A 46,118-nucleotide genomic window follows, 5' to 3' on the forward strand; every position below is an offset into this window, starting at 1 on the left:
AACGGATTTTAAACCACTAACGGTAGACCCTGACAAAATATATGATTATAGTTTTTCAATCATTGCTGAAGAAATGGGCAATCATGATTTTTCTGAAGATGAATGGAAGATCGTCCGCCGGGTCATTCATGCTTCAGCGGATTTTGAATTGGGAAGAAGTGTAATCATCCATCCAAATGCCATTCAAGCTGGTGTGGAAGCCATTCGCAAAGGCAGACATGTCATAGCGGATGTGCAAATGATCGAGAGCGGTACAGGCAAAAAAAGATTTCAAAAACACGGCGGGGACGTTCATTGCTATATTTCGGATCCGGATGTGATGGTAGAGGCAAAACGTTTGAATACGACGAGGGCGATCATTTCGATGCAAAAAGCGGTAAAGGAAAATGAAGGGGGCATTTATGCGATTGGCAATGCACCTACCGCTTTACTAGAGCTTATTCGTCTTATTAAAGAGGGGATTGCAAAACCGGACTTAATCATTGGAATGCCTGTTGGATTTGTTTCTGCAGCAGAATCGAAAGAGGAACTGGCTAAGATCACAGAAGTGCCATTCATTACGAATATTGGCCGAAAAGGTGGAAGTACTGTCACTGTTGCAGCATTGAACGCGATTTCCCTTTTAGCCGATAGTTAAAAAACATGGAAAAGAAAGTGAAAAAAGACCCCTCACAAATGCGTCATGGATATACGACGGGAGCATGTTCGACAGCCGTGACCAAAGCGGCATTGACCGCTTTGATCACGGGGGATGCACTAGAGGAGGCAACCATTTCCTTGCCAATCGGCCGAGATGCCACTTTCACTATTGAGAAATATGAAATATCGGAAAATGCGGTTAGTGCAGAAACGATTAAAGATGCCGGAGATGATCCCGATGCCACACATTTGGCCCATATTATCTCTACTGTCAGCTGGTCGGATGCACCTGGGATTATATTGGATGGAGGGACCGGAGTTGGTCGTGTAACCAAACCTGGACTTCCCGTTCCAGTTGGAGAAGCGGCGATTAATCCTGTACCGCGCAAGATGATTTTAACCACTGTGCAACAAACACTGGAAGAATTTAAGATCAATAGAGGTGTGAAGGTCGTCATCTCCGTGCCAGCAGGTGAAGAAATAGCGAAAAAAACATTAAATGGCCGCTTGGGGATTGTAGGAGGAATTTCCATTTTGGGAACAAGGGGCACTGTCGTCCCTTTTTCCAGTTCCGCCTATATGGCAAGTATCGTCCAGGCTATCAGTGTCGCCAAAGCTAGCGGGTGTGAGCATCTTGTCTTAACGACTGGCGGGCGCAGTGAAAAGTATGCCATGGGCCTTCTCCAGGATTTACCTGAGGAAGCCTTTATTGAAATGGGTGACTTTGTGGGCTTCTCACTTAAGCAATGTAAGAGGCAGGGAATTAAAAAGGTCTCACTGGTCGGCATGATGGGTAAATTCTCCAAAGTGGCCCAAGGTGTGATGATGGTGCATTCAAAAAGTGCCCCGGTCGACTTTGGTTTTCTATCGGAAATTGCCCAAAGCGTCGGAGCTGATGATGATCTTGTTCTTGAAATCAAGAATGCAAACACAGCGTCACAAGTCGGGGATATGATGTCAGCCATTAATAATTTTGACTTTTTTAATAAATTATGTGAATCCTGCTGTCACTCTGCCATTAACCAAGTGAAGGGTGGCATTGAAATGGAAACGGCGATTTATTCGTTGAAAGGACTATTATTGGGAAGGGCTGTTGGAATTGAGTCAATCGATGAAATTAATCGGGATAGGGGATAACGGTCAGGAAAGCTTACTGCCTCAATATGCCCAATGGATAGAAGAAAGTGAAGTGCTGGTCGGAGGTGAGCGGGTTTTATCCTTCTTTCCGAACTATTCTGGCAAAAAGATTATCATAAAGGGCGGTTTGAAAACAATTGTAGAACAACTGCAGGAGGAAACTCGCCCAACTGTGGTTTTAGCTTCCGGTGACCCAATGTTTTATGGAATGGGAGGTTATCTTTCCAGCAAAATCAACATGGAGGTTTACCCATATTTCAGTTCAATTCAGCTTGCTTTTGCAAAAATGGGGGAAAGCTGGCAAGATGCCTTCCTCGTTAGCATTCATGGACGCAGCATGAAAGGGCTGGCCCAAAGGATTGATGGGAAAGCGAAAGTTGCCTTGCTTACTGACAGCGAAAATAGCCCTAATCAACTGGCTAAATATCTCCTTTCATTCGGAATGACGGAATACCGGGCATTTGTGGCTGAAAATCTTCAAGGGGAAACGGAAACATCAGGTTGGTATGAACTTGATAAAATGATGGAGCGGGAATTCTCCCCGTTGAACGTCGTCATTTTAAAACGGAAAACAGAAGGACCGAGTTGGTCATTAGGGATAGAAGATGAAGAATTTTCGCAGCGTAAACCGGACAAAGGCCTCATTACCAAAAAGGAAATCCGGGTATTAAGCCTGCATGCATTGAAGCTAAAGAAAAACAGTATAGTTTGGGATGTTGGTACGTGTACGGGCTCAATGGCAATTGAAGCGGCCAAGCTTGCATCCGAAGGCCAAATTTTCGCAATTGAAAAAAATGAGCCTGATTTAGATAACTGTTATCAAAACCAACGTAAATTCCGTACCGATATAACGGCGATTCATGGTAAAGCCCCGCAGGGATTGGAAAATTTTCCTGATCCTGATGCGATCTTCATTGGCGGGACTGGCGGCGAAATGGGAGAGCTGATCAATACTTGCTGCAATCGGTTAAAAGAAGGCGGCAGGATCGTTCTGAATGCTGCGACGATTGAGAATCTTTACCGTGCTAATGAAGCATTTGCGGAAGCTGGTTTTCACACTTCCATCATGCATGCGCAAATCTCCAGAAGTAAGCCAATATTGGGAATGAACAGATTTGTACCGCTTAATCCGGTTTATATCATTACTGCACAACGAAAGGAAGACATGAATGAGTAATCTTGGTACATTATATGGCCTTGGCGTAGGCCCGGGCGATCCAGAGCTAATTACAGTAAAGGCATTTCGCGTGATTCAGGAATCTCCGGTCATTGCGTATCCCAAAAAAAGAAAAGGGAGTAAAAGCTACGCACATCGCATTGTTGAAGTTTACATTCGTCCTGAAGAAAAGGATATGCTGGGCCTTGTTTTTCCGATGACGAAAGATAAAGCCATTTTGGATCGGGAATGGAACGGAACGGTTGAAAAGGTTTGGCAAAAATTAAATGAAGGAAAAGATGTGGCTTTCGTAACGGAAGGCGATCCGCTTTTATATAGTACGTTCATACATATGATGAAATTGATGCAGGAGTTGCATCCCGAAGTCGAAATCAAGACAGTCCCGGGCATTTCTTCCTTTAATGGATCAGCGTCAAGGCTGGGCATCGCTTTAGCTGATGGTGATGATCATGTTGCGATAGTTCCTGCAAGGGATGACTATGAAGCGATGAAGAAGGCGATCGAAGACCATGATGCCGTTGTGTTCATCAAAGTGGCAAAGGTCATCGATTTAATGATTACCGTTTTAAAAGATTTGGACTTGCTTGAAAAGGCCTCGGTCGTAACCAAAGTCACTTCCGATGAAGAAGTGATTTGGAAAGTGAGTGAATTGGAAGGACTTGAACTAGAATACTTAACATTGATGGTGGTGAGAAAATGAAGATATATATTGTAGGTGCTGGACCAGGTGACCCGGATTTGATTACTGTAAAAGGATTGAACATTCTCCAAACGGCTGATGTTATTTTATATACGGATTCATTAGTGAATGAAGAATTGATTGCTAAGGCAAAACCCGATGCCGAGGTGCTGAAAACGGCTGGAATGCATTTGGAGGAAATTGTTGGCATCATGGTTGAGCGTGTTAAAGAAGGAAAGATGGTTGCTAGAATTCATACTGGGGATCCTGCCATGTACGGTGCAATCATGGAACAAATTGTCCTATTGAAGAAAGAGGGTATCGGTTATGAGGTGATTCCTGGCGTGAGTTCGGTGTTCGCCTCAGCAGCGGCAATAGGAGCAGAGCTGACCATCCCTGATTTAACCCAGACACTTATATTAACGAGGGCTGAAGGACGTACGCCTGTTCCGGAATTTGAGAAGTTACGTGATTTGGCAAGTCATCACTGTACGATTGCCCTTTTCTTGAGTGCAACCTTGACCAAAAAAATCGTTAAAGAACTCCAGGAAGCCGGTTGGAAGGATGATACACCGGTTGCAGTCATTCAAAGGGCAACATGGCCGGACCAAAAAATCGTCCGCACTACGCTAGTGAACTTAGATGATGATATGCGTAAAAATGGCATCCGCAAACATGCGATGATTTTGGCTGGATGGGCTTTGGACCCTGCCATCCATGATAAAGATGAATACCGTTCCAAACTATATGATGCGAGTTTTACCCACGGTTTCAGAAAAGGTGTTAAACCATGATCATTGAATTGAAAGAAGCGGAACTTGCTCCCATTAAACGGTCCCACACTTATGCGATCGTAGCGATTACAAAGCATGGTGTCGAGCTGGCGCGAAAATTACATACCGTTTTTTCGAATTCCGATCTATATTACATGAGCAAGTTTGAAAAAGGGGACGAAGAGCATAAACAGATCCAGCTTTTTTCGGGCAGTGTCCGTATGCTATTGCCAGCTTTATTCAAGGAATATAAGGGAATCATTTTAATTATTTCACTCGGGGCAGTCGTGAGGATGATTGCACCAATTTTGAAGGATAAGAAAACGGATCCAGGTGTCGTAGTCATTGATGATAAAGGGGAAAATGTTATCAGTGTACTGTCAGGGCATCTGGGAGGGGCAAATGAACTGACTAAGGAAGTTGCTGCAGCCCTTGATGCAAGAGCTATAATCACCACGGCTTCGGATGTACAAAAAACGATTCCTGTCGACTTATTCGGCCAGCGCTTCGGCTGGATTTGGGATTCCGCAGAAAAATTGACGCCAGTAAGTGCGTCCGTAGTAAATGAAGAGCATGTTGCCGTTATACAGGAATCAGGTGAACGGAACTGGTGGTCTTATGATACGGCATTACCTGAACGAATTATCATATACCCATCCATTGAAGAAGCGCTTCAAGCAAAGCCGCAAGCAGCGCTGGTCGTGACTCACCGCATGCTTAAGCAGTCGGAAAAGAGAATCCTGGAAAATGGAATCGTATATCGTCCAAAGGTCATTGTTCTTGGTATCGGGTGCAATAGGGGAACGGCGGCGGCTGAAATTGAGCAGGTGATTGCAGAAACACTAGCGGTTTTATCATTTTCATTAAAAAGCGTTAAGGCGATCTGTACAATTTCCTTAAAGAAAGACGAACTTGGCTTGATTGAAGTAGTTGAAAAATATGGCTGGGAATTCGTGCATTATGAACCGGAAGAGCTTAATCAAGCCAAAATCGAAGCGCCATCGGATACAGTATTTAAATACACGGGTGCATATGGTGTGAGTGAACCGGCTGTGAGGATCTATACTAAAGCTGAACAATTGGAGCTGGTTAAGAAAAAATCGGGGAACGTAACCATATCAGTTGGGATCATTCCTTTTTAAGAGGGAGAAAAAATATGAACGATAGAAGATTGGTAATTGCAGGTACCGGAAGCGGTGTCGGTAAAACGACATTGACCATCGGAATCATGGCAGCCCTCCAGAAGAAAGGCTATACCGTTCAAGGGTTCAAATGTGGTCCTGACTATATTGATCCTACTTATCATACAGCAGTTACAGGACGGGTTTCACGCAATCTTGACAGTTGGATGTTTGAACATGACACTGTTCGAGAAATTCTTAATAAAGCAGGTGCCGGGGCTGATATATCGATCATCGAAGGAGTCATGGGCTTCTTCGATGGCAAAAGTCCTTTAGCCAATACAGGATCGACGGCTGAAATCAGCATCATCACGCAAAGTCCTGTCCTGTTGGTAGTAAACTGTGCCAGCATGGCACGGAGTGCAGCTGCCATCGTAAAAGGATTTCAGGACTTTTCGACCGGCCCGAACATCATTGGGGTCATTGCCAATCAAGTGGGAAGTGCAGGTCATTACAAAATTGTCAAATCAGCCATTGAGCAAGAATGCGATGTACCGGTGCTCGGTTATATGAAGCGGGAATTGGATATTGATATTCCAAGCCGTCATTTAGGTTTAATTCCTGCTATTGAACGCGGGGAACTAAATCCGTTTTTCGATAAGCTCGCACAATTAGTCATGGAAACGATCGATATCGAGCAGTTGTACCGTTTGTCAAAGACATCCTCCGTTACCAGTGGAAACTCAAATATTTTTCAACCCAAAAATGAAAAGGACGTATGCATTGCCGTCGCAAAAGATGCAGCCTTCAATTTTTATTATCAGGAGAACCTTGAGCTGCTAGAAGCATATGGGGCAAACATCAAGTATTTTTCTCCATTAAAAGGGGATGAAGTACCATTGGATGCTGATGGTTTATATCTTGGAGGCGGTTTTCCTGAGGAATTTGCAGCTGAACTTTCCGGTAACGTGGAAGCTATCATATCCATCAGAAGCTCCATTGAAAAGGGGATGCCGACTCTTGCGGAATGTGGCGGTTTCATGTTTTTGAGCAAATCGATTGAAACAACTTCCGGAGAAACGCATCAGATGGCAGGAATGATACCGGGCCGGATTAAAATGCAGAAAAAGCTTGCAGCACTTGGGTATCGTGAAATCACAGGAACTCCAGGCAATTTTTTGATCAATGAAATGGAGCAGGCAAAAGGTCATGAATTCCACTACTCGACATTTGAAGCGGATGCTGATCTTACACATGCTTATGAATCCAAAGGCAGATTCGGTTCGAAACAAGAGGGGTGTGTATTGGGCAACCTTGTTGCGGGGTATACCCACTTTCATTTTGCTTCCAATCCAACACTTGCAAAGAACTGGATCAATGCTTGCTTAAAACAAAAAAACAGATCTGCCCATGAAACTATCAACTAGTAAAATGTATTTTTTGAAGCTTAAGAGGAGGCGCGAGCATGAAACCGGGAAAAGTTCATCTGGTCGGTGCGGGTCCCGGAGATCCGAAATTGATTACGGTATATGGACTGGAATGTATCCAAAAGGCGGATGTCATTGCATATGACAGGCTTGTCAATCCAGAACTATTAAACTATGCAAAAGAAGGTGCAGAACTGGTGTATTGCGGGAAATCACCAGGGAAACATCATCTCATTCAAAATGAAATACATGAACTTTTAGTGGAAAAAGCTTTACAGGGGAAAAACGTCACCCGTCTGAAGGGTGGAGATCCATTTGTCTTTGGGCGGGGCGGTGAGGAAGCGGAAATACTGGCTGCTAACGGGATTGAATATGATATCGTCCCAGGAATCACAGCGGGAATCGCAGCACCGGCTTATGCGGGCATCCCGGTGACCCACCGTGATCATGCTTCAAGTTATGCGATTGTGACAGGCCATGGCCGTGATTACAAGGGGCAGGATAACCTGAATTGGCAGGCATTGGCTCAGGGCATCGATACCATCGCCTTTTATATGGGAATAGGTAATATGCCGTTCATCTGTGAAAAATTGATAGAGCATGGCAGGGACGGCAATACGCCAGTGGCTGTCATTGAATGGGGCACGACTGATAAACAAAGGACGATTACCGGTACCTTGAATTCGATTTCTTTGAAGGCTATAAAAGAAGAAATTCAAAATCCATCAATCTTTCTAGTAGGGGATGTCGTCCAATTAAGAGAAAAAATCCAATGGTTTGAAAGAGTGATTGATTCAGAGTCCATAATTGAAGGGAATGAGTCGGAATGTCCATCATTCAAGAATTGAAGGAACGCCGGGCAATAAGGAATTACGAAGAAAAAGAAGTGGAAGACCAAAAAATCAGGCAGCTATTGGAAGCGGCTACCTATGCCCCTAACGATCGATTGCGTGAACCTTGGAGTTTTTATGTAATCAAGGGAGAAGCGAAGCACCGTTATGAAAGATTGGCAGAAAGGTATTTACATGAACGCTTCCCAACCAAACCAAAGTTGATTGAAAGTTCACTGGAAGTTGTAAAGACGACACCGCTTATCATTGTCGTGACTTCCGATATTTTGCCTGATGATCCAGATTCATCCGAAGACAATGTATTCGCTTCTTGTTGTGCCGTCCATTCGATGTGGCTTGCCGCAAAAGAACTTGGTCTCGGATTCGTTTGGCGCACTAGAGGAGTGGGTCTAGTCAGGGATGAACGCCTGCACGAATTTATCGGTTCACCGGAAAACAAAAAAGTGATCGGCACCATTTTTGTCGGATACCCTAAAGGCGATCAACCGGTTCCAGCTACTAAAAGGACTTCATACATAGAAAAAACAGTTTGGCTATGAAGGTAGGTGAGTGAGTGGCACGCAGAGGATTAATGCTTATTTATACAGGAAACGGGAAAGGGAAGACGACTGCCTCATTAGGGGTGACTTTGAGGGCAGTCGGCAGAGGAATGAATGTCAAATACCTTCAGTTCATAAAATCACCAGAGCGTACTTATGGGGAAGCATTGGCTTTGAGAAAATTAGGAGTTGAAATGGAGCAGCTAGGTATTGGTTTTACATGGACCAAAACACCAGAAGAGCATCGCAAAGCCTTATCGTTAGCATGGGAAAAGGCGAAACTGGCACTTACTGATCCGGATATTGATTTACTTGTTTTGGATGAGTTGAACAATGCGTTAGCGATTTCCAAATTCCCGATTGAAGATGTCTTGCCATTGGCTGAAATCATCGATGCAATTCGAAATCGTCCCGCTAATATGCATATAGTCATTACCGGCAGGGATGCAAGGCCAGAGCTTATGGAAATGGCCGATTTGGTTTCAACGATTGAGGCGACCAAGCATTATTATGACGAGGGCATCGGCGCTGTCAAAGGATTAGAGTTTTAAGGGGGTGAGCGTAATGAAGGCACGATCCATCATGATACAAGGGACGTCGTCTGATGTAGGGAAAAGTTTGATTTGTACGGCATTTTGCCGGGTATTTTCCAATAAAGGATTTCGTGTCGTCCCATTCAAATCACAAAACATGGCTTTGAATTCTTATGTAACCTTGGATGGCGGTGAAATCGGACGGGCTCAGGGAGTACAGGCGGAAGCAGCACGGATCACGGCAACGACCGATATGAATCCGATATTACTGAAACCGAAGCAGGATATGGTTTCCGAAGTTATCGTGCACGGAAAGCATTTCCTTGATATGAATGCAAAAAGCTATCGGTCCCAATTTGTTCAGGAAGCTATGCCCATCATCCGTAAATCGGTCGAAAAACTTCAAGAAGACTATGACATCATCGTACTCGAAGGGGCAGGAAGTCCTGCTGAAATTAACCTGAAGGACCGGGATATAGCGAATATGCGAATGGCTAAACTCACGGATGCGGCTGTCATTTTGGTGGCCGATATTGATCGTGGTGGAGTATTTGCGTCCATCATCGGCACACTTGCTTTATTGGATCAAGATGAACGAGATAGTGTAAAGGGGATCATCATCAATAAATTTCGTGGCATGCGTGAATTGTTGGACGATGGCATTGAATGGGTGGAAAAGGAAACCGGGATTCCGGTTCTCGGGGTGCTGCCCTATCTTGACGTGAATATTGAAGCGGAAGATTCACTTGCCCTCTCTTCCTTACGTTTTAAAAAACCTAAAAAGGCTGAGTTTCCGATCGATGTAGCCGTCTTGAGATTTCCGCGGATCTCCAACTTTACAGATGTGGATCCTTTTTTTGATGAACCCGGAGTAGGTGTCCGCCTGGTAAGCAGTGTCCATGAGTTAGGTAATCCCGATCTGCTTATTTTGCCTGGTACAAAAAACACGATGGAAGATTTAGAGTGGTTGAATCGTATGGGGTTGGATCGGGCCATCAATGAACTGCGGAAACAAGGAACGATGATATTTGGCATATGCGGCGGTTTTCAAATGCTAGGGACTAAACTTTTCGATCCTGACGCGGTCGAAGGTGACGGTGAGAACGCAGATGGGCTCTCGCTTCTTCCGGTGGAAACCGTATTTCAAGCAGAAAAGAAAACGGTACAAATGGAAGGTGTCCTTTCTGCCGGGATAATGGAAGGTCAAATGAATCTTAACGGTTTCGAAATACATTTAGGCAGAACGACATTGAAGTCGCAAGTACGGCCCTTTCTTTTATTGAAGGATGGAAGAGAGGATGGAGCCATTTCCAATGACAACAAGGTAATGGGAACATATCTTCATGGGATATTCCATAATCGCCTGTTCACTAGATTACTAGTTAACCAAATTCGACGGAACAAGGGGTTGGAAGAAGTGAAGGAAAACGTCCAAAGCGACTCGGAGCGCAGGGAGGAAGCGTACAATCTCTTGGCATCCCATTTGGAGGAAAACATTGATATGGATACCATCTATCAATGGCTGCAGCTGGAAACTGCAGAAAGTTGAAAAGGTCATTAGGTTAATGTGATCAATGCCCTTTTACCTTTAAAAAAGATCATTTTAGAGCGATAATTCCTTTTATTTAGCCATTTTAAGTGACAGAGGCATACAAGATATGTTATGTTGTCTACTCTACATACTTTATACAAAATAAAAGGATGAGGTGTTCATATGAATAAAACAGAATTAGTGAGCAGTGTTGCAGCACAAGCTGAACTGACAAAAGACGACGCAAAAAAAGTAGTGGACGCATTGTTTGAAACAATCACGGCTACACTTGCTAAAGAAGAAAAAATCCAATTAGTTGGTTTTGGTACATTTGAAGTGCGTGACCGCGCTGCCCGTACAGGAAGAAACCCGCAAACTGGCGAAGAAATACAAATTGCAGCTAGTAAAGTTCCCGCTTTTAAAGCAGGTAAGGAATTAAAAGAAGCTGTAAAATAAAAAAGTAAACAAAAAAACCTGGCGATGCGATATTCGCCAGGTTTTTTTGTTTACTGTCATGCGCTTCGAAGAACAGTAAAAGACAGTCATTTTTATTTATTTGTGCCATTATCTAACGGAGGAATTTAGGGAGTTCTCATGATCAACAATGAAAGAAGCCCACTTCATGAAGCAGTAATGGAATGTAACATAAATGAAAAAAAATTATAGTACTTATTAGTAAGGTTTATACTGTGACTATGTTAGGCTAAGTAATAACAAGTTTTAAAACCAAAATAAAAGAGGTGAAAGATATGCTGAAGAAAATAATGAAAAAAATCAAACAGCTTTCCCAAGGCAGCAGTGAGCGAAGACATGGTCATTATCGCCGAGGCAGCAGCAGCAGCAGCCGAGGCTACAAAAGGTATCCCATGAGTGGAAGTGACCGCTACAAGAGAAAAGGGCGCGGCAGTAGCAGCTAATTCAATTTCTTTGACTTCAATGCAGCCTGCAGGTCCATTGAGATTTCTTTAATATCTGAATAAGGTTCTTGGATGCTTAATAACCTTTTCAGTAAATGCACGGTTTCTTTTTCTAACGAAAGCTCTTCTGTCCAAGGAAGAGTCTTTTTACTTTTGGAGGCGTAAGTCGTATAAAGTGCATATAGAAGTATTTCCCCCAAGTCGTAAAAATCCTGCCTTTTCAGCTGCAACATGGTTTCTTTAGTAAAATCGGCCGAATTGATCTTTTTAGACAAACCAAAGTCTATCAAAATGGGCTGATTGTTCTTTAGTAAAATATTTGGTATACGTAAATCTTGATGGGAAATGTCATGGTCATGTAGATAAGATACTAAAACGACCAGCTCATCCAGAAAAAATAGAGACTCTTTCTCATTGAATGTTATATGATTCAAGAAAATATGGTCTTCCAAATTATCTCCTTCTATGAAATCCATCACAAAATAAACATTTCCCTCATGTGAAAATTTCTCGTGAAATTTGGGGATGTTTTTGTGGTTTAACATTCGTAAAATGGAAATTTCATTTTCAAACTGCTTCAGCTCTTTTTTGCTGCGGCGTTTACTTTTCCGGAGCTGCTTGATCACTATATTTTCTTTTTTTTTCAAATCATTGCAAAGATAAATAATACCGTAGCTTCCTGTTCCGATTACAGCTTTTACCTCGTAACGGTAATTCAAAACCACTCCTTTTTTTAAAGGTATATCCACGAAAAATTGGTAGAACTTTCTAAATGTACGCAAAATTGAAACTTTCCTCACCACTTTCATCTATTCAAGTCAAGAACAAAAAAGTCCGTTATTAATAAAGCTGGAAATATGAATGAACATGGATAGTTTAACACTGATTTTTGATAATGCGGTAATGAAAGTCATTTCTTCGGGGAATTCTTTTGATAGTTCACAATTATAAATTTTTCCTGTAATTTCACATTATGAAATTATATGGTTTTAAAAATATTAAGTTTACTATAATGAATTCATAATAAAAGAGTAGGAGGTGATGAGGTGGATGGGTGCGAGTTGAGAAGTTGCTTTGGGAAATCCCTAACCGGCGTCACAATAGTGAGCTGGTTTGATGGAAAGTTCAAAAGGGGATTACTGAGAATTCTTTTCCTTCGGTTTCCTTGGATCCACCGCTTGCTTTAGTATTCATAAAGAAGCAAAAGCCTGCACTAGCATGAAAGATAAATCTTTTACCATTAATATTTTGTCGGATGAACAGGAAGCCATTGCATGGCAATTTGCGGGCAGTAAATAGGAAACGTTTAAAACCGACTGGGATAACAAGGGAATTTCGCCAAAAATAAATGGAAGTGTTGCCTGGATGGAATGCAAACCATGGAGAGAGTATGATGCTGGTGATCATGTATTGTTCATCGGTGAAATCCAGGAGTTACATTCCGAATATTTGGAAGCGCTTACTTTTTATCGAGCGAAAATGGGGTCTGCTAAACAGTTTGTAAAATAAGGGGATTCTAATGGGCATTAAAACCGGGGAAGAATATATTAATAGAATTAAATCAAGGAAACCGGAATTATGGCAGCTATGATAAACTACAGATCGAGCAAAATATTAAAACTAAAAGCAACATCGAATGTATAATATTGTTTTTTAGAGAATAAAAGAATTCACGAGTAAAGCAGCAGAAATCCCAAGAAAAATCAATTTCACGAGTAAAGCAGCTGAATTCACGAGTAAACCTGCCAAATTCACGAGTAAAGCAGCTGAATTCACGAGTAAACCGGCCAAATTCACGAGTAAAACAGTAGAATTCACGAGGAAATTACGTAATGAAACCCATTGATTAAAGTGCCGTTAAACTGCCGGGTAAATGGTGTATATGCAAGATTGAAAGGTTAGTAACCCTAAATCATTAAGTTGAAAACTTTTTCTAATACGTTTGACAATTGGATTTATCGTGTTAATATAAAGGCAAATGAAATTTAATATACAATTTGTACCACTAGGGGTGCTTTATAGGTGAAAGTTGATTTTTACCGCAGAAGCTGAGATTAAAGTATGACTTTAAGACCCTTAGAACCTGATCTGGTTTATACCAGCGTAGGGAAGTGGGGTCTGGAACAATACGTTTCTGTATTATTTCAAGTACAACCACTTTCTTTACGTTTAAGAAAGTGGTTTTTTGTTTGCAAAAAAAGGGGTGATAAAAGTTTTTTTCCGTAACATTGATTAAAAAAAATAATTTGGAGGTAATGGTCATGAAATTTTCAGAGGAAATTCGTCAGGAAGTGGATCACATTTGGGAAGCTAGCTTTAATCACCCGTTTGTTGCAGGAATAGGAGATGGCACTTTGCCATTGGAGTGTTTCCGTTTCTATGTTATGCAAGATTCCTATTATTTATCTCATTTTGCTAGGGTTCAAGCTTTAGGAGCAGTTAAAGCTACTGATTTACATACAACAAGCAGGCTTGCCGGCCATGCACAAGGAACATATGAAGCGGAGTTGAAGCTTCATGAGAATTTTTCTGAGAGATTAGGGATCACAAAAGAAGAACGGGATAATTTCAAACCAGCCCCGACCGCTTATGCTTATACTTCCCATATGTATCGTGCGGCTTATTCGGGACATTTAGGAGATGTTATTGCAGCTATCTTGCCGTGTTACTGGCTTTATTATGAAATAGGTGAAAAGCTGCAAGGGTGCATGCCGGAGGAGCCGATTTATCAAGAATGGATAGCGGCTTACGGAGGGGAGTGGTTTCGCACTTTGGTGGAAGAACAAATTGCGAGGCTTGATGAGATTGCTGAAAAAGTGACAGACGAAGATAAGGAAAGAATGAAAGAGCATTTTATCCTCAGCAGCCAATATGAATACTCATTTTGGGAAATGGCTTATCGTTTAGAGACATGGCCTGTGCATAAGGAAACACTAGAAGTATAAAGGGGAATGAAACAATGAAAAAAGGTTTGAAATTAACGGACATATTGGTCACGATCGTGATTGCGGTAGCATTTGGAATCGTTTATATCCTTTGGGGTTCGATTTATTATTCAGTTAAACCGTTAGGATTACATCTGGATCAACTTATTTATGGAATGTGGTTTATAGCTGGCCCCGTCGCCTTCTTAATTTTACGGAAACCGGGTGTGGCACTTTTGGCGGAGATAGCTGCAGCTTCCGGGGAGTTCTTCCTTGGTTCACCATGGGGGCTGACCGTACTGTTATATGGGGTGGTACAAGGTTTGTTCGCGGAACTGGTGTTCATGGCTTTCAAATATAAAAAATTCAATATGCCGGTGGCCGTTTTAGCTGCGATAGCTTCCTGCCTGGCATCAGTTATTATGGATTTTGCATACGGGGAAATAGGTGCGCTTTCAACTTGGAATCTATCGTTATTCATGATAGCGAGGTTTGTGGGTTCCATATTCTTTGCAGGTGTGACCGCTTATTATCTAGTTAAAGTCCTGGAAGCAACAGGAGTAACAAATCTTGTGCGTCCGGTTTCAAATAAAGATTATGCAGAACTGGATCAAAAGTAGAGGTTGAGGGCCATGGAACCAATCGTTTCTGTTGAAAAGTTAAGAATGAAATATCCCGGTGATGAATCTTTGATATTCAAGGACCTATCATTAACGTTTGATCAAGGAGAAAAAGTGCTATTGTTGGGGCCATCAGGTTGTGGTAAGTCGACCCTTTTACAAGTGTTAAGCGGATTGATTCCGAATTCCATCGAAGTACCGATGAAAGCGGAAAAATTGAAATGCCCTTCTTCGTGGGGGTATGTTTTTCAAGATCCTGATAGTCAGTTTTGCATGCCATTTGCCGATGAGGAAATTGCCTTCGTCCTTGAGAATCTTTCCGTCCCTAAAGAAGAAATGAAAGAGAAGATTCAAAATCATTTCCGTAAAGTAGGATTGAACCTGGGCCATACAAGTATTGAAACATTATCAGGCGGGATGAAACAGCGTCTGGCAATCGCTTCAGTATTGGCCCTTGAACCAGAAGTGATATTTTTAGATGAGCCAACCGCCATGCTTGATCCGGAAGGAACGAAAGAAATCTGGGAATTGCTGAAGGAAGTCGGACGAGACAAAACGGTTATTATCGTCGAGCATAAAATTGACCATGTTTTAGAATTCATCGAACGAATCGTGCTTTTTAACGATGATGGTCAAATCATAGCTGATGGTCCAAGAGACACCATTCTTTCACTATATAAAAATGAAATGAAGGAATATGGAATTTGGTTCCCAGGTGTTTGGGGTGAATATATACAGAATTATGCACCGATTCGGGAACACCCATTTACAGATGATTCACCTCTTATGAATGTGCAAGGCTTTAGCGGTTTTCGAAATAAAGAGGAAAAAATCAAGGTTGACGAGCTGAAGGTCCATTCAGGTGAATGGATTGTAATCAGGGGTGAAAATGGCGCGGGGAAGAGTACACTTTTGCATGCACTGATGCAGTTCATAAAAACGAATGGTAAGTATGAATTATTGGGAACACCGATTAAAAAGGTGAAAAATCCAACGGATCATATGACGTTTGTCTTTCAAAATCCTGAGTTTCAGTTCGTTGCAAATACTGTATATGAAGAGATTGCTTATTCATTGCGAATTGATAAAAGGCCGCAACAAGAAATAGATGAGAGAGTCCGCTCATTGCTTAAAGTGTTCCGCCTGGAGGCACATCGGGATAAACACCCGTTTCAATTATCAATGGGTCAAAAGCGTCGCTTAAGCGTAGCCGCCTCAATCGTTATAGACAAAAAAATCATTCTCCTGGATGAGCCAACCTTTGGCCAAGATTCGAAAAATACCTTTGCATTACTGGAATGGTTTGAGGAATATCGAAGGCGTGGAATAACAGTGATCATGGTAACTCATGATGATCATATTTCAAAAAACTTTGCAACCAGGATCTGGACGGTTAAGGATGGAAACGTAATAAGTGATGAAAACATTGTGCAATCAGGATTTGTGGAGACCAAAGTTAAAAGGAGTGTCATGTAGATGAATGATTCAAATGCAGAAACATGGCTCCATAGAATTAATCCAAGCCTTAAACTTGGTGTACTGATTGTGTTATGCATCGTGGCGTTATTCATTCATGACCTGAATTATATGATGAATATCACCATTGGCGTATTACTTTTGTTTTTGTTTTTTACCGGGCATTCGATAAAACGCATCTTACTTTTGTCGATTCCCTTTTGTTTCATTTTTATCTCCACCTCTTCTGCAATGATATTATTCGGGCAAGGTGAGACGCTTTGGTTTGAGTGGGGCCTTATATCGATTACTGAAGAAAGTTTCATTAGGGGATTACTGGTAGGCTTTCGAGCTTTGTTCTTTGCGGTCCTTGGCTTAACTTTTTCCTTAACTACGAGGCCAGTGAACTTGTTTTATTCGTTAATGCAGCAAGTTAAGCTTAAACCGAAATATGCCTATAGTTTCATGGCGGCATTAAGGCTGATTCCCATCATGATGGAGGAGTTCCAAACGATACGAAATGCGATGAAGGTACGCGGCTTCGAAAGGGGAAAAGGGATAAAAGCGTTATATTTTAAAATGAAAGCCTATTCCATCCCGTTGTTATCCGGAAGCATAAGACGTGCTCACCGAATCGCGGTTGCGATGGAAGCAAAGCGATTTACAGACACACGAGAACGAACATTCTATTATGAGTTTGGGTTTTCAAAAAAGGACCATGGTTTCATTTTGTATTTTATCATCCTGTTGTTGGCCGGCTTTTATCTGTCGATTCAATTCCCGTTAGTTTCTATTTGATTTTATGAGATTGTAACTTTACTTGTTAGGAGTCCTTAGTATGAATGCACATGAATTGCATATTATTTCTACTGGGAAACAGCCAATTGAAAAGTTTGTGGAAATCGCTTCAAACATTCAGGAACATGTTGATTTCTTTTATCTAAGGGAAAAGCATATGAGTGCATCGGAACTTTATCGAGCAGTGACCCTGCTACATGATAATAAGATCCCGCTTTCTAAGATCATCATTAATGATCGGGTGGATGTAGCTTGGGTACACAAAGTATTTGGTGTGCAATTGGCTTTTCATAGTTTAGATGCGGGAGTCGTAAAAGGAGCTTTTCCAGGGATGAATGTTGGCTGTTCGATCCATTCCATGGATGAAGCGAATGCCGCATTCAGCAAAGGGGCCGATTACGCGATATATGGACATGTTTTTGAAACGGATTCAAAAATCGGCCTTCCTCCTAGGGGAGTTGAGGAGCTTCATGCAATCTCAAGAAATGTCAATCTTCCGATAATTGCGATAGGCGGAATAACACCTTTCAATTGCCAAATCGTGCTGGATGCGGGGGCACGTGGAATTGCGGTCATGTCAGGGGTTCTTGAAGCTGAAAATCCGATTGAAGCCGTTAAAGAATATGCGAAGTCTTTGGGAAAGGAGACATAAGATGAATTCCATATATGATGCAATCATTGTTGGGGGAGGAGTAATAGGTGGATCCATTGCTTTTCAATTAGCCAAACGAGGTAAAAAGGTCCTTTTATTGGAAAAAGATAGACTTGTTAGCAAAGCATCCAGTGCTGCAGCCGGGATGTTAGGGGCACAAGCCGAGTTGGATGCTGATAACCCGCTTTTTACATTGGCAAGCCGAAGCAGGGGGATGTTTCCTGCACTGGCGGAAGAATTAAAAGACATAAGTGGAATAGACATCGAATTAGTGAACAAGGGCATGTTCAAGGTGGCGCTAACGAATGATCAGGTAGCCGAGTTGAAGAACATGATTAGAGCCCAGCAAGATGCGGGACTTGAGGCTGAATGGCTATCGACTGCCGAAATAAGGAAAACGGAACCGCTTCTTTCGGATGAGATTAAAGGAGCCATGTTCATTCCTAAGGATGGACAAGTTTCAGCCACTAGGCTGTCGCTCGCTTTTACTGAATCTGCCGCTGCCCTTGGTGTAGATATAAAGGAATTTGTTCATGTCTCCGATTTGGTTACTGAAAACGGATGTGTAACGGGAGTGGTGACGAACATAGGTGCATTTTCAAGTGAAAATGTCATCGTGGCAGGTGGGGCTTGGAGTGCTTTCCTCCTTGAAAAATCAGGGATGAAACTCGACAGTTATCCTGTAAAGGGAGAGTGCTTTTCCGTCCTGACCGATCGTCCATTGCTTGAAAAAACGGTCTTCTCGCATGGCTGCTATCTTGTGCCCAAAGTAGGCGGAAGAATCATTGTCGGGGCAACGGTTAAGGCGGGCACTTTCGATCAAAAGGTAAGTCTTGACGGGATTTCTACTTTAATAGAAAGAGCAACGCAATTGCTTCCGGCGATTAAAGGGACCGAATTGGAAAAGACCTGGGCAGGTATACGCCCACAAACTGGGGACGGCTTGCCATACTTTGGTGAACATCCGGCATGCAAAGGACTTTTCATTGCAACGGGGCACTACAGGAATGGCATCCTGCTTTCTCCAATTACAGGTGTACTTATAGCGGATATTTTAGAAGGGAAGACAAATCCCGAATGGTCCGCTTTTCGATTGGATCGTTCGATACAGACCCTTTTTTCTTAATGGAGGTGGATGAATTGGAATTGGTCATTAACGGCGAAAAAATACGGATTCCTGCCGATGAATCAACAGTTACAGGGCTTTTGCAACACTTTAATTTACATCAAAAAGTAGTGATTGTTGAATTGAATGATGAAATATTAGCAAAAGAAAGTTTAAGTGAAACACTTTTGTCAAATGGAGACAAGGTAGAGATTGTACATTTTGTAGGAGGCGGATGATTATGTTAAAGATTGGTTCGTATGAATTTTCTTCAAGATTACTATTAGGTACTGGAAAATATCCAAATTTCGATGTTCAAAAGCAATCAGTAGAGGTTTCGGGGACGGAAATATTAACATTTGCGGTCCGGAGAATGAACATTTTTGAAGCCAGCCAGCCCAATTTTTTAGAAAAGCTAGATTTGAAAAAGTACACACTCCTTCCCAATACAGCAGGAGCTAAAACAGCCAAGGAAGCAGTACGCATAGCCCATCTAGCAAAGGCATCTGGCTTATGTGACATGATTAAGGTAGAAGTCATTGGCTGTCAAAAAACTTTGCTGCCTGATCCGATTGAAACATTGAAAGCTGCTGAAGAATTAGTGAAACTCGGATTCACCGTATTACCTTATACTTCGGATGATGTGTTGCTCGCTAAACGCCTGGAAGAAGTGGGGTGCCATGCAATCATGCCTGGAGCTTCACCAATTGGCTCTGGTCAGGGCATTATAAACCCATTGAACTTACGCTTCATCATGGAACAATCTGAGGTTCCGGTAATTGTTGATGCAGGGATTGGAACTCCCTCCGATGCGGTTATCGCCATGGAATTAGGGGCGGATGGCGTATTGCTTAACACTGCTGTTTCGGGAGCAAAAGACCCCGTCAAAATGTCGAAAGCAATGAAACTTGCCATTGAGGCAGGTCGATTGGGGTATGAAGCAGGAAGAATCGAAAAAAATGATTACGCGATAGCAAGCAGTCCAGTTGAAGGATTGAGCATTGGATGAGTGAACGTTATTCACGTCAAGAACTTTTTGGCCCTATTGGAGCAGAAGGGCAAATGAAAATTCGCAAAAAGCACGTTTTGGTGATTGGAGCGGGTGCTCTCGGTACGGGAACTGCGGAAGGTCTTGTACGAGCCGGAATTGGGAAACTCACCATTGTTGACAGGGATTATGTAGAGTGGAGCAACCTTCAAAGACAACAGCTTTATTGTGAAGAAGATGCACAAAAAAGAATACCGAAAGCAGTGGCAGCAAAGAATCGTTTGCAAGCGCTAAATTCGGACGTTATCGTAACTTCATTTGTGGCAGATGTTTCGGTTGATGAATTGGCGAAGCTGGTTGAAGGCGTGGATTTAATATTGGATGCCACCGATAATTTCGACACCAGGATGCTTATCAACGATACTGCGCAAAAATATAAAATACCGTGGATTTACGGTGCCTGTGTAGGAAGTTATGGGATAAGTTACACGGTGATTCCGGAGGCGACCCCATGTTTGAATTGTTTGCTGGAAACGGTTCCGATGGGAGGTCTGACATGTGATACGGCGGGAATCATCAGCCCTGCTGTTCAAACGGTCGTTGCTCATCAAATGGCGGAAGCTTTAAAAATCCTTGTCGAAGATCATGCATCGCTAAGAAACAAAATCGTTTCATTTGATCTTTGGAAAAATGAACATTCATCCATAAATGTAGCGCAATTAAAAAAAGATACTTGTTTGTCCTGCGGGTCAAATCGAACGTATCCCCACCTCTCTTATTCAAATCGAACAAAGACAGCCGTTTTATGCGGAAGGGATTCTGTCCAGATTCGGCCGGCAATCAAGCTTGAACGAGACTTGGCGGAACTCGAAGAATATCTTCTCGCACAAGGTGGTAAGATCGTCAGGAATCCTTATTTACTTTCATTTACTATCGGAACCCATCGGTTAGTCGTTTTTAAAGACGGACGGGCGTTGATTCATGGAACAAAAGATATTGCAGAGGCAAAAACATTATATCATCGTTATTTTGGCTGAAATGGATTGGCACGGACTTGAAATTCACGTTTAAACCGTGAAAGAGTGCCCAAAAAAGACGCCCTTATAATAGGAAGGTATCGAACATTTTCAATGTGATTTATTTGCTGCACAAATATAAAACGAAAGCGGTGTCTGCCTTTTGGGGCGGCACCGCTTTTCGTTATGGAACGATTATTTAAGCAGCTTACATATCATGACTGCTATTATGCTTCTGACGGGAATGCTGTCTGTTTTTCACCTTATGAGAACCGCTTAACGGTGCAGGTTGACCTGGATTATTTCCTTTAGGAGCATTTTTTCGAATATCTTTACCATCGTTTTTGTTCATGTTCGATCCCTCCTATCTCTTAAGATAATCAGTCCGTGAAATTTTATTCACATACATATATTTGCAAACCTCGTACATGCTATTGATGGACACTATAATTAAGGAGCTGAACCAAATGCAGGATAAACAAGATAAGCGAAGGGCTTTCCAGGAAGCCCAGCAAAGTTATCAGCAAGTATTTGATGTATACTCATCCATTGAGAAGAACGCACCGAATTACGGAACGGAATTGAAACATGTGAAGCAGGAAGTGAACGAGGCCTATCAGCAAATACAATCAGCTTTAGTCACCGCTTCCGAACATCAGAAAGAACAATTGAGGAAATTCGAACAGGATATTCAGTCAATCGTCAATGAGGTGAATTCTGAGGACTATTGAGTGACAGGTTCTATCGTCTTTTGTGCGTTTTACTTTTGCGTTTCCTGATTTTAGAATGGAATAGGCTTTTTGAAAAATGCAGTACAACTGCCATTTCAAAAAGCCTATCCTGTTTAAAGCCTAGAAATGAGGGAAATCATTGGTTTTTCTTTCTTTTTTTATTGTTTTGCCTTTGCATTTCCGATAATGGCGGTTCATTTCCCAATTCATCATTGTATCCAGCCCCATTACCTTGCGCTTTTGCAGCATTCATACCCGGTATAACATGATTTGCCTTTTGTTTTGTCATTTCGACACCTCCACCCATAGAATGCGATAATGTCGAATGATTATGTATGAAGTACTAATATGTTTTGTTGGAATAATTTATCAGCCCATAAATAAGGGTATTTTCAATAAAACTCATATCAGCATCGCTTCCTAAATGCACTTTAATATGTGGGGGATTTTTTTCTATAAGAGAAACTTATCAAAAACAATAACTTTCTTGTTATTTACTTATACTCATTTCTATATTAGTATTAAGTTGAAGGAAGAGTTAGGGTGGGAGAAGAGAGAGAAAATTCGACAAACTAACTTTTTTACTTATATTTATAGTAAACATGGTTTCAGTGAACCAGGTTTTACTTTTATGTGCAGAATACGTTCTGACAGTTTAATAGGGGGTAATATTCATGACGAAAAATGACGTATACCAAGCGCGTAAGTCCTTTGAAATTGAAGGGAAACGCTACAACTACTACAGCCTAGACGCTATTGAAAAAGCAGGGGACGGCCAAGTATCTCGCCTTCCATATTCCATTAAAGTGTTACTTGAAGCAGTACTTCGCCAAGTAGACGGAAGAGTAATCACAAAAGAACATGTTGCGAACCTTGCTAAATGGGGAACAAGCGAGCAACAAGATATAGATGTTCCTTTCAAACCATCTCGTGTTATCCTACAAGATTTCACTGGTGTTCCAGTTGTTGTTGATTTAGCTTCTCTACGTAATGCATTCGCTGCACTTGGTGGAGATCCTGACAAAATCAACCCGGAAATTCCAGTTGACCTTGTAATTGACCACTCTGTACAAGTTGATAAAGCAGGTACAATCGATTCCCTTGATGCCAATATGGATCTTGAATTCGAACGTAATGCAGAGCGTTACCAGTTCCTAAGCTGGGCTCAAAAATCATTCAATAACTACCGTGCGGTTCCACCAGCAACTGGTATCGTTCACCAAGTTAACCTTGAGTACCTTGCGAACGTAGTGCATGCAGTTGAAACTCCAAACGGCGATTTTGAAGTATTCCCTGACTCTGTATTCGGTACAGATTCTCATACTACAATGATCAACGGTATTGGTGTTCTTGGTTGGGGCGTCGGCGGTATCGAAGCAGAAGCAGGCATGCTTGGACAGCCTTCATACTTCCCAGTACCTAAAGTAGTCGGTGTAAAACTGACTGGTCAACTTCCTAAAGGAACAACAGCTACTGACCTTGCATTGAAAGTGACTCAAGTTCTTCGTGCACACGGCGTAGTTGGTAAGTTTGTTGAGTTCTACGGTCCTGGAGTAGGATACCTTCCACTTGCTGACCGTGCAACAATCGCTAACATGGCTCCTGAATATGGTGCTACAGTTGGTTTCTTCCCTGTCGATGCAGAAGCGATCGATTACATGCGTTTAACAGGCCGTGATGAAAAACAAATTAAAGTGGTTGAATCTTACTGCAAAGAAAATGGATTGTTCTACTCTCCTGAAAACGAAGATCCAGCATACAATGATGTTGTGGAAATCGACCTTTCAGCAATTGAACCAAACCTTTCAGGCCCTAAACGCCCGCAAGATTTGATTCCACTTTCTCAAATGAAACAATCTTTCCATGATGCTATCAATGCACCTATGGGTAACCAAGGTTTCGGCATGGACAATTCTGAATTGGATAAAGAAGTAACTGTTAAATTTGCCGATGGTAAAGAAACGGTAATGAAAACAGGTGCGATCGCAATTGCTGCAATCACAAGCTGTACAAATACTTCTAACCCATACGTAATGCTTGGGGCAGGTCTTATTGCTAAAAAAGCAGTTGAAAAAGGCTTGACTGTTCCGGATTATGTAAAAACATCATTGGCACCAGGTTCTAAAGTTGTTACTGGTTACCTTCGTGATGCAGGTCTTCAACCATACCTTGATCAATTAGGATTCAACGTAGTTGGTTACGGCTGTACAACATGTATCGGTAACTCAGGTCCATTGGCTGATGAAATCGAAGCAGCTGTTGCTGAAGCAGATCTATTAGTAACTTCAGTACTTTCTGGTAACCGTAACTTTGAAGGTCGTATTCACCCACTTGTAAAAGCAAACTATCTTGCTTCACCTACTTTGGTTGTAGCTTATGCTCTTGCTGGAACTGTGGACTTCGATCTTAACAATGATTCCCTTGGTAAAGACAAAGATGGTAACGATGTATATCTTGCTGATATCTGGCCATCACAAGAAGAAGTTAACGCTGCTGTTAAAGCAACAGTTACACCGGAATTATTCCGTAAAGAATACGAAACAGTATTCAACGATAACAAACGTTGGAATGAAATCCAAACAAGCAACGAAGCGATTTATGCTTTCGATTCTAAATCAACATACATTCAAAATCCTCCATTCTTTGAAGGATTATCACCAGAACCAGGTTCCGTTAACCCGCTTTCCGGCTTGCGCGTAGTAGGTAAATTCGGTGACTCAGTAACAACTGACCACATTTCACCTGCAGGTGCAATCGGTAAAGATACACCAGCTGGTATTTACCTTCGTGAAAACGGAGTGAAACCACGTGACTTTAACTCTTACGGTTCTCGTCGTGGTAATCATGAAGCAATGATGCGCGGAACATTCGCTAACATTCGTATCCGTAACCAAGTTGCTCCAGGTACAGAAGGTGGTTTCACTACTTACTGGCCAACTGGCGACGTAATGGCTATCTATGATGCTTGTATGAAATACAAAGCTGATGGAACAGGTCTTGCTGTAATTGCTGGTAAAGACTATGGTATGGGAAGCTCTCGTGACTGGGCTGCAAAAGGTACTAACCTTCTTGGCATCAAAACAGTTATCGCTGAAAGCTTCGAACGTATTCACCGTTCTAACCTTGCGTTAATGGGTGTTCTTCCTCTTCAATTCAAAGAAGGCGAAAACGCTGAAACACTAGGATTGACTGGTAAAGAAGCGATTGCAGTTAAAATCGACGAAACAGTTAAACCACGTGATATCGTAACAGTTACAGCTACTGATGAAGCTGGAAACGTAAAAGAATTTGATGTACTTGTTCGTTTCGATTCCGAAATCGAAATCGACTACTACCGTCACGGTGGTATCCTTCAAATGGTATTACGTAATAAATTAAAAGGCTAATTTCAGCTTTTAGGAAGCGGTAAACCTACTTATCAGGTTTACCGCTTTTTTTGTGTCAAGTTTATGAAACAATGTGATATCATGTTATGATTTAAAGGAATTGCACTTTTCCGGAGGTCCTTTTATTGTTAAGATGGAATAGGGAAGTTGTTCTATTTCTGGAAATGGACTAATATTTTTATTGTAATGGGACTAGGGGGACGAGTATGCTTAAAAAAATTATTGCTTCGGTGGCCTTACTATCACTTATTACTGTAGCGATTGTGCAGGCGATGGATAATGACTCAAAGGAAAATAACGAAAAAGATGCTTTGGGCGGATTGAAAATTGGAGCTAAAGCACCGAATTTCTCCCTGAAAACTTTGGATGGGAAACAAGTTGAATTATCGGATTATAAGGGCAAAAAGGTAATGCTGAATTTTTGGGCAACGTGGTGTCCGCCTTGCAAGAAGGAAATGCCGGATATGGAGAAATATACACAGCAAGCGGGTGATGATGTCGTCGTACTTGCCGTCAATATTGACCCTGAAAATGATGTACAAGCATTTGTAGAGGATAATGGAATTACTTTTACCATACCGCTGGACAGTCAAAGTGCCAAAAATCCAGTGAATGAGCGCTACAAGATTCTTAGCATACCGACAACGTACTTCATCGACAAACAAGGCATCATCAGGAATAAGGTAATTTCAGCCATGCAATTAAAAGATATGGAACGAAATATAAATAGTATGCAGTAGGGGAACTTTATGAAGTTCCAATAGTATTGAAGGAATTAGCGAAACTCGGTGCCCAAACCCGGCTAGATGCATGGGGCTAGGAGACTTGGCGGCAGTCGGAGGGAAAATTACAAACTGAAACGGAACCTATAAAGGTTCTGTTTCAGTTTGTAGACAAGAGGGGGGCGGAATTAAAAAATTCCGAACCCTTTTGTCAATGGCAGCCTCCATTTTACGTGGCACCAGTTGGTATAAAAGTAATCATTTCCAGTTCGATCTCGCTGAATAGAATCATGTTTAGAAAGTATCCTCATCACCTCAAGTTTTATTAATTCTATTTTAAGGCAGTGAAGACTTTAGGCAAAAGGGTTCTATCTAATAGTTAAAACAAAGTTGATTGGAACGGAAGGTACGAGACTCCTGCGGGAAAAGCGAGTCCAGGACCGCCCCGGAAAGCGAGTGCCTGGAGAGGAAATCAACGTACATTGTACAAACCAAAAAAACTGTAGACAACCTCGATTTTCATCGAGGTTAGTCTACATTCTGAAGGAACCCTTATGAAGTTCTGTTTTATTATTTGTTAACAAAGTTGTCAAACTTTAATGAAAAAATCAAAAAATTTAAAAAATTATGGTTAATGTTCATGAAAAAAGGGTTAAAGTATAGAGAGCGGATAAATGGAATTTTAATCAGGTTAAAAATCTGATAATTATGACAATTAAAGGGATGTAAACCATATAGTCATAATTTTACGTTAATTTGGCAATACTGAAAATTATATTAAAAATAAGTAGGTGAAAAGTATGAAGAAAAGAAAAAGGACATTTGAAGAATTAATTAAAGAAAATAAAAGGGAATTATTGATGGACGTTAAGCAAATGGAAAGACTTGAGGAACGTCTTGAAAAAAAACATATGCAAAAGGCTGAATAGGTTTATGCTTAAAAAGAGCCAGTGCCATGAAGGTCCCTTCAAGGTGCTGGCTCTTTTTTCATGGCTTTTTCAAAAACTGGCATTCATGAATTTCCTCTTTTTTATCCATGATAAGAGAAGGATAAGAGAAGGAGGCGATAAAATGGGTAATCCAAAAAAAGATTCCAAACACTTTAGACCGAGCCATCTAGGGACACAACCAATAGCAGCAGGTGGGAATAACGGTAAGAAAATGCAGGACAAATCCGGGAAACATCCTCAGGTCATTCAAACTAAAGGCGAGTAATCAAGGCTTAATAAAGTAATCGTAATAATATTATGTAAATAAAAAAACATGAGGTGAAATTAATGGGCACAAATAAGAACAATCCGGATAATCGTTTGGATAATGTTGAAAAAATTCAAGATGCAATAGAAAATACGGAAGAGAACATAATCGCTGCAAATGAAACGTTATCATTCTCTTCAGGGGAGGAAAAACAGGCAATTCAGGCTAAAAATGAACGAAGAAGAAAGAGCATTGATGGAATGAAGGAAGAAATGCAAGATGAGCAGGAAGCTCGGGAAAGCGGTTATAGTAACGATAATATGTAAATAACTAGGTAAAGGGGAGAAAGAGGCAAGAAATCTTTCTCCTCTTTTATTTAGGTTCATTGAAGGGAAGCAGTCCAGATTAAGACAGCTTAAATGAATTTTGCACAATTGTTATGGTAAAATGTTTATTGCAATAGAAATGAAAGTGGGGAAACAAAATGTTCATAGCTGAAAACGAAATTGAAGTGCGGTATGCAGAGACAGATCAAATGGGTGTTGTTTACCATGCGAATTATTTAATATGGATGGAACTAGGCAGGACAAAATTGATAAATGATTTAGGGTTTTATTATGCTGATATGGAAGCGGATGGCATCCTCTCACCTGTTATGGATATTCAGGCTTCGTATAAAACCCCTGTTAGATATGGTGATAAGGTAAAAATTAAAACCTGGATTGAAAAATATGACGGCTTGCGGGTCGTTTATGGGTATGAGATCGTTAATGGGAAAAATGAAGTAGCGGCTACAGGTCATTCTTCCCACGTTTGCGTTAAAAAGGAGAGCTTCCGCCCGATATCCATTAAACGCATGTATCCTGAATGGCATGAGGCCTATGAGAAAAATAAAAAGCAGGATGAATTGGTTTAATTATAATTATTGAGGTGATCAAAAGATGGCTTTTGGGATTAAACGGGTAGACGTAGTAGCCTGGAAGCAGAAAATCGATCAAGGCCAAATTGCTTTTTTAACTCATTATTGGCTGGATGACCGATTTCCCGGTTGCAAGACGGTTACAAAAGTGGGATGCAAAGATTTACGGCGTTTATCGGAGTGGGGTAAGCAATACGGGCTTAAAAAAGAGTGGATTCATCACAGGAAGGATGGCTATTCACATTTCGATCTTTTAGGAGAAAAGCAAGCGGAAATTCTTAGAGCGGAAGATATTAAAGAGCGTCTGCTCGATTGAACAAGAAAAAACAGCGGTTACACCGCTGCTTTATTGTCAAGCACTCTTTTCATAGTGAAATTCTGGTTCAGTCAGTTTTTCATTAAAAGTAATAAGTAAATCGTGACCATCAAAGTACCATAAATCCTTTTCTTCTACATAAAAATTAATCTCATTCAAAGTTGTTGCGGCTGCTGCAGTTTCAGGTTCTTCCTGCATGATACCTAATGAAAAGCCGCTTTGGACGGTACTATGCCCGCCATATCTTACATAAAAGCGTAAATGAGAGCCTTCTTGAAGCCCCAGCTCATCAATATACCACTTTGCTGCTTGATCGGAAATGGTCAGTTTCATACTCATTCTCCTTCCTAGAGGTTCGTTATTTAAGTATAAAGTAATTATGAAGTAGATGCGAATAATGTGCGTTCAAGAAAGGATTTAACCCATGGATATTATCTATAATATTTGTTTCATAACTCGAAAAAAATTCAACGAAGTCGAAGTGTTGATGCTATTTCGCCAAAAGAATCCCAATAAGCATAAATGGAATGGCATAGGCGGGAAGATAGAACAAGGTGAAACCATCGATGAATCGATGGAACGCGAAATTTTTGAAGAAACTGGATTGAAAGTAAGGGGGATGGTCTTTCGAGGAATCGTGACATGGAATCAAACGGGTGGAATGTATGTTTACAGAGCTGAAGATGCAGGGGGCGGGCTATCTGCCTGTGATGAAGGGGAACTTGCCTGGAAGCCATATCAATGGGTTATGGAGGCAATTGATGTTGTGTCCAACATAAAGTATTACCTAAAAGATATATTGCAGGATGAACCACCACAAGAATTCGTCTGTACCTATGAAAATGAACAATTAATATCAGTCAAGAAAAAGCCTTTGCCTGATTGGGCAAAAGAATTGACTTTCAATTAAAAACCGCCTATGTGCGGTTTTTTTGCTTTTTTTATTGATTCCTAAGCTAAATATCACACAGAATAGCAGAAGAATATTAGTGATTTTGGTATTTTTTAGCAAGGTTCTGAAATTATTTATTGTGAGGATTTACGGAAAACGAGATGTTAAAAGGGAGTACGAGGTGCTATTGTCATTATTGGCAAAAGGATATTTATGGGTATGAGATCATCCAGCGCAGTCGGTTAAGTGGGGATTATTTACAATATAAAGAAGGCATGTTATATGCCGATTTATAAGGCAAGAGTATTTAATTAGTTACTGGCTGGATTCCATAGATGACTGAAAAGGAAATACAAAAATAGCTGCAGATTCCTGCAGCTATTTTGTATTTCCTTTTTCTTTTGCTTCAGCCTCGGCAAGCTTTCTCAGCAAAACGGGTGTAGGCATATGCATGATTTGCTCTAAAGGTAAGTTTAGTGACTTGGATAACTTTAATGCGGTTTCCGGTGATATTTGCAATGGCTTCATGGCACTTTCTCCTATCGTATATAATAGCTAGTTCCAGTGTAGCCTCTGTTCTTCAATTATTCAATCCTTACTTGACCATTTATCCATTAAACGAAAACCATACTATTGATTTGATGGGAAATTAATGTAAAAGCATGTTAGGACTTTTTACCTTGACAAAAGACTTGAAATGAGGCCAAAATAAAATGCATATAGTCTAAATGGATTATTATTTTTATGTGAATTTGGTTCACTTTAAACGTTATGGATATAAAGACCTGTGTAGTATTGGGTAGAATATCTTGGATCCGCTTTATCGTGAATTACAAAATCAGGGGGAGTGGGATATGGGGATCTTCATAAAAGCGAAGCAGGAAAAAGCAATCTGGTTTCAAAAAGCAAAAGAAACAGAGGGCATATTGGATGTAAGCAGTGAACAGGTGAAAATGCAGGTGACTATCATCGATTTAACGGAATTCGATTTAAAGCTGATACATGCCTTTAGAGAGGCAATCGAGCCCCAGGTAGAGGGAGTTGTTGATGCCTTTTATCAAACGATTCTGCAGGTTCCTGAATTGAAAGGGATAATCACTGAACACAGCACGGTGGGAAAATTGAGGAAAACGTTAATTACCCATATGCTATCTTTATTCAATGGTTTGATTGACGATGATTTTGTTAAATTGCGGACAAAGGTGGCGAAGACTCATTATCGTATTGGCTTACAGCCCCGGTGGTATTCATCCGGTTTTCAAAATGTACAGAATCACTTTCAAAGAATTGTCTTTGAACAAACCAAGAATGAAGATGAGCAGCGGGCATTAATATCAGCGATAGGAAAGATACTAAATCTCGAACAGCAATTAGTCCTTGAGGCATATGAAGTTGAACATTTAAAAGCTAGGGAAAATCAATATAAAGAAATAAAAGAGGAAGTAAAAAGGAAAATCTCGTTAGTTAGTGAAGAAGTCTTGTATTTAAGTGAAGAAACGGATGCTTCCGTTAAGCAATTGATAGAAAACGGGCAATTTGTCAAAATGCAGATCGCAACGCGCGCTGATCAATCACTTCGTTCGAAAACAATGGCTGAAGAGGGGCAGAAGCGCATGCAGATCTTAACGGAAAAGATACAAAACCTTGTTAATTTCATGAAAAATGTTGATGAAAAGATCATTTTATTAAACCAATCTTTCTTAAGCATCACCGAGTTTGTTAAGCTTGTACAGGGAATGGCCGACCAGACAAATTTACTATCATTGAACTCAGCCATCGAGGCAGCACGGGCAGGTGAACATGGTAATGGATTTGCGGTTGTTTCGAATGAGGTCAGGAAACTTGCTGAACAGACTAAGAAGTCGATAGCTGAAATAGATGCAATCGTGCAAACATCAAATGAATATATGAAGGATGTTGTTGATTCTGTCCTAAGGGTCAAGGAAGTAGTTCAAGCAGGCGAGAAAGAATCTGAATTGACGGAAAATTCCTTCAATGAAATAATCGGAGTCATCAACGGGAATATAGCGGATTCTGCAGAAATGGAAATGACAATTAAGGAATTAGTGTCAATCATCCAGGAAATAGGAAACGCTACTGAAAAAGTTTCGAGGCATGCCGATATCCTGAATAACACGGCAAATGAATTGTAGAATGGAAAATAGGCCCATGCATACGGGCCTATTTTTACATGTTTATAACCATTTTACTTTAGGTTCAGTTTTATCGATAATCCGCTTGATGTTTGCGCGATGCCGGTAAAAAATGAAGATCGTTATTATACTGATTACAATAATGAGCGCCAAATCATCAATATGAAAAACTAAACTGTAGATGAGAGCAAGTAGACAAGCAATCATGGATGAAAGCGAGACATATTTGGATATGTATAAGGATATAAAGAAAATGATGACGGCAAAGACAAAAAACCATGGTTCATAAGCAAGAATGACACCAGCAGAAGTAGCCACCGCTTTTCCGCCCCGAAAGTTTGCGAAAATGGGAAACATATGACCGACTACCGCAATAACTCCGGCTAGCAATAAATGCATGTCCACGCCTAGCATATACGGAAGAAAAGTTGCCAGGGTACCCTTAAGTATATCCATGATAGTAACGGTAAGCCCTGCCTTGACACCAAGTGTCCTGAAGGTATTTGTCCCGCCTAGATTCTTACTGCCATGCTCCCGGATGTCGATTTTGTAGAAAGCTTTACCGATTATTAAACCGGAAGGAATCGAACCGATCAGGTAGGCAGCCAGTATAGTGATAAATGTAAGCATTCTATTACCCTTTCTTTTAAGAAAAATCTTCTTTTTTTTATCACGTTCAGGGGCGATTGTTCCCTTTTTCAAAAATAAACGTGTAGAAATAGCCAAAAACAGCTTTAAAACACCTGTTAAGCTTCTCTTATTGTAACATTTTCGTGACAAAATGGTACGGCTGTCCAAAAAAAAATCCACTAAAAAAATGATTTTCCTTGATGAACTTACATCTTTTGATATACGTTAAGTTCATGAAGGGTGAAAGGTTTAGGGTTCCTTATTTTCGTAAATATAAAATGAAGGATGCCTCCTTGTATAAATTGTTACAATCCGTGGTAGTCTGTATGAACATAAAGAAAGTTAAGTGAACATGCCTTTTCGAAACTTATTCTTTCTTGTATAATGGTTTTTCTTAATAATGGTAATAAACAGCTTCCTCTGTAAAATACCTTTTTTAAGGAATACTCTTTATTCAAATATTACATTTTATTATAAAGGGGATAGAAAAGAATGATAGAAAATCCGAGCAGAGAAGAAATGGGAAAGATGTTGAAAAAATCGAAGCGCATAGCTGTCGTTGGTTTATCTAATAACCCTGACCGTACTTCTTATATGGTATCGAAGGCCATGCAGGATAGCGGTTATGAAATCATCCCGGTAAACCCTGCTGTATCTGAAGTGCTGGGTGTCAAGGCGGTTAAAGCCCTGAAAGATATTGAAGGGCACGTCGATATCGTCAATGTTTTCCGCCGTTCAGAGTTCCTACCGGAGATAGCCAAGGAATTTGCAGAAATCGATGCTGATATCTTTTGGGCCCAGCAGGGTGTGGAAAATGAAGAAGCCTATAATTTCTTGAAAGAAAAAGGATATACTGTCATCATGAATCGATGTATAAAAGTCGAACACGCCCTTACTAAGTAAAATGAAGAGCGGATCTTCCGCTCTTTTTGTTAAGGTGTGGCTTTATTTCGACCGAAAGAAGTCAAAAGGCAGGGCAAATTTAAGCCATGGACGCTTAATTTGATTAAAAATAGTAAAAGTATATTTGCCAAATGAAAATTTACCGCTACAATTAGAAAGGTAGCTATGATACGTTTTGTTCCACATAAATGTGCTAACGCTAATAAAAAGGACAAAAAAATAGAACACTTGTTCTTTGTTCGTAAAAGTATTATACTTTTTATATGATATTAACGTATTAATGGATTTGTTTAGCTAGTGAGTCATTTCATTGCAGTATGATTTGGCCCGGAAATTGTGTTTTAGTAAGGAAAGGGGAATTTCTGTGGCAAAGAAAGTAAAAACAATCGAGTACAATGATGATGCAATTCAGGTACTGGAAGGACTCGAAGCGGTCAGAAAACGTCCCGGTATGTATATCGGCAGTACTGATGCACGCGGACTTCATCATTTAGTGTACGAGATTGTAGATAACTCCGTAGATGAGGCTTTAGCTGGATATGGAGACCAAATTAGTGTGAAAATACATAAAGATAACAGTGTAAGTGTGTCTGATAAAGGGCGCGGAATGCCTATTGGCATGCATAAATTAGGTAAACCGACGCCTGAAGTCATTTTGACGATTCTTCATGCTGGAGGTAAATTTGGACAAGGCGGATATAAAACGAGTGGAGGGCTTCATGGAGTCGGTGCTTCGGTCGTTAACGCGTTGTCTGAATGGCTTGTCGTCACAATAAAAAGGGACGGGTTCATTTACGAACAACGGTTTTTCAATGGCGGAAAGCCAGAAACCACTCTGGAGAAAATCGGTAAAACCAATCAAGCCGGTACCAAGATCCACTTCAAGCCCGATCCAAAAATATTCTCGGTGACTACTTTTAATTATGAAATCCTATGTGAGCGTCTTCGCGAATCAGCCTTTCTTTTAAAAGGCATGAAGATAGAATTGACGGATGAGCGTAACGACCATAATGAAGTTTTTTACTATGAAAATGGCATTGAAGCGTTTGTCGATTATTTAAATGAAGAAAAAGAGACCCTTCATAGTGTAGTCAGCTTAGAAGGGGAACAAAATGGGATAGAAGTCGAACTAGCCTTTCAATTCAACGATGGCTATTCAGAGAATATTTTAAGCTTTGTAAATAATGTTCGTACAAAAGATGGAGGCACCCATGAGATTGGCGCAAAAACGGCCATGACACGGGCATTTAATGATTATGCCAGAAAGATGGGGCTATTGAAGGAAAAAGATAAAAACCTCGAAGGTACCGATATACGTGAAGGCTTGTCTTCAATCATTTCAGTACGTATCCCTGAAGAACTTCTTCAATTCGAAGGACAAACCAAGAGCAAGCTTGGAACAAGTGAAGCCCGTTCTGCAGTCGATTCCATCGTATCAGAGCACTTAGCCTACTTTTTTGAAGAAGATCCGACCACGAGTACCCTATTGGTAAAAAAAGCGATTAAAGCGTTCCAAGCAAGGGAAGCGGCACGCAAGGCTCGCGAAGACGCAAGAAGCGGGAAGAAAAGGAAAAAATCCGATGCCATCCTTTCTGGGAAATTAACACCAGCTCAATCGAAAAATCCCGAACGGAATGAACTGTATCTTGTAGAAGGGGACTCTGCTGGGGGATCCGCTAAACAAGGACGCGATCGCCGATTCCAAGCAGTGCTGCCATTGCGGGGTAAAGTTATCAATACGGAAAAGGCAAAACTGGCGGATATTTTTAAAAACGAGGAAATAAATACGATCATCCATGCAATCGGCGGAGGTGTCGGTGCGGAATTCAATACGCCTGACACTAACTATGATAAAGTGATCATCATGACTGATGCCGATACCGATGGAGCCCATATCCAAGTGCTGCTGCTGACATTCTTTTATCGCTATATGAAGCCGTTAATAGAGGCTGGAAAGGTTTACATTGCCTTGCCCCCTTTATATAAAGTGAGTAAAGGGACCGGGAAGAAAGAAGTCATTGAATATGCTTGGAGCGACGAGGAACTTCAGGGAGCGATAGACAAGGTGGGAAAAGGCTATATGATTCAGCGCTATAAAGGGCTGGGTGAGATGAATGCCGATCAATTATGGGATACCACCATGAACCCGGAAACAAGGACATTGATACGTGTGAAGATCGATGATGGTGCCCGTGCGGAAAGACGTGTGACAACGTTGATGGGAGATAAGGTTGAACCGCGTCGTAAGTGGATTGAAGCCAATGTCGCTTTTGGTCTCGAAGAGGAATCGAATATTTTAGATAATGAAAATATGTCGATTGAAGAGGAGGTCATTAACGATGGTATTTGAAGAAACGTTTCGAGATTTGCCGCTAGAAGAGGTAATTGGTGACCGCTTCGGGCGTTATAGTAAATATATCATCCAAGATCGGGCACTTCCAGATGCAAGGGACGGTTTAAAACCGGTGCAGCGCAGGATATTGTATGCGATGCATGTCGAAGGAAATACCCAGGAAAAAGGATTCAGGAAATCCGCAAAAACGGTCGGTAATGTAATTGGTAACTATCACCCTCACGGAGATTCATCCGTTTATGAGGCAATGGTTCGGATGAGCCAAGACTGGAAGCTGCGGAAGGTCATGGTCCAAATGCACGGAAACAACGGTAGTATTGATGGCGATCCGCCTGCTGCGATGCGGTATACGGAAGCAAGGCTTTCGTCGATTGCCTCCGAGATGCTGCGGGATATTGAAAAAAGGACGGTCGATTTTGTACCGAACTTTGATGATACTTCAGAGGAGCCCATTGTATTGCCAGCAATGTTCCCTAACCTGCTTGTAAATGGCTCTACAGGAATTTCAGCAGGCTATGCCACTGAAATCCCGCCACATCAACTAGGTGAAGTCATTGATGCGGCCATTATGCGAATCGATAAGCCGGAAGCGACTGTCGCTGACTTAATGACGGTCATTAAAGGGCCGGATTTTCCTACTGGCGGTATCATCCAAGGCATTGAAGGCATTCGTAAGGCCTATGAGACAGGTAAAGGGAAAATAATCATTCGCGGGTTGGCGGAAGTGGAAACGATTCGGGGGGGCAAACAGCAAATCGTCATCACTGAAATCCCATATGAAGTCAATAAAGCAAACCTTGTTAAGAAAATGGATGAATTCCGTCTGGACCGGAAAGTGGAAGGTATCGCCGAAGTTAGGGATGAGACCGACCGTACGGGACTGCGGATTGTCATCGAACTGAAAAAAGAAGCAGATGCAAATGGAGTCCTGCATTATTTATACAAAAATTCCGATCTTCAAATTGCATACAATTTCAATATGGTCGCGATTTATAAAAAACGGCCAACATTGATGAGCCTGCCAAAAATGCTCGATGCATATATCGAACACCGTAAAGAGGTAATCGTGAACCGTTCACGTTATGAGTTGCAAAAGGCACATGACCGGGCACATATCGTCGATGGTTTAGTGAAGGCTTTGTCCATATTAGATGAGGTCATCGCTGTCATCCGGGCATCTAAAGACAAACGGAATGCCAAAGATAACCTCATTGCTAAATTCGATTTTACAGAAGCGCAAGCTGAAGCCATTGTCTCCTTGCAGCTATACAGGCTGACAAATACGGATATTACAGCACTTGAAGCAGAGGCGGCGGAATTGAAAAACAAAATTGAGGAATTGACAAAGATTCTTGGCAGTGAAAAAGTTCTTCTTCAAGTAATTAAAAAAGAACTTCGATTCATTAAAAAGGGCTTTGATGACGGACGTCGTTCCAAAATCGAAAAAGAAATTGAAGAAATCAAAATCAATCTTGAAGTATTGATTGCGAGTGAGGACGTGATGGTGACCGTGACGAAAGAAGGCTATGTAAAACGGACTTCGTTACGATCCTATGCAGCATCAGGCGGTCTTGATTTTGGCATGAAGGATTCCGATCGCCTGCTCCAGAGGCTGGAGATGAATACAACTGATGTCCTGTTGCTGTTCACATCCAAAGGGAACTACCTCTATTGTCCAGTTCATCAGCTTCCTGATATTCGTTGGAAGGAAACCGGTCAGCATATCGCGAACATCATACCAATCGACAGGGAAGAACAAATCATAAAAGCGATTCCAATCAAAGAGTTTGCCGTGCCGGAATTCTTATTGTTCATCACGAAAAATGGTATGGTGAAAAAGACAGAATTAGCTTCCTATAAAGCCCAGCGTCATTCAAAACCGCTGGTTGGTGTCAATTTAAAAGGTGACGATGAACTTGTCGATGTCCATCATACCGATGGACAGGCTGACCTTTTCCTGGTCACCCATAATGGCTATGGTTTATGGTTTGATGAAGAAGAAGTAAGTGTTGTCGGTGTTCGGGCAGCAGGAGTCAAAGGGATTAATTTGAAAGAAGATGATTATGTCATTGGCGGAAAGGTTTTGGCCAAGGATAGTAAAGAATCGATCTTTATCGTTACACAGCGCGGGGCCATAAAGAAAATGAAATTAACCGAGTTTGAAAAAACGAGCCGGGCAAAACGCGGTGTCGTGGTCTTGAGGGAATTGAAATCGAATCCTCATAGGGTCATTGGATTTGATATCATTAACAAAACGGACAGCCTATTCATTCTTTCTGAAAAGGGAACCATTGAAACGATTCATGCCGCTTCATTAAAAAATCATGATCGATATACGAATGGATCATTTGTTTTTGATGAAACGGTCAGTGGAAAAGCGAAAGAATTATGGAAAATATCATTGGAAGATGACTCCGCCATAGAGCAGTGAATCATTTTTTAAAACGGGATGCTGATCTTGATCAGCATCCCGTTTTATTTTCAAATAATATCCTTCTCCACATGCCCCGTACTACAAGTTGATACCTTTTACGAAAGCATCTCTAAATTCAAAAATGACTTATTGAGTCAATTTTAAATCCTAGCATTATGAACCTAATATTATTAAGGGCGCAGCAAATAATTCAATTTTGAATTTTACCATTGAATGAATCAGCGTAACATAACGATTTATTTTTGGCACACTCCTTGCATATTGTTTAGTATGACTTCTTTATTTTTTTGAATGAAGAAAGGGGTGGGCCAATGGATAGACCTTGGAAAAAACATATCCCGCAAGGAAACCCAAGCGAGATTGATATTCCTGACATGTCTTTGACGGAACTATTTTATCAATCAGTCGAACAATATTCGGATAAAACAGCGGTTACGTTCAGGGAGCAAAGGTATACATATTCAGAGTTGGGGACATTAGTGAAAAGATGTGCCCGCTTGCTTGCTGCTGAAGGGATTGGAAAGGGAGATCGAGTGGCTCTTATGCTTCCTAATTGTCCACAATATCCAATTGGTTTTTTTGGAACTCTTTTGAATGGAGCCATTGTTGTCCAAATCAATCCAATGTATAAGGCGAACGAATTAATACATGTCCTGAAAGACTCAGGTGCAAGGCACATCATTGTGCTAGATGATTTAAAACCAATAGTTGAAGCCGTTATAGCTGCAACCGATGTTGAAAAGGTGTTAAGCGTGTCGCTGGAAAAGGGCAAATGTGAAATGACAAAAAAACTGCTAACAGTAACAGAAGCGGATTTCAGTGTGGAGATTGATCCTGCTAGAGATGTCGCCGTCCTCCAATATACAGGAGGAACGACAGGGCGTTCTAAAGGGGCGATGCTAACACATCGTAATATAGTAGCCAATACGCTGCAGAGTGCAGCCACTTCAAGAATCAATACTCAAAAGGGTAAGGAAAGGGTACTTGGCGTTTCCCCATTATTTCATGTTTACGGCATGACTTCAGGGATGAACCTGACATTTTATAATGGCGGGGAATTAATTCTTGTATCCAAGTTTGAGGTGACGGAGATCGTCGATATTATCAATGATCTTAAACCAACTATTTTTCCAGGGGTACCGACGATGTACATTGCTTTATTACAATATTACCAGTCCCATCCATTTGATTTGCATACATTGAAATCTTGCGTTTCGGGTTCGTCACCATTGCCATTGAATGTATTGTCAAGGTTTAACGAACTGAGCGGGACAAAGATTGCAGAAGGCTATGGCCTGTCCGAGGCGTCACCAGTCACGCACCGGAATCCAGTTAGCGGCCTGCAAAAACCCGGAAGTATCGGGATTCCGATACAAAATACGGATGCCGCCATAATTGACAGTATTACAGGAGAGCCTGCACTCTTGGTTGATACACCAGGTGAATTGGTCATAAAGGGTCCACAGGTAATGAAAGGTTATTGGGGCATGCCTGAAGAAACGCGGCAGACGATTCAAAACGGATGGCTTCATACCGGTGATATTGCCAAGATGGATGAAGATGGCTTCTTTTACATTGTGGGACGGAAGAAAGAAATGATCATAGCAGGCGGGTTCAATATATATCCAATAGAAATTGAAGATGTCTTATACAGCCATCCTAAGGTTCTGGAAGCTGCCGTCTTTGGCGTTCCCGATCAATATCGCGGTGAAACGGTACATGCAGCGGTAGTTCTAAAACCAAGTGAAAGAATAACTGAAAACGAATTGAAGGATTATTGCCGAAAGCAGCTCGCTGCCTTTAAAGTCCCAAAAGCAATCACATTTGAAAGTGAACTTCCTAAGACGGCAGTAGGTAAAATCTTAAAACGCAAACTTCAGGAAAAACATATCGCTTATTCGGATAATATATGAAAGCGCTAACAACCAATTCGAAGATAAAGGGGAATGCAAATGGATTTTCGCTTAGATGAAGACATCCTGTTATTAAAAGAAAATATACGCCAGTTTATCGAAGAGCAAATCGATCCATTTTCCATGCAGATAGAGGATGAAGATCATATCCCGGAATCCATTATAAATTTATCGAAGGAAATCGGGCTATTCGGGCTTAGTATCCCGGAAAGGTATGGCGGGCTCGGAATCGGGATGGTGGGAAAATGCGCTTTATATGAGGAAATCGGCAAAACACATAATGGGTATACCACTCTGATTGGGGCCCATACCGGCATAGGGACGGTAGGGATAGTCGAAATGGGCAATGAAATGCAAAAGGAAAAGTATCTACCAGATATGGCAAGCGGTAATAGAATTGGTGCTTTTGCTTTAACTGAGCCTGCAGCGGGGTCACATGCTACGAACCTCAAAATGACGGCAGTCAAAAATGGCGATAAATATATACTTAACGGGACTAAGCATTATATAACGAATGCTGATGTAGCAGATATTTTTACGGTTATGGCCGTAACGGACAAAGATAAAGGGGCAAAAGGAATCACCTCATTCATAGTAGAAAAGGATTTTCCGGGTTTTAGAGTTGGTAGCCTGGAAAGGAAGATGGGTCTTCGAGGCTCACATTCTGCCGAATTGGTTTTTGAAGATTGCGAGGTTCCTGCCGAAAATGTACTGGGGGACGTTGGACAAGGGTATGTAAATGCATTGAAGATCCTTGCAAATGGCCGGGCAGGCCTTGCTGCCCGTAATTTAGGGTCCTGTCAGTACTTGCTCGATCTATCTACTAAATATGCCACAGAACGTGAACAATTCAATGTGCCGATCATAGATCATCAAGCTGTATCCCATATGATTGCCGAGATGGCAATGGAAATAGAAGCACTTCGCTCATTCACATACCGGGTTGCATGGATGGTCGATCAGAAAGAAAAAATCATTAAAGAAGCGGCAATGCTAAAGTTGTATGGTTCGGAAGTATATAATCGTGTCGCTGATAAGGCCGTTCAAATTCATGGCGGTATGGGATACATGAAGGATTATCCAGTTGAACGTTTTTATCGGGATGCCCGAATCACTAGAATATATGAAGGCACGTCCGAAATCCAAAAAAATATCATTACCGGACAATTGAAGAGAAAATATCAAAACTAGTCTAATTGGAAAGCGGAGGGGTTAATATGGATTTACGACTATCAGATGAACAAAAAATGGTACAAAAAACAATACGCAAGTTCGTGGAAAATGAATTGATACCCTTGGAAAATGAAGTGCTTCGCAATGAAATGGCAGGGAAGCCTAGTTTACCAGAGGGAACATTGAAAGATTTACAGGAAAAAGCAAAAAAAGCTGGGTTTTGGGGCATCAATACCCCAGAGGAATATGGCGGGGCAGACTTAGGGCAGCTTATGATGGCAATTGTCTTGATGGAAGTATCAAAAACGTTTGTACCATTCAGCTTTGGAGGTTCGGCTGATAACATACTTTATTATGCAAATGAAGAACAGAAACAGAAATATCTGATCCCTACTATTAATGGTGAGAAAAAGTCCTGTTTTGCCATGACGGAGCCGGGGGCTGGGTCTGATACGCGAAATATTAAAATGACGGCAGTAAAAGAAGGGAATGAATGGGTGCTTAACGGAGAAAAAACATTCATCACTGGAGGAAATGATGCCGATTTCGTCATGGCCATTGCTGTAACTGACAAAGAACGTCATCAAGCAACCGGGACGGAAGGGGTAACCTGTTTCATTGTAGACCGTGATATGGGCTGGAGATCAGAATATATCAATACGATGGGAGAATGGGGACCGGCAGGTTTAGTTTTTGATAATGTCAGGGTACCCGAAGAAAACATCTTAGGGGAAGTGCATGGCGGCTATAAACTAGGCTTGGAATGGATTGGGTTTGCAAGATGGATCGTGGGCGCACGTGCTGTTGGTTCGGCAGAAAGATTGCTGCAAATGGCTATAGAATACGCTAAAGAACGAGTAACTTTCGGTAAACCGATCGCGGAGCGCCAGGCCATTCAATGGCAGATAGCTGATTCGGCCGTAGAAATTGAAGCTGCAAGATGGCTTGTATTGAATGCGGCTTTTACACTTGATAATGGAGAAGACAACCGCCATTTAGCTTCAATGGCTAAACTCTATGGAGCCAATATGGGGAATCGGGTCGTTGATCGTGTATTGCAGATTCACGGTGGCATGGGCTATACGAAGGAGCTTCCCATCGAACGTTGGTACCGCGAAGCCAGGCTTTGGAGGATTTATGATGGTACGGATGAAATACAGCGTATGATCATTTCCCGAAATTTGATTAAGGGACATGTTAAAGTAGGGCAATTTTTATAATAGATTAGGAGGAAACGATTATGACAGGGAGATTTTCAGGGAAAACGGCATTAGTTACAGGTGGAAGCAGGGGGATTGGCCTGGCGATCGTCGAACTATTTGCCAGTGAAGGCGCAAACGTAGCGATTATCGATATCAACGAAGAGGTTTTGACATCAACGGGAAATGAATTAAGGGATAAGGGTTATGCCATTTTTACAAAAGTTGCCAATGTGGTCAATCCCGAAGAAGTGGAAGCATCCATAACAGAAATAGCCGACACATTCGGATCGCTTGATATTCTCGTGAATAATGCTGGGGTCATCCGGGATAATCTACTTTTCAAAATGACCGATTCAGATTGGCAGACGGTAATGGATGTGCATTTAAAAGGTACTTTCAATGCAGTACGTGCTGCCCAGAAGCATATGGTTGCAAATAAATACGGAAGAATCATCAATATATCATCCACCTCGGCCCTCGGGAACCGCGGGCAGGCTAATTATTCAGCTGCTAAAGCCGGACTTCAGGGGTTAACAAAAACACTGGCAATCGAACTGGGCAAATACGGGATAACGGCTAATTCGGTAGCACCAGGTTTTATCGAAACAGAAATGACGAAAGAAACAGCTAGGCGGGTGGGAGTGAGTTTTGAGCAATTCATCCAGGACAGGGCAAACAGTATTCCTGTTGCCAGAAGCGGTTTGCCAAGTGATATCGCTCATGCTGTTGCATTCTTTGCCGATGAAGCATCCTCATTCATTAGCGGGCAGGTTTTATATGTTGCGGGCGGTCCAAAAAATTAAGGGAAAAGGCGGGATGTTATGTTCAACGAAAGTATTGGAAAACGATCCAACCCCGTTAAAAATATAGTTGAACGGGGAGCCGTTAAAAAATTCGCATTATCGATTGGTGATCCCCACCCAATTTTCATAGATGAAGAAATAGGCAGGCAATCAAGGTACGGAACGAATATCGCTCCACCAACTTTCCCAAGGGTATTTGATTTTGGGACGATTGAAAGCTTAAATCTACCGAATAAAGGGTTGATTCACGGTGAGCAGATATATCGCTATAACAGGCCGCTGAAGGTAGGGGAAGAAATCACCTGTTATACGGAAGTGAAAGACTATTATGAGAAAAAAGGAAAACAAGGGGAAATGGGATTTCTAGCCTTTAAAAATTATGGGACGGATGCAAATGGGGAAATCGTCTTCACTGCTGAACAGCTTGTCATTATAAATGAAACGATCAGAAGGATGGTGATGAGTAAGTGACGACATTAACCGAACTGCATATTGGTGACTCGTTACATTCCATCGAGCTTGCGCCTGTAACGCGACTGGACCTCATTAAATATGCCGGCGCATCAGGTGATTTCAATCCCATTCATACGATTGATGAGGAAGCAAAAAATGCTGGTCTTCCCGGTATCATCGCGCATGGAATGTGGACGATGGGAAACCTCGCTAAGCTTTTCAGTAATCTATATGAAATTGGTTTTATCGAAGAATACAAGATTCGTTTCAAAGGTATGGTTTTCTTGAATGATGTCATAACCCTTCAAGCGGATCTAAAAGAAAAAAATGGGGATAGATATTTTTTCAAAGTTGCGGCCACTAACCAGTCAGGTAAGGAAGCAATCAGTGGAGAGGTTATTTTTAAGACTTACTGAGGGAAAGTAGTGATGAAAATTATTTCATCACTACTTTTTTTGGAGCGAAATTCGACAATTTTAAAGGAGTTTCGAAAATTATCCAGAATTGTACTTAAAAAGAATTCTTTTTGCGGCGGTGAATAGTAATGAATCAAGTGAAACAGGATTCTCGGATTAATTTGCTCAAAGAGTCGACCATCCCTGCACTAGTCGTGGATTCTGAAAATCGGATAAAGGATTGGGGCAACTATTTTAATCAATCGTTAAGTCAGGATGGTAATAATACACTAACCGAACAATTCGATGAGTGGCAATTTCTCGATAATAAAAGGCTTGCAGCTGCAAGGCTGCATGATAAGCGGTATTTATTTTTATTAATGAAACAAATGGATGCTGACAATATTCTATATATAGGCAGTGAAACAGAATTTTTGGACGATTTATTGATTGATGCGCATGAAACGGATAAATTGAATCGCGCACTGGATGCCATTATCGAAAATTCCTATGATGGAATATACATCACCGATCAAGATGGAATCACGCTTTATACCAATTCGGCAATTGAACGGATCACGGGCATACCAAAAGAGTATTATATCGGCAAATCGGTGGACCAATTAATTAAACGCGGCATACTGAATGCTTCGGTGACGCATAAGGTAGTGAAGCTGAGACGAACGGTATCAGTCGTACAGGATAATTTTGCTGGAAAGGAAACATTGATTACAGGAAGTCCCGTTTTTAATGCAGAAGGGGAAATAGAGCAAGTCGTTACGAATATAAGAGATTTATCCGATTTAAATGAACTGATGCACGAGTTGACGAAAGTAAATGAACTGAATAATCAATATAAGCAGGAAATCGAAAAACTGCGGAAGATAACAAGTAAGGATGGAGTCGTATTTGTCAGTGATAAAATGAAAATGATTTATGAAATTGCTGAAAGAATATCGGATATAGATGCGACAGTACTCATTCTGGGAGAAACGGGTGTTGGAAAGGATGTCCTTGCCCGAAATATTTATAATCGGAGCATCCGATCTAAAAAAGGAGATTTCATCAAAATAAATTGTGGGGCAATTCCTGCTGATTTATTGGAATCCGAGCTCTTTGGATATGAAGGAGGGGCATTTACCGGAGCCAATCAAAAAGGCAAACCAGGGATGTTTGAGCTTGCAGAGAGTGGGATCTTATTCCTGGATGAAGTTGGTGAGCTTCCCCTGCAACTTCAAGTGAAGCTGCTTCGGGCCCTTCAGGAAAGGGAGATTCAAAGAATCGGTGGAACAAAGCCAAAGAAGATCGATGTTCGCATAATAGCAGCCACGAACAGAAATCTATCGGAAATGGTCAAAGCGGGTGAGTTTCGTGAAGACCTCTTTTATAGGCTGAATGTCATTCCGATTACGATTCCTCCTCTACGGGAAAGAAGGGAGGATATCTTGGCATTGACTGACTTATTTTTAACAAAAGCAAACGAACAATATAAATTCTCAAAAGAAATAGATTCGCGGTTGAAGGAATATTTTTATCAACATGATTGGCCAGGAAATGTCCGTGAATTGATTAATATAGTGGAAAGGCTCGTCGTGCTGACGGATAATCAAATATTATCGATTAACGACCTTCCGGAAGAATATCAGCCGGAAAATCGGAATCAGCCGAACCTCAATGATACCCTAACTTTAAAAGAAGCGGTGGAAAGAGCCGAAAAGGAAATCTTGACGAAAGCGGCTCAAACCTACCAAACTACATATGAAATCGCAGAGGCCCTAGATTCCAGTCAGGCAACAATTGTGAGGAAACTTAAAAAATACCGATTAAAGGTCAGTGGAAAAGAATAGGTTAGTTTGAACAGCACCTCCATTGTTGGAAACCATCCAACAATGGAGGGTGCTGTTTTTTTGTGCATTTTAACCTGGACTTGCTTAAAACGATTAAGGCTGTGAAGGTTATTATTGGATCCCTTTCATTTAATGTCTTCATTTAATTATTTTATTGATTCAGAAATGATTTTTTCAGTCAATAGTGAATGACGAACATCCCGTATGGAATCGTTACTTTTGATTTTTACAATTCAATAATGAATTCACTGACTGGTGAATAGCCTAATTGTCGGTGAGTTCATGTTGGCACGGCACTTGCATTTATAATACAAGAAATAATCTACATACAGGAAATTAATCTGCGTAATGGTCCTTTAGTGGTGTGGAAGGGGTGAACGAACAAGACGATTACCATGGGTAAACCGTTATTAAATGAGAAGTTGTAATCATTGGCTATCCCTAAAATCAGCATCTGCTTGTCTGCACAATCGTACCGCCTAGATTCATAAGGCAGAATGAATGAGGACAAAACGTCATGTACAGTAATAAGTTGTCATTAAAAATGAAAGCGCTAACAAACAATCGGTTTTTTTTTTCGCTATACCTAATCTTTATCTGTAGGTGGAGAATATAGGGAAATAATACTTACTATTCCTCCCCGGGAGGTTGAGCCTGTGAGGGAAAAATTAAAGTGTTTTTCATCACAGAGGTGTGCTTTCAAAATATGGACAGGATTATAGGGAAATAATACTTACTATTCCTCCCCGGGAGGTTGAGCCTGTGAGGGAAAAATTAAAGTGTTTTTCATCACAGAGGTGTGCTTTCAAAATAT

General features: G+C 41.2%; 48 protein-coding genes and 1 riboswitch (1 of these 49 running past the window's edge). Of the genes, 42 read left to right on the forward strand and 6 right to left on the reverse strand.

Annotated elements, in window-relative coordinates; genetic code table 11:
* The 12 genes from ACIROD_RS17445 to ACIROD_RS17500 all read left to right on the forward strand — a co-directional run.
* Window positions 1-637 carry the 3' portion of a precorrin-8X methylmutase gene (locus ACIROD_RS17445; protein ID WP_034312499.1) on the forward strand. Its footprint begins 11 nt before the window's first position, so 637 of the gene's 648 nt are visible here — the last part of the coding sequence; its start codon lies beyond the left edge, outside the window; its stop codon occupies window positions 635-637.
* Window positions 638-642: 5 nt separating this feature from the next.
* Window positions 643-1,776, forward strand: a complete 1,134-nt coding sequence (locus ACIROD_RS17450) for a cobalt-precorrin-5B (C(1))-methyltransferase (RefSeq protein WP_402942444.1) — start codon at window positions 643-645, stop codon at window positions 1,774-1,776.
* Window positions 1,751-2,953: a precorrin-6y C5,15-methyltransferase (decarboxylating) subunit CbiE gene (cbiE, locus tag ACIROD_RS17455; protein WP_402942976.1), complete on the forward strand. Its 1,203-nt coding sequence runs from the start codon at window positions 1,751-1,753 to the stop codon at window positions 2,951-2,953. Before ACIROD_RS17450 ends, cbiE begins: the two co-directional genes overlap by 26 nt.
* A complete protein-coding gene (gene cobI, locus ACIROD_RS17460; protein WP_230176406.1) occupies window positions 2,946-3,653 on the forward strand; it encodes a precorrin-2 C(20)-methyltransferase in 708 nt (235 codons plus the stop codon). Before cbiE ends, cobI begins: the two co-directional genes overlap by 8 nt.
* Window positions 3,650-4,426, forward strand: coding sequence for a precorrin-4 C(11)-methyltransferase (gene cobM, locus ACIROD_RS17465; RefSeq protein WP_402942447.1), 777 nt, complete (start codon window positions 3,650-3,652; stop codon window positions 4,424-4,426). The genes cobI and cobM overlap by 4 nt, the downstream gene beginning before the upstream one ends.
* On the forward strand, window positions 4,423-5,547 hold the full coding sequence (locus ACIROD_RS17470) for a cobalt-precorrin 5A hydrolase (RefSeq protein WP_402942450.1): 1,125 nt from the start codon (window positions 4,423-4,425) through the stop codon (window positions 5,545-5,547). Before cobM ends, ACIROD_RS17470 begins: the two co-directional genes overlap by 4 nt.
* 14 nt (window positions 5,548-5,561) lie before the next feature.
* A complete protein-coding gene (locus ACIROD_RS17475) occupies window positions 5,562-6,953 on the forward strand; it encodes a cobyrinic acid a,c-diamide synthase CobB (RefSeq protein WP_402942453.1) in 1,392 nt (463 codons plus the stop codon).
* 38 nt (window positions 6,954-6,991) lie between these two features.
* The gene (cobA, locus tag ACIROD_RS17480; RefSeq protein ID WP_402942456.1) at window positions 6,992-7,801 is read left to right on the forward strand and encodes a uroporphyrinogen-III C-methyltransferase; all 810 of its coding nucleotides are present in this window, start codon (window positions 6,992-6,994) and stop codon (window positions 7,799-7,801) included.
* Window positions 7,780-8,343 carry a nitroreductase family protein gene (locus ACIROD_RS17485; RefSeq protein WP_101221881.1) on the forward strand — a complete coding sequence of 188 codons (564 nt, stop codon included), beginning with the start codon at window positions 7,780-7,782 and terminating at the stop codon, window positions 8,341-8,343. Before cobA ends, ACIROD_RS17485 begins: the two co-directional genes overlap by 22 nt.
* Before the next feature lie 14 nt (window positions 8,344-8,357).
* Window positions 8,358-8,894, forward strand: a complete 537-nt coding sequence (locus tag ACIROD_RS17490) for a cob(I)yrinic acid a,c-diamide adenosyltransferase (protein WP_402942460.1) — start codon at window positions 8,358-8,360, stop codon at window positions 8,892-8,894.
* 13 nt (window positions 8,895-8,907) lie between these two features.
* On the forward strand, window positions 8,908-10,425 hold the full coding sequence (locus ACIROD_RS17495; protein ID WP_402942463.1) for a cobyric acid synthase: 1,518 nt from the start codon (window positions 8,908-8,910) through the stop codon (window positions 10,423-10,425).
* Between the two features lie 165 nt (window positions 10,426-10,590).
* A complete protein-coding gene (locus ACIROD_RS17500) occupies window positions 10,591-10,863 on the forward strand; it encodes an HU family DNA-binding protein (protein ID WP_063233522.1) in 273 nt (90 codons plus the stop codon).
* Between the two features lie 457 nt (window positions 10,864-11,320).
* Here the strand turns inward: ACIROD_RS17500 and ACIROD_RS17505 are convergent, their stop codons facing one another.
* Complete coding sequence (locus ACIROD_RS17505) at window positions 11,321-12,049, reverse strand: protein kinase domain-containing protein (protein ID WP_402942979.1); 729 nt, start codon at window positions 12,047-12,049, stop codon at window positions 11,321-11,323.
* A 640-nt stretch (window positions 12,050-12,689) separates the two neighbouring features.
* Here ACIROD_RS17505 and ACIROD_RS17510 point away from each other — a divergent pair.
* From ACIROD_RS17510 to ACIROD_RS17555, 10 genes are all read left to right on the forward strand, one after another.
* Entirely contained in the window at window positions 12,690-12,833 is a 144-nt protein-coding gene (locus tag ACIROD_RS17510; RefSeq protein WP_402942466.1) for a flavin reductase family protein, read from the forward strand.
* Window positions 12,834-13,321: 488 nt separating this feature from the next.
* Window positions 13,322-13,451: riboswitch (TPP riboswitch) on the forward strand.
* A gap of 134 nt (window positions 13,452-13,585) precedes the next feature.
* On the forward strand, window positions 13,586-14,269 hold the full coding sequence (tenA, locus tag ACIROD_RS17515; RefSeq protein WP_101221886.1) for a thiaminase II: 684 nt from the start codon (window positions 13,586-13,588) through the stop codon (window positions 14,267-14,269).
* A 14-nt stretch (window positions 14,270-14,283) separates the two neighbouring features.
* Entirely contained in the window at window positions 14,284-14,868 is a 585-nt protein-coding gene (locus ACIROD_RS17520) for an ECF transporter S component (RefSeq protein WP_230176404.1), read from the forward strand.
* Window positions 14,869-14,880: 12 nt separating this feature from the next.
* Window positions 14,881-16,344: an ABC transporter ATP-binding protein gene (locus ACIROD_RS17525; RefSeq protein ID WP_101221888.1), complete on the forward strand. Its 1,464-nt coding sequence runs from the start codon at window positions 14,881-14,883 to the stop codon at window positions 16,342-16,344.
* Window positions 16,345-17,121: an energy-coupling factor transporter transmembrane component T family protein gene (locus ACIROD_RS17530; protein WP_402942471.1), complete on the forward strand. Its 777-nt coding sequence runs from the start codon at window positions 16,345-16,347 to the stop codon at window positions 17,119-17,121. It begins immediately after the preceding gene.
* 40 nt (window positions 17,122-17,161) lie between these two features.
* On the forward strand, window positions 17,162-17,773 hold the full coding sequence (gene tenI, locus ACIROD_RS17535; RefSeq protein WP_101221890.1) for a thiazole tautomerase TenI: 612 nt from the start codon (window positions 17,162-17,164) through the stop codon (window positions 17,771-17,773).
* A 1-nt stretch (window position 17,774) separates the two neighbouring features.
* Window positions 17,775-18,899, forward strand: coding sequence for a glycine oxidase ThiO (thiO, locus tag ACIROD_RS17540; RefSeq protein WP_402942475.1), 1,125 nt, complete (start codon window positions 17,775-17,777; stop codon window positions 18,897-18,899).
* Window positions 18,900-18,913: 14 nt separating this feature from the next.
* A complete protein-coding gene (gene thiS / locus ACIROD_RS17545; protein ID WP_101221892.1) occupies window positions 18,914-19,117 on the forward strand; it encodes a sulfur carrier protein ThiS in 204 nt (67 codons plus the stop codon).
* Between the two features lie 2 nt (window positions 19,118-19,119).
* The gene (locus ACIROD_RS17550) at window positions 19,120-19,887 is read left to right on the forward strand and encodes a thiazole synthase (RefSeq protein ID WP_402942478.1); all 768 of its coding nucleotides are present in this window, start codon (window positions 19,120-19,122) and stop codon (window positions 19,885-19,887) included.
* Window positions 19,884-20,903: a thiazole biosynthesis adenylyltransferase ThiF gene (locus ACIROD_RS17555; RefSeq protein ID WP_402942481.1), complete on the forward strand. Its 1,020-nt coding sequence runs from the start codon at window positions 19,884-19,886 to the stop codon at window positions 20,901-20,903. The genes ACIROD_RS17550 and ACIROD_RS17555 overlap by 4 nt, the downstream gene beginning before the upstream one ends.
* A 187-nt stretch (window positions 20,904-21,090) precedes the next feature.
* On the opposite strand, the gene ACIROD_RS17560 is transcribed toward ACIROD_RS17555, so the two are convergent.
* Window positions 21,091-21,234, reverse strand: coding sequence for a small acid-soluble spore protein P (locus tag ACIROD_RS17560; RefSeq protein ID WP_083450736.1), 144 nt, complete (start codon window positions 21,232-21,234; stop codon window positions 21,091-21,093).
* Between the two features lie 115 nt (window positions 21,235-21,349).
* Between ACIROD_RS17560 and ACIROD_RS17565 the strand changes: the two genes are divergently transcribed.
* Window positions 21,350-21,613, forward strand: coding sequence for a hypothetical protein (locus tag ACIROD_RS17565; protein WP_137018480.1), 264 nt, complete (start codon window positions 21,350-21,352; stop codon window positions 21,611-21,613).
* Window positions 21,614-21,749: 136 nt separating this feature from the next.
* Here ACIROD_RS17565 and sspO read toward each other — a convergent pair whose 3' ends face one another.
* Entirely contained in the window at window positions 21,750-21,902 is a 153-nt protein-coding gene (gene sspO, locus ACIROD_RS17570) for a small acid-soluble spore protein O (protein WP_034312428.1), read from the reverse strand.
* Between the two features lie 385 nt (window positions 21,903-22,287).
* Here sspO and acnA point away from each other — a divergent pair, with 385 nt between their 5' ends.
* The 7 genes from acnA to ACIROD_RS17605 all read left to right on the forward strand — a co-directional run bounded on the left by acnA (window position 22,288) and on the right by ACIROD_RS17605 (window position 28,153).
* On the forward strand, window positions 22,288-24,999 hold the full coding sequence (gene acnA / locus ACIROD_RS17575) for an aconitate hydratase AcnA (RefSeq protein WP_101221896.1): 2,712 nt from the start codon (window positions 22,288-22,290) through the stop codon (window positions 24,997-24,999).
* A 206-nt stretch (window positions 25,000-25,205) separates the two neighbouring features.
* Window positions 25,206-25,739 carry a TlpA disulfide reductase family protein gene (locus ACIROD_RS17580; protein ID WP_101221897.1) on the forward strand — a complete coding sequence of 178 codons (534 nt, stop codon included), beginning with the start codon at window positions 25,206-25,208 and terminating at the stop codon, window positions 25,737-25,739.
* Window positions 25,740-26,521: 782 nt separating this feature from the next.
* A complete protein-coding gene (locus ACIROD_RS17585; protein WP_072272906.1) occupies window positions 26,522-26,650 on the forward strand; it encodes an FbpB family small basic protein in 129 nt (42 codons plus the stop codon).
* A gap of 142 nt (window positions 26,651-26,792) precedes the next feature.
* Complete coding sequence (locus ACIROD_RS17590; RefSeq protein WP_057275900.1) at window positions 26,793-26,936, forward strand: acid-soluble spore protein N; 144 nt, start codon at window positions 26,793-26,795, stop codon at window positions 26,934-26,936.
* A 62-nt stretch (window positions 26,937-26,998) separates the two neighbouring features.
* On the forward strand, window positions 26,999-27,244 hold the full coding sequence (gene tlp, locus ACIROD_RS17595) for a small acid-soluble spore protein Tlp (protein WP_063593348.1): 246 nt from the start codon (window positions 26,999-27,001) through the stop codon (window positions 27,242-27,244).
* Between the two features lie 158 nt (window positions 27,245-27,402).
* Window positions 27,403-27,834 (forward strand): acyl-CoA thioesterase, encoded by a 432-nt coding sequence (locus ACIROD_RS17600; protein WP_034312417.1) that lies wholly within the window; start codon window positions 27,403-27,405, stop codon window positions 27,832-27,834.
* Window positions 27,835-27,859: 25 nt separating this feature from the next.
* The gene (locus ACIROD_RS17605; RefSeq protein WP_101221898.1) at window positions 27,860-28,153 is read left to right on the forward strand and encodes a hypothetical protein; all 294 of its coding nucleotides are present in this window, start codon (window positions 27,860-27,862) and stop codon (window positions 28,151-28,153) included.
* A gap of 36 nt (window positions 28,154-28,189) precedes the next feature.
* Here the strand turns inward: ACIROD_RS17605 and ACIROD_RS17610 are convergent, their stop codons facing one another.
* Window positions 28,190-28,486 carry a HesB/YadR/YfhF family protein gene (locus tag ACIROD_RS17610; RefSeq protein WP_402942488.1) on the reverse strand — a complete coding sequence of 99 codons (297 nt, stop codon included), beginning with the start codon at window positions 28,484-28,486 and terminating at the stop codon, window positions 28,190-28,192.
* A gap of 91 nt (window positions 28,487-28,577) precedes the next feature.
* On the opposite strand from ACIROD_RS17610, the gene ACIROD_RS17615 reads away from it, so the two are divergent.
* Complete coding sequence (locus ACIROD_RS17615; RefSeq protein ID WP_402942491.1) at window positions 28,578-29,063, forward strand: NUDIX hydrolase; 486 nt, start codon at window positions 28,578-28,580, stop codon at window positions 29,061-29,063.
* 360 nt (window positions 29,064-29,423) lie between these two features.
* Here the strand turns inward: ACIROD_RS17615 and ACIROD_RS17620 are convergent, their stop codons facing one another.
* Window positions 29,424-29,573 (reverse strand): YycC family protein, encoded by a 150-nt coding sequence (locus ACIROD_RS17620; protein WP_065310839.1) that lies wholly within the window; start codon window positions 29,571-29,573, stop codon window positions 29,424-29,426.
* A gap of 326 nt (window positions 29,574-29,899) precedes the next feature.
* Here ACIROD_RS17620 and ACIROD_RS17625 point away from each other — a divergent pair, with 326 nt between their 5' ends.
* A complete protein-coding gene (locus ACIROD_RS17625) occupies window positions 29,900-31,198 on the forward strand; it encodes a protoglobin domain-containing protein (RefSeq protein ID WP_402942494.1) in 1,299 nt (432 codons plus the stop codon).
* A gap of 42 nt (window positions 31,199-31,240) precedes the next feature.
* Here ACIROD_RS17625 and plsY read toward each other — a convergent pair whose 3' ends face one another.
* Window positions 31,241-31,828, reverse strand: a complete 588-nt coding sequence (gene plsY, locus ACIROD_RS17630; protein WP_230176392.1) for a glycerol-3-phosphate 1-O-acyltransferase PlsY — start codon at window positions 31,826-31,828, stop codon at window positions 31,241-31,243.
* A 492-nt stretch (window positions 31,829-32,320) separates the two neighbouring features.
* On the opposite strand from plsY, the gene ACIROD_RS17635 reads away from it, so the two are divergent.
* The 10 genes from ACIROD_RS17635 to ACIROD_RS17680 all read left to right on the forward strand — a co-directional run bounded on the left by ACIROD_RS17635 (window position 32,321) and on the right by ACIROD_RS17680 (window position 45,304).
* Window positions 32,321-32,731, forward strand: coding sequence for a CoA-binding protein (locus ACIROD_RS17635; protein ID WP_230176391.1), 411 nt, complete (start codon window positions 32,321-32,323; stop codon window positions 32,729-32,731).
* A 364-nt stretch (window positions 32,732-33,095) separates the two neighbouring features.
* Window positions 33,096-35,081 carry a DNA topoisomerase IV subunit B gene (gene parE, locus ACIROD_RS17640; protein WP_101221904.1) on the forward strand — a complete coding sequence of 662 codons (1,986 nt, stop codon included), beginning with the start codon at window positions 33,096-33,098 and terminating at the stop codon, window positions 35,079-35,081.
* A complete protein-coding gene (parC, locus tag ACIROD_RS17645) occupies window positions 35,071-37,515 on the forward strand; it encodes a DNA topoisomerase IV subunit A (protein WP_101221905.1) in 2,445 nt (814 codons plus the stop codon). The genes parE and parC overlap by 11 nt, the downstream gene beginning before the upstream one ends.
* A gap of 314 nt (window positions 37,516-37,829) precedes the next feature.
* Window positions 37,830-39,431, forward strand: a complete 1,602-nt coding sequence (locus ACIROD_RS17650) for a long-chain-fatty-acid--CoA ligase (RefSeq protein ID WP_402942499.1) — start codon at window positions 37,830-37,832, stop codon at window positions 39,429-39,431.
* A 39-nt stretch (window positions 39,432-39,470) separates the two neighbouring features.
* Window positions 39,471-40,622: an acyl-CoA dehydrogenase family protein gene (locus ACIROD_RS17655; protein WP_063233560.1), complete on the forward strand. Its 1,152-nt coding sequence runs from the start codon at window positions 39,471-39,473 to the stop codon at window positions 40,620-40,622.
* 26 nt (window positions 40,623-40,648) lie between these two features.
* Entirely contained in the window at window positions 40,649-41,824 is a 1,176-nt protein-coding gene (locus tag ACIROD_RS17660; RefSeq protein WP_402942502.1) for an acyl-CoA dehydrogenase family protein, read from the forward strand.
* 20 nt (window positions 41,825-41,844) lie between these two features.
* A complete protein-coding gene (locus ACIROD_RS17665) occupies window positions 41,845-42,609 on the forward strand; it encodes an SDR family oxidoreductase (RefSeq protein ID WP_402942505.1) in 765 nt (254 codons plus the stop codon).
* A gap of 18 nt (window positions 42,610-42,627) precedes the next feature.
* Window positions 42,628-43,080, forward strand: coding sequence for a MaoC family dehydratase N-terminal domain-containing protein (locus ACIROD_RS17670; RefSeq protein ID WP_101221909.1), 453 nt, complete (start codon window positions 42,628-42,630; stop codon window positions 43,078-43,080).
* On the forward strand, window positions 43,077-43,478 hold the full coding sequence (locus ACIROD_RS17675) for a MaoC/PaaZ C-terminal domain-containing protein (RefSeq protein ID WP_402942508.1): 402 nt from the start codon (window positions 43,077-43,079) through the stop codon (window positions 43,476-43,478). Before ACIROD_RS17670 ends, ACIROD_RS17675 begins: the two co-directional genes overlap by 4 nt.
* A gap of 128 nt (window positions 43,479-43,606) precedes the next feature.
* Complete coding sequence (locus ACIROD_RS17680) at window positions 43,607-45,304, forward strand: sigma-54 interaction domain-containing protein (protein ID WP_402942510.1); 1,698 nt, start codon at window positions 43,607-43,609, stop codon at window positions 45,302-45,304.
* Window positions 45,305-46,118 lie beyond the last annotated feature (814 nt).

The sequence above is a fragment of the Peribacillus sp. NPDC101481 genome (assembly GCF_044767165.1).
Lineage (GTDB): Bacteria > Bacillota > Bacilli > Bacillales > DSM-1321 > Peribacillus.

Excerpts from the sequence above, each read along its gene's own strand:
- ACIROD_RS17450 (WP_402942444.1), top strand. The coding sequence starts at position 643 with ATGGAAAAGAAAGTGAAAAAAGACCCCTCACAAATGCGTCATGGATAT.
- cbiE (WP_402942976.1), top strand. The coding sequence starts at position 1,751 with ATGAAATTAATCGGGATAGGGGATAACGGTCAGGAAAGCTTACTGCCT.
- cobI (WP_230176406.1), top strand. The coding sequence starts at position 2,946 with ATGAGTAATCTTGGTACATTATATGGCCTTGGCGTAGGCCCGGGCGAT.
- cobM (WP_402942447.1), top strand. The coding sequence starts at position 3,650 with ATGAAGATATATATTGTAGGTGCTGGACCAGGTGACCCGGATTTGATT.
- ACIROD_RS17470 (WP_402942450.1), top strand. The coding sequence starts at position 4,423 with ATGATCATTGAATTGAAAGAAGCGGAACTTGCTCCCATTAAACGGTCC.
- ACIROD_RS17475 (WP_402942453.1), top strand. The coding sequence starts at position 5,562 with ATGAACGATAGAAGATTGGTAATTGCAGGTACCGGAAGCGGTGTCGGT.
- cobA (WP_402942456.1), top strand. The coding sequence starts at position 6,992 with ATGAAACCGGGAAAAGTTCATCTGGTCGGTGCGGGTCCCGGAGATCCG.
- ACIROD_RS17485 (WP_101221881.1), top strand. The coding sequence starts at position 7,780 with ATGTCCATCATTCAAGAATTGAAGGAACGCCGGGCAATAAGGAATTAC.
- ACIROD_RS17495 (WP_402942463.1), top strand. The coding sequence starts at position 8,908 with ATGAAGGCACGATCCATCATGATACAAGGGACGTCGTCTGATGTAGGG.
- ACIROD_RS17500 (WP_063233522.1), top strand. The coding sequence starts at position 10,591 with ATGAATAAAACAGAATTAGTGAGCAGTGTTGCAGCACAAGCTGAACTG.
- ACIROD_RS17510 (WP_402942466.1), top strand. The coding sequence starts at position 12,690 with ATGGAATGCAAACCATGGAGAGAGTATGATGCTGGTGATCATGTATTG.
- tenA (WP_101221886.1), top strand. The coding sequence starts at position 13,586 with ATGAAATTTTCAGAGGAAATTCGTCAGGAAGTGGATCACATTTGGGAA.
- ACIROD_RS17520 (WP_230176404.1), top strand. The coding sequence starts at position 14,284 with ATGAAAAAAGGTTTGAAATTAACGGACATATTGGTCACGATCGTGATT.
- ACIROD_RS17525 (WP_101221888.1), top strand. The coding sequence starts at position 14,881 with ATGGAACCAATCGTTTCTGTTGAAAAGTTAAGAATGAAATATCCCGGT.
- ACIROD_RS17530 (WP_402942471.1), top strand. The coding sequence starts at position 16,345 with ATGAATGATTCAAATGCAGAAACATGGCTCCATAGAATTAATCCAAGC.
- tenI (WP_101221890.1), top strand. The coding sequence starts at position 17,162 with ATGAATGCACATGAATTGCATATTATTTCTACTGGGAAACAGCCAATT.
- thiO (WP_402942475.1), top strand. The coding sequence starts at position 17,775 with ATGAATTCCATATATGATGCAATCATTGTTGGGGGAGGAGTAATAGGT.
- ACIROD_RS17550 (WP_402942478.1), top strand. The coding sequence starts at position 19,120 with ATGTTAAAGATTGGTTCGTATGAATTTTCTTCAAGATTACTATTAGGT.
- ACIROD_RS17555 (WP_402942481.1), top strand. The coding sequence starts at position 19,884 with ATGAGTGAACGTTATTCACGTCAAGAACTTTTTGGCCCTATTGGAGCA.
- ACIROD_RS17560 (WP_083450736.1), bottom strand. The coding sequence starts at position 21,234 with ATGAACAAAAACGATGGTAAAGATATTCGAAAAAATGCTCCTAAAGGA.
- ACIROD_RS17565 (WP_137018480.1), top strand. The coding sequence starts at position 21,350 with ATGCAGGATAAACAAGATAAGCGAAGGGCTTTCCAGGAAGCCCAGCAA.
- sspO (WP_034312428.1), bottom strand. The coding sequence starts at position 21,902 with ATGACAAAACAAAAGGCAAATCATGTTATACCGGGTATGAATGCTGCA.
- acnA (WP_101221896.1), top strand. The coding sequence starts at position 22,288 with ATGACGAAAAATGACGTATACCAAGCGCGTAAGTCCTTTGAAATTGAA.
- ACIROD_RS17580 (WP_101221897.1), top strand. The coding sequence starts at position 25,206 with ATGCTTAAAAAAATTATTGCTTCGGTGGCCTTACTATCACTTATTACT.
- ACIROD_RS17585 (WP_072272906.1), top strand. The coding sequence starts at position 26,522 with ATGAAGAAAAGAAAAAGGACATTTGAAGAATTAATTAAAGAAAATAAA.
- ACIROD_RS17590 (WP_057275900.1), top strand. The coding sequence starts at position 26,793 with ATGGGTAATCCAAAAAAAGATTCCAAACACTTTAGACCGAGCCATCTA.
- tlp (WP_063593348.1), top strand. The coding sequence starts at position 26,999 with ATGGGCACAAATAAGAACAATCCGGATAATCGTTTGGATAATGTTGAA.
- ACIROD_RS17600 (WP_034312417.1), top strand. The coding sequence starts at position 27,403 with ATGTTCATAGCTGAAAACGAAATTGAAGTGCGGTATGCAGAGACAGAT.
- ACIROD_RS17605 (WP_101221898.1), top strand. The coding sequence starts at position 27,860 with ATGGCTTTTGGGATTAAACGGGTAGACGTAGTAGCCTGGAAGCAGAAA.
- ACIROD_RS17610 (WP_402942488.1), bottom strand. The coding sequence starts at position 28,486 with ATGAAACTGACCATTTCCGATCAAGCAGCAAAGTGGTATATTGATGAG.
- ACIROD_RS17615 (WP_402942491.1), top strand. The coding sequence starts at position 28,578 with ATGGATATTATCTATAATATTTGTTTCATAACTCGAAAAAAATTCAAC.
- ACIROD_RS17620 (WP_065310839.1), bottom strand. The coding sequence starts at position 29,573 with ATGAAGCCATTGCAAATATCACCGGAAACCGCATTAAAGTTATCCAAG.
- ACIROD_RS17625 (WP_402942494.1), top strand. The coding sequence starts at position 29,900 with ATGGGGATCTTCATAAAAGCGAAGCAGGAAAAAGCAATCTGGTTTCAA.
- plsY (WP_230176392.1), bottom strand. The coding sequence starts at position 31,828 with ATGCTTACATTTATCACTATACTGGCTGCCTACCTGATCGGTTCGATT.
- ACIROD_RS17635 (WP_230176391.1), top strand. The coding sequence starts at position 32,321 with ATGATAGAAAATCCGAGCAGAGAAGAAATGGGAAAGATGTTGAAAAAA.
- parC (WP_101221905.1), top strand. The coding sequence starts at position 35,071 with ATGGTATTTGAAGAAACGTTTCGAGATTTGCCGCTAGAAGAGGTAATT.
- ACIROD_RS17650 (WP_402942499.1), top strand. The coding sequence starts at position 37,830 with ATGGATAGACCTTGGAAAAAACATATCCCGCAAGGAAACCCAAGCGAG.
- ACIROD_RS17655 (WP_063233560.1), top strand. The coding sequence starts at position 39,471 with ATGGATTTTCGCTTAGATGAAGACATCCTGTTATTAAAAGAAAATATA.
- ACIROD_RS17660 (WP_402942502.1), top strand. The coding sequence starts at position 40,649 with ATGGATTTACGACTATCAGATGAACAAAAAATGGTACAAAAAACAATA.
- ACIROD_RS17665 (WP_402942505.1), top strand. The coding sequence starts at position 41,845 with ATGACAGGGAGATTTTCAGGGAAAACGGCATTAGTTACAGGTGGAAGC.
- ACIROD_RS17670 (WP_101221909.1), top strand. The coding sequence starts at position 42,628 with ATGTTCAACGAAAGTATTGGAAAACGATCCAACCCCGTTAAAAATATA.
- ACIROD_RS17680 (WP_402942510.1), top strand. The coding sequence starts at position 43,607 with ATGAATCAAGTGAAACAGGATTCTCGGATTAATTTGCTCAAAGAGTCG.